Raw genomic sequence first — 56,414 nt, forward strand, 5'->3', positions numbered from 1 at the left:
GAACTGCACCAGGCTCTGTCGGACGTCAGCCAGCTCGAACTCGAAGGGTCGGCCCGTCGGGAACATCATCGGGGTACCGGTGCCGAAGGGGACCTCGTCGCGGCCGATGTCGACGCGACCGCTGCCGTCTGCGAGCCACATCACGACGTACTCGTCGCGCATGTCGACCTCGCCGCGGACGCTCGCGTCGAATCGGGAGGAGCGGAAGGACATCGTCTCGTCACCGACGACCCGGAAGCGGTACTGGAACGGCCGGTCGGTGGTGTGCGCCGTGAACCCCGAGCCCACGTAGGCGTCCTCGTACATGCGCATGGCGTCGTCGAGGTCGTCGCCGGCGGTCTCGAAGCGCATCCGGGGGTCGTGGTCGATGGTCACGGGCGCATCGTGACACGCGAGTCCGGCGGGATCGCAATCCACGGCGGTGCCCCGCGGGTTCTGGCCGGAGCCGTGCGTTTACCGGACTGCGTGCAACAACCCCGGTGGACGACCCGTTCTGCTGGGTCGGACGCCGTCAGACGCGGCCGCGCCGTACCGTCCAGCGGTTGCGGTCGCCATCGCGCTCGTAGCGGAGTTCGTCGACGACCATGCCGACCAGAGCGAGCCCGCGCCCGCTCTCGGCAGCAGCGTCCGGCAGCGTTGCGGCCGACGGGTCGACCGAGGCCGGCCGTCCGTCGTCGGTGAGTTCGGCCTGCAGGCCGTCACCGCTGACGGCCAGCGAGAGCGAACACGCGACCCGCTCCCCGCCGCCGGCGTGTTCCACGACGTTCGACGCGAGCTCGACGAGGGCCAGTTCGAAGGCCATGCGATCCTCGGCGGCGACCGACGGCTCGGAACCCCAGACGCCCGCAAGGAACTCGTGGACACAGGTGACGTCGTCGGGCGGCGACGCGAAGTCCAGTCGGTGGTCGGCCACGGCGCTGCCGTTCATCCCCAGGTCGACACCGCGGCGTCCCCGTCGGGGTACGTCCGCAGGATCTTGTCGATGTTGGACAGCTTGAGGACCATGCTGACCTGCTCGGACGGGGCTGCGATGCGCAGGTCCCCGCCGGCCTGGCGTGCGGTCTTCAGGCACCCGACCAGGGCGCCCAGACCGGAGGAGTCCATGAAGTCCACCCCGGAGAGCTCGACGACGACCCGGTTCCGGCCGTCCCCGACGACCTTGGCCACGGCTTCGCGGAAGGCCGGCGCCGACACCATGTTCAGGCGCCCCTTGCACTGCAGCACGGCCGCGTCCGCTTGCGACTCGTGTACGACGATGTCCATACCGGGTGATCTCCTCGTGTCGGTGCGGGCTGCGTACCCGACACTATCGGTCAGCGTCCGACAGTCGTTCGCCACCCGTCACACGGGCGCGGCGCGTCGCGACCACCTGCACGATCACGGCAGCGGCCATCAGCGTGACCATCACCGAGCCCATCGCCAGTGCGGTGCCTCCCAGCAGCCCGGCGAGTGGTGTCCCGAGTCCACCCAGCCCGAACGACAGTCCGCCCTGCAGCGCCGCCGCCGTACCGGGGTGTGCCGAACCGACGTGCTGCGTCCGGGTCATCGCGGCGGGCAGCACGAACCCCCAGGCGCCCGTGACGACGGCGAGCGAGCACCACACCGGGACGGGGCCGAGTCCGAGCAGCGCCGACGTCAGCACCCCGGCTGCGCCGAGCGTCCCCACGAGCAGGCCGAGGGTCAGCAGCGTGTCCTCGGCAACGCGGCCCACGACCCGCCGGAACACGAGCGTGGTGATGATCATCATCGTCGCGTTGGTGGCGAACACGATCGTGTACAGCCCTTCGGAGAACCCGAACTGCGTCTGGAACACGAACGAGCTGGTGGCGATGTAGGCGAAGAACCCGATCGTCGACAGGACCGACGTCAGCAGGTACGCGCGGAACCGCGTGATCGACGCCAGCTGCCGGATCCGCTGCCAGTTCGCGCCGAGACCGATGCCCCCGCGCGATCGGGGCGGCAGGGTCTCGCGGAAGAACGGCAGCACGAGCGCGAAGAACACCGCACCGAGCACGGCGAGCACGACGAACATCACGCGCCACGTCGCCACCGTCAGCACCGCTCCCCCGACCAGCGGCGCGACGACGGGGCCGATCGCGTTGATCGCCGCGAGCGTGCCGAACACCTTCGCCATCCGCGGGCCGTCCGTCACGTCGGACACCATGGCGCGGCCGGCGACGGCTGCGGCGGCACCGGCGAGTCCCTCGACCACCCGGGCGACGACGAGGGTCACCACGTCTGGCGCCAGCGCGCACCCGAGGGACGCGATCGCGAACAGCGCGGTGCCGGCGAGCAGCATCGGTCGTCGACCGATCCCGTCGCTGACCGGGCCGACGAGCAGCTGGCCGACGGCGAACGCGACCAGGAACGCGGTGAGCGAGAGCTGCACGGCGCTCGGCGTCGTCCCGAGGTCACGCGCGATGGCCGGCAGCGCCGGGATGTACATGTCGGTCGCGAACGGCGAGACGCCGACGATGAGCGCCAACGGCACGATCGGCGGCAGGGTCGCCGGAGTCCGGGGGCCGATCTGGGTGCGCTCCGTCGTCACCGGAGCAACGCTACGCCGCCCCGAATCGATTCGACAGGGTCCTGACTGGTCACGACACCCCACTCGCGGACGCCGAGGGGTCACAGATCGTCGGTGACGCGCAGCGGAGCCGACGATCTGTGACCCCTCGGTGGCACACCGACGGGGTGTCGTGACCGCTCGGCGCGCTCGCACCGTGCGCGGTACGGCCCGGACATGACGGACGGGAGGCCCGGTGCCAGCTGGCACCGGGCCTCCAGTCCGTCGGGTGGTCGCGCCGGGCGTCAGCCCGTGTTCTGCAGGCCGGCGGCGATCCCGTTCACGGTGAGCAGCAGCAGGCGGTGGTCGGCATCGGTCGGGTCGGTGCTGCCCGACGTGCGGATCGCACGGAGCGCCCGGAGCTGCAGGTGCGAGAGCGCGTCGACGTACGGACTGCGCAGCCGCACGGCCCGGGCCAGGACCGGCCGGTCCTCGAGCACGTCAGCGCCGCCGGACACCCGCAGCACCCACTCGCGGGTCCGCAGCATCTCGGAGAGCACCATCGCGGCCAGGTCGTCGCGGTCGGCGAGCTCGAGGTAGCGCCGGGCGATCTGCTCGTCCGTCTTCGCGAGCGACATCTCGACGTTCTTGATCATCGCGCCGAACAGCGGCCACTCGGCGAACGCGGTGCGCAGGAGCTCGACGTCACCCACGGCCTCGAGCGCCGAGCCCAGGCCGTACCAGCCGGCCAGGTTGATGCGCGCCTGGGTCCACGAGAACACCCACGGGATGGCGCGGAGGTCCTCGAGGGACTCGACGCTCAGGCCGCGGCGGGCCGGACGCGAGCCGAGGGGCAGCAGGCCGATCTCCTCCATCGGCGTGACCCGGGCGAACCACGGCGCGAAGCCGTCGGCCTTGACCAGGCCGTAGAACGCGTCGCGGGAGACGTCGTCGAGCTGCTGGGCCAGGTCGGCGAAGCGTTCTGCGGCGGCCTCGGTCCGGGACTCGTTCGAGGGCGACGACGCGAACAGCGTGGCCGAGGCCATCTGCTCGAGGTGCCGCGCGGCGATGTCCTGGTCGCCGTACTGGGCGAAGATGACCTCGCCCTGCTCAGTGAGCTTGAGCCGGCCGTCGATCGATCCCGGCGGCTGGGCGAGCACCGCTTCGTTGGCGGGTCCACCGCCACGGCCGAGCGAGCCGCCGCGGCCGTGGAACAGCGTCAGCTCGACGTCGTGCTGCTCGGCCCAGCGGGCGATGCGTGCCTGGGCGTCGTACAGCGCCAGGTTCGCCGAGACCGGGCCGACGTCCTTCGACGAGTCCGAGTACCCGAGCATGACCTCGAGCTTGCGGCCGGTGGCGGCCAGGCGGCGCTGGAACGGTTCGGTCTGCACGGCTTCGTCGAGGATGTCGACGCTGGCGTGCAGGTCGGCGAAGGTCTCGAACAGCGGGATCACGTCGAGCACCGGCGCGTCCTGTTCGGAGCCGAGCGCCGCCACGGCGAGTTCGTGCACGTTCGCCAGGTCGGCTGCCGACTGGGTGAACGACACGATGTAGCGGTTCGAGGCGCGCACGCCGTACCGCCGCTGCAGGTGCGCGATCGTGCGGAAGACCGCGAGGACCTCTTCGGTGGTCTCGCTGAGCGGACCGCCCGCTCGGATCTCGGCGAGGGCCGTGCGGTGCACCTGGGAGTGCTGGCGGACCTCGAGCTCGGCCAGGTGGAACCCGAAGGTCTCGACCTGCCACACCAGGTTCTGCAGCTCGCCGTACGCGGGCCGGGTCGCACCGGCGGCCACGAGCGAGTGCTGGATGGTGCGCAGGTCGGCCAGGAACGCCTCGGGGCCGTCGTACGCCAGCGGGCGGTCACCACGACGGGTGGCGTCGAGGCGCGCGGCGGTGAACAGCAGCGCACGGCGATGGGTCTCGTTCGGCGCACGGATGCCGATGCGTTCGGCGATGTCGGGGTCGAGCGACTCCTGCGCGGCGACCAGCGCGGTGAGTCCCGCGTCGGCGGGGGTCTCGTCGGCGTCGAGCGTCAGGGTGCTGCCGATCCGGGTCGCGGCACGGGCCAGGCCGAGCAGCACGTGCTCGGCCGCGATCTCGGCCGCCTGGCGGGTGATGTCCGCGGTGACGAACGGGTTGCCGTCGCGGTCGCCGCCGATCCACGTGCCGAAGCGCACGAACGCCGGGGCCTGCACGGGGCTGCTGCCCGCAGCGTCACCGAGCAGTCGGTCGTCGAGCAGGCGGTAGACCTGCGGGACGATCTCGAACAGCGTCTGGTCGAACACGCTCATCGCGGTGCGGACCTCGTCGAGCGGGGTCGGCCGGGTCGTGCGGAGCGGCGAGGTGCGCAGCAGGTTCGTGATCTCCTCGAGCAGCCGGCGTTCGTTCTCGGCACGTGCCGTGGCGTTCTTCGCGCGGTCCCGCTCGTCGATCAGGTCCGTGATGCGTCGGACCGCCGTGGTGACCGCACGCCGACGGGCCTCGGTCGGGTGGGCCGTCAGCACGGCGTGGAAGCGCAGGTCGGCGAGCCGCGCAGCGGCCTGGTCCACGCCGACCTCGTCGACGAGCTGGGCGTACGTCGCGGGGAACGAGTCGCCTGCCACGCCGCCGTCGTCGCCACGCTGCCGCAGCACGCGCACGCGGTGGTGCTCCTCGGCCAGGTTGGTCAGGTGGAAGTAGGTGGTGAAGGCACGCGCGACCTCTTCGGAGCGCTCGGTTGAGAGCCCTGCCACGATCGCCTCGGCGCGGGCGGCACCGTCGGCGTCGTCGCCCTCGTAGGCCGTGATCACCGCGGCGCGCAGGTCTTCGACGTCGCGCAGCAGGTCGTCGCCCCCGCTCTCGCGGAGCACCCGCCCGAGCAGACTGCCGAGGTAGCGGACGTCGGCGCGCAGGTCGCTGTCGACCGCTCCGCTGACGTTCTCACGTGCGCTGCCGAAGCGCGTGGATCCGTCGATCGCCGTCATCTCGTCCTTCCGATTGTGTGGGATACCAGTCCCCGGACCCCAGCAGCGTACCGGGCGGCGGCGCAGCGTGACGACGACCGTCCGGCCGGTTCGTGACGCACCGCAACGCTCCGCGACCGCTCGGTGCACGGCCGGTGGCCCCTGGCAGGCGCTCCCGTGTTCAGGCCGCGGAGGTGCGCCGTGCGTCGAGCTCGGCGAGCAGACCGTCGTCGAGCGCCGAGGCCAGCTCGACCTCGGCCATCACCCGCTCGCGCTCGGTGGCGTCCCACGGTGCCGCGTCGAGCTGGTCGCGGTAGGTCGCCTGGAAGGCCGCGGGGTCGGCGAGCTGGTCGAAGATCCAGAACAGCACGCCGTTCGTGTCGAACCCGAACTGCTGGCTCAGCGTCAGGCCGATCGCCCGGCCGCCGGACAGGTCGCCGAGGTACCGCGTGTAGTGGTGCGCGACGAAGCCGCCGGGCCACTCGGCCGCGACCTCGTTGAGTCGTCGGACGTACGCCGTCGTGGCCGGTGTGGGGCAGACGAGTTCGGACCAGTCCGGGCCGACCAGGTACTCCAGGTCGGCACGGATCGCGGGCATGCGCGTCAGGTGCGCCGTCATGAACGGGCTGACGACGGGGTGGTCCGCCATCCGCTCGGCCGCGCGCTCCAGTGCGTCGTACACGAAGGCGTACTGCCCGAGCAGGTCGGCGTAGTCCGCCACGTCGCAGCGCCCGCCGCGCAGCGCGTCCATGAAGTCGGTGCCGGCCGTCGTGCCCGAGGTCCGCGCTGCACGCAGCCGCAGCAGTTCGGAGAACCGGGTGACTGGAGCGTTCATGAGGTGAGGCTAACCTCACAAGCGCGTCTGCGCACCAGGAATCGCCGGGACACGGCTGACACCGAGCAGGTCACAGCGTGCGCAGACACGACGAGAGGAAGCTCCCCCACGATGAGCGCGAAGAACCGAACCCAGCACGTGTTCGTCGTCGACCACACCGAACGCCTGACGCCCCACATGGTGCGCGTGCACCTGGGCGGACCCGCGTTCCGGGCGTTCGTCGACGATGCCGACCCCGACCGACTGGCCATGACGGATCGGTACGTCAAGCTCCTGATCGCGAAGCCGGGGCTCGGCCTGACGCCCCCGTACGACCTCGACGCCCTGCGCGACGACCTGCCGAAGCAGGACCGGCCGGCCCGACGCACCTACACCGTCCGGTCGATCGACCACGACACCCAGACGATCGCGATCGACTTCGTCGTGCACGGCGACGAGGGACTCGCCGGACCCTGGGCCGCCGCTGCCCGCCCCGGCGACCTGCTCGCCCTGACCGGCCCCGGCGGCGGCTACGCCCCGAGCGCCGACCCCGACGTCGAACACCTGCTGCTCGGCGACGACAGCGCACTGCCGGCGATCGCCTCGGCGCTCGCTGCGATGGACCCCGACGCCACCGGCACGGCGCTGATCGAGGTCGCCGGACCCGCCGACCAGCAGCACATGCCGCACCCGGCCGGCGTGACGCTGCGATGGCTGCACCGCGACGCCACCGGCGCCGAGCCGGGCACGCTCCTGCTGGCCGCGACCCGCGAGCTGCCGCGGGCCTCCCGGCCGGTGCGCGTGTTCGCGCACGGTGAGCGGACCGCGATCAAGGCGATCCGACGACTGCTGCAGGACGAGTGGGGCGTCGAGAAGGCGGACATGTCACTGTCGGCGTACTGGGCGCTGGGGCGCGCCGAGGACCGGTTCCAGGAGGAGAAGCGCGAGCCGGTGGGCGCCGTCTTCGACTGACGGGAGGCCCGGGGCACGTCGGACGTCACCACTAGCGTTCCGCGCATGGTCGAGTCCTGCTGCGTGCCCGGGTGCGCGGGCGAGCCCGCGTCCGGCGCGCCGGTGCCGCTGTGCGAGTCCCACGTGCTGGTGGTCGGCGACTTCGCCGGGGGCCGCCGCGGCACCGAGGACGCGCTGCCCGGCCCGTGCCTGGTCTGCGGGTGCCGGATCGGCGTGCGGTTCCCCTCGGGGACGGTGTGCGCCGTGTGCGAGTGGCCGTACGGGGACGTGCCCGACGGCGAGCTCGCTCCCCCGCGGGTGGACGTCGTGTACTACCTGCGGCAGCGCGACGACGTGGGCGACCGCGTGAAGATCGGCACGACGACGAACCCCCGGCAACGGTTCGCGCGGATCCCGCACCAGGACCTGCTGGCGTTCGAGCGGGGTGACCGGGCGCTCGAACGGCGGCGGCACGAGCAGTTCGCGGTCTCGCGGTACCCGGGGACAGAGTGGTTCCGGGTGACGCCCGAGCTGCTCGAGCACGTCCGGGTGGTCGCGGCCGGGGTCCCCGATCCGTGGTCGCTGCACGCGCGGTGGACCAGCGAGGCGCTCGCGCTGCGCGGGTGAGGGGTGGGTGCGCGCCCGGTGCGAGGTGCGCGCCCGGTGCGAGGTTCGCGCCTGGTGCGAGGTTCGCGCCCGGTGCGAGGTTGATCGCCCCGTGCAGCGCAACAAGGTCGCACCGGGCGACCATGGTCGCACCCGCATGCAGCCTCGCACGGTGCTGCCCGGCCGCAACCGCGCACCGTCCGCGCGCCGTGCAGCCGTGCAGCCGTCGTGCGGCTCAGCGCGCGTAGGCGTCGACGAAGAGTGCGCCGCGGACGTCCCGCAGGGTGTCGACCAGGCGCTCGATCGTCCGACCGGACACGCCCGACACCTGCAGGTCGTGGGGCCCGAGGGCGGGCAGGCGCCCGGTGCGGATGCGCACGACTTCCCACCCGACGCCACGCAGTGCGCGGTCCTTGCGCCGGTCGGAGTCCTCGCGCGGTCCGACGTGCTCGAGCCCGTGCCGACCGGTGGAGTCGTACTCGATCGCGACGCGCAGCTCGGGCAGGATGATGTCCGGCCAGGCCTCGACGTGGTCGTGGAACGGCCGGTCCAGGCGGATGGCGTTCCGGTCGAAGGTGAAGTCGAAGCGGTCGGACAACGCCTGGCGCAGCTCGGCCTCGACCGCCGAGGCCGTCGCCGGCGCGCACACGCTGACGAAGGCGTCGCCCGAGGGCAGCCGCGGCGTCTTGCGGCAGATCTCCCGCTCGGCCGCCGGACGCCGAGCGGTGCCCCGACGGGCGCCGGGACGAGCCGCGCGGGAGGACGCGACGGCACCGGTCGGCACGTCGCCCACCGGAGAAGCGCCGCGTCGGCCGGCCGCGGGCAGGGTCTGCCGCCCGGCCGTCCGGACCGCTCGCTGCGGCGCGGGGACCTGGGTCGGCCAGTCCTCTGGCAGGACCGGCCATCGCTGGGGCTTCGCCATCACGGTGCACTCCGGGCACCAGACGGACCGTCGGCGTTCGCGGCCGGGACGCCCGCGCTGCTCGGCCGGGGTCGCGACGAACACGTGGCCGACGTCGCACTCCCACGTCAGCAGGACCTCGGCCGCCGGGGGCACCTGGGTCAGGACGATGCCGGCGTTCCACTCGGGGTGGTACTGCCGGATGAGCACCGGGAAGGACGCCCACGCGTCGCGGAACTCGCCCACGGCGTACGGCATCGCCACACCGCGCGAGAACTGTCGGCGGCGCCACCACGCATCGACTGGCTCGACCACGTCCGTCACCGTACGAGCAGCCACCGACACGTGCGCACGTCGGCGGGACACCGCAACGGCAGCGGGGCAGCTCAGTCGCGCGGCGGCGTCACGATCGTGAAGCGCTCGGGGCCGGCGGTGGTGCCGTCGTCGAGCACACGGATGCCGGACTCGCGGCACGCGGTCACCCCGTCGCGGTGGACTCGCTCGGGACGGGGCCGACGGGGAACGCCGGCGTCGCCGAACACGGCCCACGCGTTGGGTGCCGCGGCGCTGGTGAACCGGGTGCTGTAGCGGACGCCCGCGAACCCGGCAGCGTCGAACGCCCGAGCCCATGCCTGGGGCACGCGGTAGTCGACCATCGTCTGCAGCTCGGCACCCACGCCGTGCCGCACCGCGTCTGCGGCCGTGACGTCGGCGAAGCGGCGCCCCCGCGACGCCCGGGCCGCGACGACGACCATCTCGCGCGCCCGGCCGACGAACACCGTGTTCGTGTGCAGGGTGTGGTGTGCCAGGCGTTCGCGCACCGCGACCTCGACCGAGTCGGCCCAGTAGCAGGTGCCCCGGGGGTCGGCGAGGTCGAACCGGCCGCCGTCCGCGCCGTCCGCGTCGGCCGGGGTGCTCGCGAACCACCACGCACCACGGTCGTGACGCTTCGCCCGGTAGAACGTCGTGCCGCGGGACTCGGCCGACGGGAAGCCCGCCAGGTCGGCGCCGTCGCTCGGACCACGCTGTGCGACCTGGGTGCGGCGCTCGGTCACGCGTCCGCCAGCCAGGCGTGTGCCGCGCGGCGGGCGGCGCGCAGCACGACGTCGTGCCGGCCGGCCCGCAGTGCCTGGGCGGCGGTCGTACCGCCGAACTCGTCGGCGACGGTGTTGAGCCACAGGGCACTGCCCCACGGATCGATGCGGTCGGGGTCGAGCAGCGCCAGCACCTGCCGCAGGTGCGGCAACGGCGCGCCGGACGGACCGAACTGGAACGACGGGAAGATCCGGCTGCCGTCGCCGATCTTCAGGCCCAGCAGGTCACCCTTCGTGCTCGCCTTGCTGATCGCCTGACGGGTCACACCGCGCCAGCTCGCCAACGAGGACGCGTCGTAGAACGGGCCGATCAGCGCGTCGGCCTCGTGCTTGACCGCCGGCAACGCGGCGACCATCCGATCTGCCAGCACACCGACGTCGCCCACCGCCGCGAGTGCATCGTCGTACCGACCACCGCGGAGCCGGTCCTGGATCGCGGCGAGCAGTGCCGCCACGGCAGTCCCGGAGACCACCCGTTGGGTCGTTGCCATGCGCTCCGCCTTCCTGCAACCGTGTCAACCGATCATACCGATCTCACGTCAACCGCGTCAACCAGTCGGGGTCGATGACATACCCTGGTGGGGTACTGGTCCCCGGGAGGCCTCATGACCGATCACGAGCACGGCTACATCTCGTCGAAGGACGCGTACCTCAAGCGACTCAAGCGCATCGAGGGCCAGGCACGCGGGCTGCAGCGCATGGTCGAGGACGAGCAGTACTGCATCGACATCCTGACCCAGGTGTCCGCGATGACGAAGGCGCTGCAGTCGGTCGCGCTCGGACTGGTCGAGGACCACCTGACGCACTGCGTGACCGACGCACTGGCCGACGGCGGCGACCCGACGGCCAAGGTCAAGGAAGCCTCCGAGGCGATCGCGCGCCTGGTCCGTTCCTGACGCGTCAGGCCAGGGCGCGCTTGACGTACGCGACGACCGCGTTGGCGTGCCCGTGGCCCATGCCGTGTTCGGCCTTCAGCCAGGACACCACTTGCATGTGCGGCTCGGTGTCCAGCCGCTCGGCGACCACGTCGAGCCACTCCTGCACGGGGCGCCCGTAGGTGCGCTCGATGCTCGGGAAGTACGAGGCGGGGCCCTGGACCTTCGTCCCCGCTGCCGGAGGCTCCGGCGCGGTCACTCGGTGCGCTGTCATGGCGTCACCCTAGCGACGCCACCGGCCGTCACCAGCGGATGCGGGCGAACTCGTCACGGAGCCGACGCGCTCGCCCGGGATGCACCTGTTCGACCCAGCCGATGCGTCCGAGCAGGTGTGCGCGGAAGTCCGGGTGCCCTCCGCGGTCCTGGGAGGCCGGGCCCTGTACGACGCAGTTGTGCAGGACCGCGTGCAACCGGTCGACCTCGCGACGACCGGGCGACGTCCGCTCGTTCACGACCACGCCCGTGACCGACTGCCGCACAGCGGACCGCCGGACCCGCGTCTTGCGGGTGTTGAGCGTGTGCCCCTGCTCACGCACGATCCGGTCGACGCCACGCAGGAACGCGTCCGCCCGCGCCGCCATCGCGTCGCCGCCGCTGAACGTCAGGTCGTCGGCGTAGCGCGTGTACGTGCCGCCCATCGCCGCAGCCCACCCGGCCAGCCGCACGTCCAGGTGTCGGAGCGTCAGGTTCGCCAGCGCGGGTGACGTCGGCGCCCCCTGCGGCAGGTGCGCCGCCGCAAGTGCCCGACGGAGCGCCCCGCGGGCATCCGCGTCGCCGCCCGGTGGCATCGCGGTCAGCACGTGCGGCGGCACCCGGTGCGTGCAGACGCCGGTCAGCACGTGTGCGAGCGGTTCGGCGAACCCGGCCGAGCGGAACACGCCGTACACGCTCGGCGCGGTCACACTGGCGAAGAACGACGTCAGGTCGGCGGACAGCACGACCGATCGGCCGACGTGCTCGGCCGCGCCGGAGACGACGCTACGACCGGGGACGAACCCGTGCGCGGCGTCGTGGACGGGCATCGCCACGAGCAACTCGTCGAGGATCGTCCGCTGCGTGCGCTTGAGCATCGCCATCGGCTTCTCGAGCAGACGTGGGGCACGTCCGGCACGGTGGACCCATTCGTGGCGGTGGTGGTGGAGCGGGCTCGACGGGCCCGGGCGGCGGTTCCACCCCCGCGTGTCCGCCAGCCACATCAGCCGACCCACGGTCAGGTCGAGTTCGCGCGCGAGTTCCGGGAGCGTGTCGACCAGCAGGCGGCTGTCGACCCTCGGGACGGCGCGGACTGCGGTGGCACGGCGGAGCAGCACCCGCACCGGCCGGAGCGGCACGCGTGAGTCGTGCAGCCGGATCAGGCGGGGATCACTCGCGAGCACGGCGGCGAACTGCCGCGGGGCGTCGACGGGCGGCCTGGGCCAGGCGTCGAGGGCGATGCCGACGGCCAGGCCGACGTACGTGCGCTCGACACCGAGCACGTCGTACCCGGCGGCGGTCAGGTCGTCGCGGTTCCACCGGTCGGCCGCCAGGAACGAATCGGCGAGTGCCCGGGCGACGACGTCGAGCGGCGTGGGCGTGGGGTTCCCGGGGGACCTGTCGGTGCCTCCGTGAGGGAGCGCGCGCGGAGCGCGCCGAGCCTCTCGGGGCGTGTCGTCCTGCTGGTACTGCGTGCCCCGGGGTGACCCCGGAGAGGTCGACGCGTCACGCGCGCCGTCCGCCTCCCCCGGGAACTCCACGACCACACCCTACGACCACCCGCCGTCATCGATCGAGCGTCGTCTGCCAGGCTCGGTGGATGGTCTCGTCCTTCCTGACCCACGCCGAGGTGGTCATCGACCCCGCGGTGCCGATCGAACGCTGGGGGCTCTCCGACGTCGGGCGCACGCGCGCTGCTGCCGCGCACTGGTCCGCCTGGGCGCCCGGGACGACGCGCATCGTCTCGAGCGCCGAGCAGAAGGCCGTCGAGACCGCCGAGCTCCTCGGCCGGGCAGTCGGTGTCACGCCGGAGATCGACGCGCGGCTCGGCGAGATCGACCGCAGCGCGACGGGGTACCTGCCGCCGGCCGCGTTCGAGCCGGTCGTCGACGCGTTCTTCGCCCGGCCCGACGCGTCGGTGCGCGGATGGGAGCGCGCCGTCGACGCGCAGAACCGGATCGTCCGAGCCGTCCGTGAGATCACCGCGGACGACGACGTGACGATCGTGTCGCACGGTGCGGTCGGCGCGCTGCTGCTGGCGCACCTGCGCGGCGTCCCGATCGACCGCGCGCTCGACCAGCCCGGCATGGGCAGCGTCTTCCGGTTCGACGCGCGCGCATGGCGCGCCGAGTCCGGCTGGACGCGCGTCACGCCCTGAGGCGGTCGGCCCGGCCACGGTCGGACTGGAGGCACGGTGCGGGCCCGCCACGCGCCTCCCGTCATGCGGTCCCCCGGTCCCGGCGACGGTGGGCCAGGATGGCGAGCATGGTCAGCGCAGTGCAGCTCATCCGGTCGTCGTCGCTCAGCTCGGTCGCCGAGTACGCCTACGCCGCCACGGCCCCGGCCGAGGCCCGGCTGGTCTTCCTGGCCGGCGCGTGCCCGCTCGACGCCGACGGGCAGACGGTCGCGATCGGCGACCACGCCGGACAGGCCGCTGCGTGCGTCGCGAACCTGCGGCAGGCGCTGGCCGACGCGGGAGCGACCCTGCAGGACGTGGTCTCGACGCGGGTGCTCGTGGCGTCGTCGCGGCAGGCCGACCTGGTGGCCGCGTGGGCGGTCGTGCGCGACGCGTTCGGCGAGCACGACGTGCCGAGCACGTTGATGGGCGTCACGGTGCTGGGGTACGACGACCAGCTCGTCGAGGTCGAGGCGGTCGCCGCGGTCCTCGACTGAGACGCTCGAGGCGCGCTCCCGACGCGCTCGAGGGAGCAGAAGACGTCGGGTGGCGGACACTGACCCGACGTCGTCTGCTCCCTCGACGGGCCGGGCGGGGCGGACGGGAGGCGCGTGGCGGGGCCGACCAGCGCCTCCCGTCCGTCAGCGGCGTGGGCGCAGGGCCAGGGTCGCGACCGCGGCGGCGGCGCCGAGCCACACGAGCGGGCGCGTGACGCGCCGTCGCTTCGCGACCCACCCGCCGTTCGTCGCGTTGCCCGCGTCGGCGGGCGTGAACAGGTTGCCGTCGGTCGGTTCCTGGTGGCCACGCAGGGCGAAGGTCTCGACCATCGGCTTCGTGATCGCGTGGAACAGCCCGGGGAACACGTACTGCAGCGGCACGAGCGACGCCTGGATCCGTCCGACGAACCGGTAGCGCTTCGGGTGCAGTGCCGCGGTGACGACTGCCTTGCCCGCACGCTCCACCGAGACGGTCGGCGGCAGCGGGTGCGACGCCTTGCCGGTGTAGTTCGCGCCGTTCTGGTAGATCGGGGTGTCGATGGTCGAGGGCATCAGGGTGGTGAAGTCGATCCCGGTGCCGGCGAACTCGTCCCCGAGCACGTCGACCAGCCCCAGCGCCGCGTGCTTGCTCGTCACGTAGGCGGACTGGTACGGCGCACTCAGCAGCGACTGGATGCTGCCGACCAGGACGTAGGTGCCCTTCCCGCGCTGCTTCCAGTGCGGCAGCAGGTGGGTGATCGCGTACAGGTGGCCGTAGAGGTTCGTGTCGACGACGCGCTTGAACGAGTCCGTCGGGGTCTGCTCGAACAGCCCGTAGACGAACAGCGCGGCGTTGCCGACGAACACGTCGATGTGGCCGAACCGGGTCGTGACCGTGCTGATGAGGTCCTCGACCTGGTGTTCGTCGGCGATGTCGGTCGGGATGGCGACGGCCTCGGCGCCGAGGTCGCGGCACTCTTGGGCTGCGGCCTCCAGGCTGTCGTGGCTGCGGGCGGCGAGCACCACCGTCGCCCCGCGTCGAGCGAACTCGTGGGCAGCGGCACGGCCGATGCCGCTCGAGGCGCCGGTGATGACGACGACCTGGCCTCGGAAGCGTTGTGTCATGCGTCCTCGGTACGCGGACGGCGCTGACCGCGGGCACAGTCCGTGCCTGCACCGGTAGCGTTGGCGGACGGCGACGAGGAGGTCCGGTGCACGGCGACGCAGCAGACACGATGGGGATCGACGGGGTCTGGTACGACCCGCTGTGGCGCATCGAAGTGCCACTCACGCCGGTGGAACGCGCACTGCTGGCCACGTGGCCCGTTCGTCGGTTGGCCTTCATCGCCCACGCCGGGGCGGCCGCGATCACCACGACACAGAACTACTCGCGACTGGAGCACTCGCTCGGCGTACTCGCGCTCGTGGCCCACTTCGCACCCGATGACGCCGTGGCCCGGGCAACGGCGCTGCTGCACGACGTCGGACACCTGCCCTACAGCCACACCCTCGAGGGCATCGGCGGGTTGGACCACCACACGCTGGGACGCGCGGCGGTGCGCCAGCTCGACCCGGTGCTGCGGGCCGGTGGCCTGGATGCGCAGATCGTCATCGACACCGACGACGGCGCACGGTGGTCACCGCTGACGAGTCGCCGCGGCGGCCTGAAGCTCGACCACCTCGACTCGTTCCTGCGCAGCGGACAGGCGAACGGCAGGACGACGACCCCACCGGCGGACCTGTTGCGGCGGCTCCGACTGATCGACGGCGCGGTCGACACCGATGTGGTCACGGCCGACGAGATCACACACCTCGCCTTTGCCGAGGCCCGTGCGCAGCGCTCCGAGGCGAACATCATCCCGAACGCCGTCATGCGGGACCTGGTCCGACGTGCGTGCGCGGCCGGTGTCCTGACCCCGGACGTCCTCGCGACGATGACCGACGACGCACTCTGGGCGCTCCTGTCCACCGCCCCGACGACCGCAGCAGGCGCCCGCGCCCTCCGGCGACACCCCGAACGCTGGCGCATGCGGGCTGGTCGGAGCACCTCGGCCGATGCCCTGACACACGTCGTCCGTCGGACGTACCTCGACCTGCCGACCGTCGACGGCCGCACCGTGCACGCTGACGACGCCGACGCGCTCCGACGCGACGTGCCGCTCGCGCTCGTGGTCGAACGGCGAACGGCCTGACTCCTGGGACGCCAGCTCCGTCTCGTGGGACGATGGCGACATGACCGAGCGTGAGGGCACGACCGACGGGCTGTCGCTCGCCGAAGCGACGGCGATCGCCGAGCACGCCCGCGAAGGACGCCTCGAGTTGGACGACCCCGAGATCCGCCGGCTGGTCGGCGAGGCGAACCGGATCCTCGTGCGCACACAGATGTGGGGCGAGACCCCACCGACGCCGCGGCGCCGGTGGAAGCGCCGGATGCTCGCGGTCGGGGCGGCCGGCATCGTGCTGGTCTGGGTGATCGGCCTGCTCGGGCCGCTGCTGCTGCGCATCGGCAGCGAGTAACCCGCCGGGCGTGAGCGGGGCCGTCGCGTCACCCGTCTACCAGGGGTGAGCGATGTCGCGGGGGCGAGCCGGGCCTCCAGTCCGGACGAGACGGCCCGCGGCGGGTGCCCCACGGGTGCCGGCCACCCGCGGTGGGGCTGTCGGCGACGCCTGCAGCACGGCGCACGCTGCGCCACGGGCGACCACGTTCTCGCCGAGTGTCGTCATGGCGACCCTCGGCGGGGAGGCCGGTGCCAGGCGCTCCGTCAGCCGCGCCGTCAGCGCTTCGAGCAGCACCGGGCCAGCGGCCAGTGCCGCGCTGCCACCGACGACGATCCTGGGCAGGTCGAGCAGCTCGACGACGTGGACGAGCGCGGAGCCGAGCGCCGAACCCGCCTCGGCGAGCAGCGGAGCGGCACCGGGCGCGCGGCACAGGTCGTCGAAGGCCGACCGGACCGCGCCGGGGTCGTCGAGCGGGATCCGCGGCGGCAGCAGCCCGGCGTCGATGCCGCGGCGGACCTGCTGCAGCGGCTGACAGGCCTGCCACAACGCGGTCCACCCGCCGTGCGCGTGCACGGGCATGCCGCCGAACTCCCCCGCGTTGCCGGTGTGCCCGCGGACGACCTCGCCGCCGACGACGATGCCGGCTCCGACACCGTGGCCGAGGTACACGGAGACCAGGTCGGTGACCACCGGTGCGGTCCACCACTCCGCGAGCGCGCTGGCGACGACGTCCTTCTCGACGTGCGCGGGCAGTCCGGTGCGCCGGGCGAGTTCCGCGGCCAGGGGGAAGCCGGCCCAGGCGGCGAGCTGTGCGGGGGCGCCGAGCGTGGCGCCGTCGCGTTCGATCGGCCCAGGTGCGGCGATGCCGATGCCGGCGACGCGGGCGAGGTCGACCTGCGATCGCGCGATGACGTCGCGGACGGCCTGCGCCATCGCGTCGAGCGTTGCACCGGGGTCGGTGCGGTCGGCCGGCCCGAGTTGGTGTTCGGTCACGAGTCCGCCGGCCAGGTCGAGGAGCACGACGGCGACGTGCGCCGGGTCGAGGTGGACGCCGACGGCGAAGCGGCCGTCCCGCGCCAGGGTGAGTCGGCGGTCGAGGTCGTGGACCAGCCCGTCGGCGACAAGTCGGGCAGTGATGTTGGACACGGTCTGCGCGGTCAGGCCGGTGCGGTCGCGGATGTCGGAGCGGGTGACCGGGCCGCTGCGGCGGACCAGGTCCAGGACGACGGCGCGGTTGTGCTCGCTGACGTGGGTGTGGTTCTGCCCTGCAGTCATCGCAGCATCCTCGTGGTTGACGGTTCCGGGTTGCGGTCCCTAGCATCACTGATCAAGCGAATTTGTCAATCAATTGGATTGAAGCGTCCGGCGCAGACGGATCGCGGCGTCCGGTGGGTCGACGATACGCGAGCGGCCACACCGACGTGGCTGCGCCCGTGCGCACACCGACGTGGCCACGGGGACCCGAAGGGACGCCCGTGACGACGACTGCTCGCCCGGCCACTGCAGCGCGACCCGCGACCTCGACCGAGGGCACCGGTCGACGCGCGACGAAGAAGCACCCCTGGACACCGGCGGAGAAGCGACGCCTGCGGATCGGCATCGCGTTCATCTCCCCCTGGATCGTCGGCGTGCTGGTGTTCATCGCCTACCCGCTGATCTACTCCTTCGTGATCAGCCTGACCCGGTACTCCGGCATGAACGCCGCCACGTTCGTGGGGTTCGGCAACTACGTCGCGGCGTTCATCGACCCGCTCGTGCACACGGCCGTCGGCAACACGCTCTTCTACGCGGCGATCGCCGTGCCGGTCGGGATCGTCGTGGCGATCGTGATCGCGCTGGCGATGAACCAGGACGTCAAGGAGATCAGCTGGTACCGGACGGCGCTGTACATCCCGTCGCTCATCCCGACGTTCGCCCTGGCCTTCATCTTCGTGGTGCTGGTCAACCCGCAGACCGGCATCGTGAACCAGGTCCTGAAGCTGGTCGGGGTGCCGGCGACGAACCTGCTGGGTGACCCGACGACGGCGAAGCTCGTCATCGTCGCGCTGGCGCAGATGGGTGCCGGCAATGCGGCGCTGGTGTTCCTGGCCGGCATGCGCGGCATCCCGAAGACGCTGTACGAAGCCGCGCGTGTGGACGGTGCCGGTCCGGTGCGACAGTTCTTCGCGCTGACGCTGCCGCTGATCTCCCCCGCGATCCTGTTCAACCTGATCACCGGGATCAGCAACGGCCTGCAGGTGTTCACCGAGGCGTACGTGATCTCGTCCGGTACCGGCGGGCTGGGGTCGCCGGACAACGGGACGCTGTTCTACATGCTCTACCTGTACAAGAACGCGTTCAGCTACGCGCAGCTCGGGTTCGCGAGCGCCATGGCGGTGCTGCTGTTCCTGGCGGGGATGATCCTGTCCGGCCTCGTGTACTGGCTGTCCAAGCGGTTCGTGAACTACGACGTGAGCGGGGAGTAGACGATGACGCTGCAGCAGGACGACCCCACCGTGACGTCGTCGCTCGAGACCGTCCGACCGAAGGACCGCAGGAACGCGCGCGCCGACCGGTCGCGGAACGCCGACGGATCCGTCCGTTCCGTCTGGTCGTCGATCGGTGCCCGGGTCGTGCTCATCGCGATGAGCCTGCTGTTCCTGGTGCCCATCTACTGGATGGTCATCTCCGCACTGAAGGGCAACACCGAGCTCGGGGCGTTCCCGCCGACGTGGTTCCCGCAGTGGCTCGACTGGTCGAACTTCGGCGACGCGATCAACGCGATGCCGTTCTTCACGTTCTTCCGGAACACGCTCGTCATCACCGTCCTGGTGACGGTGTTCTCGATGGCGTCGAACATGGTGATCGCGTACGGCTTCGCGTGCATCGAGTGGCGCGGCCGCGACCGGATGTTCTACGTGGTGCTGGCGACGCTGTTCATCCCGTTCCCGGTGACGCTCATCCCGATGTTCGACCTGTACGCGCGGCTCGGGTGGATCAACACGTTCCTGCCGCTCGTGGTGCCGAGTCTGTTCGGGTCGGCGTTCTACGTGTTCCTGCTCCGGCAGTTCCTGCTGCAGATCCCCAAGGACCTGCTGGACGCGGCGCGGATGGACGGGGCGTCGGAGTGCCGCATCCTGTGGCGGATCGTGTTCCCGCAGGCCAAGGCGGCCCTGGTGACCGTCGGCATCTTCGCTGCGGTGGGCGCCTGGAACGACTTCCTCGGGCCGCTGATCTACCTGCAGGACCAGAACGTGCAGACGCTGTCGATCGGTCTGCAGGTGTTCCGGCTCAACAACAGCGCGGACTTCCAGTTCAACCAGCTGATGGCGGCCTCGATCATGATCATCCTGCCGCTCGTGGTCCTGTTCTTCTTCTTCCAGCGGACCTTCCTCAAGGGGATCCAGATCGGGAGCTTCAAATGACCGGCAGCGCCTTCGACCGCCGTACCTTCCTGCGCACCGCCGCCGCGACCGGTGGCGCCGGTGCCCTCGCCCTGCTCGCCGCGTCGTGCGCCTCGGGTTCCGGCGCCCGCGGCAACCCGAACTCGGTGTCCCTGTGGGGTGTCACGGGCACGTTCGTCCCGTTCCAGACCAAGGTGATCAACCAGTTCAAGCAGCTGCACCCGGAGATCGACGTCCGCGTCAACCAGGTCCCGTCCCAGGGCACCGGCGACGCGACGAGCGTCATCACCGCGGTCCGCGGCGGCACAGCGCCGGACCTGTGGCTGCTCGACCGGTTCAGCGCCGCGCAGTACGCCGCGATCGGGCTCATCGAACCGATCGACGAGCTCATCGCCGAGTTCGAGGACGTGTCCAAGCAGGAGTTCCTGTCGTCGTGGCTCGGCTTCACCGTCGGCGAGCTGACGTACAAGGGCAAGACGTACGGGCTGCCGCACGACACCGACGCCCGCGGCATGTTCGTCAACCGCACGATGCTGCGCGACGCCGGCGTCGACCTGGACGAGTTCGACTGGCAGCAGAACGGTCCCGTCACGATGGACCGCGTCGCCGAGGTGAGCGACAAGGTCACGAAGAAGTCCGGCGGCAGCTACACCCACATGGGTCTGCTGCCCTGGTACGGCGAGGGGTGGCCGTTCACGTGGGGTCTCGGGCTCGGGGCGAGCTACTTCGACCAGGCCGACTCGCACATGACGATGGACTCCACCAACGTCCGCAAGGTCTACGAGTTCTACGAGGACTGGGCGAAGCGCTACGGGTACCGCGACGCGGACACCTTCATCGCGACCTACGAGCCCACGGGCCACCCGCCGGGACAGACCGCGTTCCTGGCGAACCGGATGGCGTTCATGGTGAGTGTGCCCTCGACCATCCAGACGTTCGACAACTACGGGCCGAAGGACCTCGACTGGAACATGGCGTACCTGCCGACCCAGACGGCCGGTGCGGACAAGTACACGTGGTCCGGCGGCTTCGCGCTCTGCCTGCCGAAGGGGTCGAAGAAGACCAAGGCCGTCTGGGAGCTGATGAAGTACTTCACCGGCAAGCGCGGGCAGGAGACCTACATGGTGCCGGCGACGAGCGTGCCGTCGAACATCGCCGCGCTCAAGGACCCGAAGGGCTCGGCGAAGTCGATCCGGTTCTTCGTCGAGTCGATGCCGGACTCCACCTGCCGTCCCCCGCTGCCGGTCGGCGGGCAGTGGTGGGACGCGCTCGCCGACGCCCGGTCGAGCGTGCTGCTCGGCACGGCGTCGCCGCAGCAGGCGGTCGAGCGTGCCCAGGCCCGCGTCGACCCGATCATGCAGACGTACTCGCCGTTCACACTGCCCGCCGATTACGACAAGGTCCGCGTCTAGGACCAGGACCAGGAACAGGTCCGTGTCCGTCCCGTCCCCACAGGAGAGGCTCCATGCCCCACACCACCCCGCCCATCCGTGTCGCCGTCGTCGGCTTCTGGCACGTCCACGCCGGCGACTACGCACGGCAGACGATCGACCACCCCGGCACCGAGCTCATCGCCGTGTGGGACGACGATCCCGCCCGCGGCCGCGAGGGCGCCGAGCGCTTCGGGGTCGAGTTCGTCGCGGACCTCGATGCACTGCTCGCCCGCGACGACGTCGACGCGGTCACCATCACGACCTCGACCGATGTGCACCGCGACGTCATCACCCGGGCGGCACGGGCGGGCAAGCACGTGTTCACCGAGAAGCTCCTGGCTCCCACGGTGCAGGAGTGCGACGAGGTGATCGCCGCCTGCGACGCGGCCGGTGTCGCCCTGGTCGTCTCGCTGCCCCGCCTGTACCACGGGTACACGCGGGCCATCACGGACGAGATCGCGTCGGGCCGACTCGGCACCGTCAACCACGCGCGCGTCCGGCTCTCGCACGACGGTGCCGTCGCGCCGTGGTTGCCCGAGCGGTTCTTCGACCCGGAGACCGCGATCGGCGGCGCGCTCACCGACCTCGGCTGTCACCCGGTGTACCTGACCCAGCTGTTCCTCGGCGCCCGCCCCGACACGGTGCAGGCCGTCTACCGCTCCGTCACCGGGCACGCGGTCGAGGACCACGCCGTCGTCACGGTCGGGTACCCCTCGCAGGCGATCGGCGTCATCGAGGCCGGCTTCGTCGCGGGCACACCGTTCACGATCGAGGTCGCGGGGACCGCCGGTTGGCTGTCGTACACCGACCAGGAGGCCCGGCTCACCGCCGGCGGGTCGGCCCACGGCGACCGACCGGTCACCATCGAGGTCCCCGAGGACGCCCCGGACGCGTTCGCCCAGTGGGTGGAACACATCACCACCGGCAGCCGGGCCGACGACAACGTCGCCCGCGCCCGCGAACTCACCCGACTGGTCGTCGCCGCCAACGAGGCGTCCCGGACGACCGTCTCCGCCTGACACCCACCACCCAGCACCAACAGGAGTCATCATGCCCAGCGACATCATCCGCGTCGGACTCATCGGCGGCGGCGGGATCGCCACCGCCCACATCACCGGGTACGAGCAGCACACCGACGTGATCCGGGTCGCCGCCGTCGCCGACGCGGTCCCCGACACCGCGGCGGCCCGCGGCGCCGAGCTCGACGTGCCGTTCTTCACCGACTACCGCGAGATGCTCGAGCGTGCCGACATCGACGCCGTCGACATCTGCCTGCCGCACCACCTGCACCGTGACGCCATCGTCGCCGCTGCCCGATCTGGCAAGCACGTCCTGTGCGAGAAGCCGCTGTGCCTGTCCCCGGACGAGGCCCGCGACGTGCAGGCCGCCGTCAGCGAAGCCGGGGTCACGCTGATGTGCGCGCACAACCAGCTGTTCATGCCGGCCGTCGCCCGCGCGAAGGAGCTCATCGACGGCGGCGCGCTCGGCACCGTGTACGAGGTCCGCACGACCGACAGCTTCCGGAACGAGTTCGACCCGTCGAACATGGGCTGGCGTGCCCACGCGGCGACCAGTGGCGGCGGCGAGCTCATCGACACCGGGTACCACCCGAGCTACCTGCTCATGCACCTGGCCGGTGGGGCCCCCGTGCAGGCGACCGCGATGCTCTCGACCCACCGTCTGGGGTTCATGGAGGGCGAGGACTCCGCCCAGGCGCTGTTCCGCTTCGACAACGGCGCCGTCGGGCAGCTCGTCACGAGCTGGGCGTACGAACCCGCAGCCGGCACCGAACGCTTCAGCGTCGTGGGTGAGCTCGGGTCGCTGACCAGCGACGGCACGACCCTGCGCTGGGACCTGCTCGACGGCACGAGCGAGACCGTCACCTTCGACGACATCGACACCTTCGCCGCCGAGATCGGTGCATTCGGCGCGTGCCTGCGCGACGGGACCCGCCCGATCCACACCGAGCGCGAGGGCATCGCCGTGCTCGGCATGATCCTGGCCGCGTACGAGGGCGCCCGGAACGGCACCATCGCGTCGGTCCTGCAGGTCGACACGGTCAGCGCATGATCCTGCACCCGCAGGTCCGCTCGGCGATCCGTCAAGCCGCCGACGCCGTCCGCAGCACCGTCGGTGACGACGTCGCCGCCCGCGTCGAGGAGTCCCTGACCCGGACGCTCACCGACACGATCACCGTCGACGAAGACGGCACCGCCTTCGTCATCACCGGCGACATCCCGGCGATGTGGCTGCGCGACTCCACCACGCAGATGTTGCCGTACCTGCGGTTCGCCCGCGGGTGCGAGCCGCTGGCGGAGGTCCTGGCGGGGATCGTTCGGCGGCAGTTCCGCCTGATCGAGCACGACCCGTACGCCAACGCCTTCAACGCCCGGCCCTCGGGCGCGCACTTCGACGACGGCGACCTGTGCGACGACCCGCTCGTGTGGGAGCAGAAGTACGAGGTCGACAGCCTGGCCTACCCGGTGCAGTTCGCCCACCGGCTGTGGCGGGCGACGGGCCGCACCGACCTGTTCGACGAGCGGGCGCACCGGGTGCTGCGGACGATCGTCGACCAGCTCCGGGCCGAGACCGACCACGAGCACTCGTCGTACCGGTTCGTCCGCGACTCCCCCCTGCCGACCGAGACCCTGGCCCGCGACGGCCGCGGCACCCCGGTCGCCGTGACGGGCATGACGTGGGTGGGCTTCCGACCGTCGGACGATGCGTGCACGTACGGGTTCAACGTGCCGGAGAACCTGCACGCGGCCCAGGCCCTGCTGGCGCTGTCCGACGTCGCCCGGTCCGTGTACGGCGACGAGGGGCTGGCCGACGATGCCGACGACCTGCGCACGACGATCCTGGCCGGCGTGGCAGCACACGGCGTCGTCGAGCACGACGGCGAACGGGTCTACGCGTACGAGGTCGACGGGCAGGGCGGCGTGGTGCTGATGGACGACGCGAACATGCCCTCGCTGCTGTCCCTGCCGTTCGACGCGCCCGACGTCATCGACCGTGACGTGACCGCGGCCACCCGTCGGATGGTGCTCGGCCCGACGAACCCGTACTGGTTCCGCGGCACGGCAGCGCAGGGCATCGGCAGCGCCCACACCGAACCCGAGCACGTCTGGCCGATCGCCCTGTGCGTCGAGGGCATCACCGGCACGCCGGAGCGCCGCCGCGAGCTGCTCGACGTGCTCGTCGCCACGGACGCCGGCACCGGGCGGATGCACGAGTCCTTCCACGTCGACGACCCGACGTCGTTCTCACGACCCTGGTTCTCGTGGGCGGACGCGATGTTCTGCGAACTCGCCCTGACGGTCGTCGACGACGAACGCACGGGTGCAGCAGGATGACCGGGTGCAGGAACACGAGGTCGTCCGCCGGGCCGCGGGGCTCTGGGACAGTGGCAGTCGCGCCGCGGCACTGACGCTGCTGCGGGACCACCTGCGCGAGGACCCACAGGCCCGACAGGTGCGGCTCGCGCTCGTCGAGCGGTACCGCGAACTCGGGGCGCCGGACCAGGCCGGTCGGTGGGCACTCGCCGTACCGGGGCTCGCCACGTCGGTGGAGCGCGACCGCGCCGCGCGCCTGCTGGCGGCATCCGGCGTCGCCCGGGACGACCTCCGCGCGTTCCTGGCGCTGCCGACCGACACACCGTTGCCCGATGAGGTCGACGGTCTCATGGCCGACGTCGACCGGTACCGAGAGCAGTTCGGTGCCGACATGCTGGATCGCACCGGTGGGCGCGGGGACCGCTTCGGTGACGCGCTGGAGTCCACCGGACTCGTCGTCGTGTGTGCTTGGCTCGCTACGGTGGCGATCGTGTGGGGCGGCACCGTCCTCGGCGCGCACCTGACCGAGTTCGCCCGCTGGGCGACCACGGCAGCCCTTGCGTCCTGCGCGGTGTTCTGCGGGGTGATGGTCGTGCGACGATCGATCGGGCCGCGGCGCCGGTCGGCGATCGTCTGGGGCGCTGCGGCGGTCGTGCTGGCGGCTGCGGTCGTCCGACTCGTCTCCCTGGGCGTGGTGGGCGACGGCGTCATCCGGTTCGCCTGGGAGCGCTGAGTCAGTCCGCCTCGGGGTCGTGACCCCAGTTCATGAGCGAGTACCGCCAGGCAGTGTCGTGCACGTCGCCGTCGGGGCGCTGCTCGCGGTGCCGGGCCACGTAGCCGACGACCTTCCGCATGTGGGCCCGGTCGGCGTCAGTGTACTCCGCCTGCTTCTTCCGCAGGATCCGCACGATGTGCCGCCCGCTCGCGTGCCCGGTCGACTCCGAGCTGCCGCCGGACTTCTGCCCGACGCTCTTGGACTCGTCGGTGTCCAGCCAGCGGTCGAGGGCAGATGCGGTCATGTTCACCGCGTTCGCGAAGTCGGCCCGGGTCTGCTCGTCGTCGTCATCGCTCATGGACCCAGGATCGTCCGACGCCCCTGGAGACGACCGGACCAGACGCCCAGCACACGTCCAGCGGACACGACGCACCCCGAACGGAGGATGCTGGACGCATGACCGACGAACAGCGCACCTCGGACGCGGTGGACCGGCAGGGTGTCGTGCCGATCCTGCGGGTCTTCGACCACGAACTCGCGCGGCGCTTCTACTGCGACCACCTCGGCTTCACGTGGCAGTGGGAGCACCGGTTCGAGCCCGATCTGCCCGTCTACGCCCAGGTCGTCCGCGACGGCGTGGTCCTGCACCTGTCCGAGCACCACGGCGACTCCACCCCCGGCGGCGCGGTGATGATCGTCGTGCCGGACGTCGAGGCGCTGCACGCCGACCTGCTCGCGCAGCGGCACCCGAACTCGCGGCCGGGTCTGTCCGACGACGACTGGGGCCGCACGATGACCGTCACGGACCCCTTCGGCAACCGGCTGGTGTTCTGGCAGCGCTCCTGACACCGCCGCCCGGAGAGCCGTCCAGGACACCCCGGGTTGCATGGTCGGCGAACGACGAGCACCGACAGAACCGGAGACCCTGATGCCCACGGACCAGTACGAGTTCGGCGACCCCCGGTCGCGCTACCCGAACGTCAGCCCCCGGCCGCAGACGCAGGCCGAGCCGGGCCTCCAGTCCCGGATGACGCCGGTACCGGACCTGGGTGAGTCGAGCTACCGCGGGACCGGCCGGCTCGCCGGCCGCAAGGCCCTGATCACCGGAGCCGACTCCGGCATCGGCGGGGCCGTCGCGATCGCGTTCGCGCGCGAGGGCGCGGACGTTGCGCTCGCGTACCTGCCGGAGGAACAGTCGGACGCCGACCACGTCATCGAGCAGGTCCGCGCAGCGGGCCGCACCGCGGTCGCGATCCCCGGCGACCTGCGCGACCGCGCGTACGCCGGCCGGCTCGTCCAGGAGGCCGTGGCCGGTCTGGATGGGCTCGACGCGCTGGTGAGCGTGGCGGGCAAGCAGGTCTGGCAGCCCGACCTGCTCGACATCACCGACGAGCAGTTCGAGGCGACGTTCGACGTCAACGTCTTCGCCCTGTTCCGACTGGTCAAGGCGGCGCTGCCGCACCTGCAGCCAGGTGCCACGATCACGACGACCGCGTCGATGGAGGCGTACAAGCCCGCGCCCGACCGGCTGGACTACGCGGCGACCAAGGGCGCGATCAACAACTTCTCGAAGGGGCTCTCGCAGCTGCTGGTGGAGCGTGGGATCCGCGTGAACGTCGTCGCGCCGGGGCCGACCTGGTCGGTGCTGCAGGTGACCGGCGGGGTCGACCCGGAGTCGCTGCCCGAGTTCGGAAGCAGCGAGTCACCGATGGGTCGCGCCGGGCAGCCCGCCGAGCTGGCGCCGGCGTACGTGTTCCTGGCGTCGCAGGAGTCGAGCTTCGTCGCGGGCGAGACGCTCAACGTGAACGGCGGCATGGTCACGCCGTAGCCGGCGGATGCCACACCGTGCGCGGTCGTCCTCAGGGACGGCCGCGCTCCGTGCGCTTGGTCCAGATCAGGAACGTGATGTGCCCGAGCAGCGCGATGCCGAAGAACACGAGCGCGACGGCCCACACGCGGGCGAGCTTCGGGTCCCCGACGGCCAGCAGCACGATGCACGTCACCACCGCGGCGGACAACACGCCGACCTGGATCGTCGACCAGAGGGTCCGCCACTTCGGCTGCTGCGGTTGGGGGTTCACGGGGCCCCATTCTGCCGCACCCTGGCCGTGGGGATCCCCGCGACGGCGACGAGCGCGGCGCCGAGCATCGTGAGCAGCGCACCGACGTGGTCGAGGACGCCACCGGCGGCGGCCGCACCGACCGCCTGACCGAGCACCAGCGTGACGAAGAGCATCGACGTGCCGGACGGTGCGTGCTCGGGTGCGAGACTGCTCGTCCAGGCGATGAGCACGCCCGTGGCGGCCGTGTAGCCCCATCCGAACACCAGGCACGCGATGAATGCGACCGGCACGACGGCGGCACCGACGCCCAGTCCGACCGTGCCGAGCGCGACGGCGAGGACCGTGATCGCCCACGCCGTCCGCACCGGCCGCGCACCGAGCCACCGCGCCGTCAGCACCACCGCAGCTCCCCCGAGCCCCAACGCGATCCACGCCACCACCGAGGCCGTCCCACCCGCCCCCGCATCCACCACGACGGCACGACCGAGGTTCCAGACGGCAGCGGACCCGGCGCCGAGCAGGAGCGCCGCCACCAGCAGTCCGCCGTGCTGACGGAACCAGGCCGCTGGTGGCAGCGCGGTGTTCCCGCGCGGACCGGACCGCGCGCCACGGTCCGTGACGAGCACCGCCGCGCCGGTCAGGACGGCACAGACCGCGCTGACCAGCCACGCCGTCCGCCAGTCCGGCAGCAGCACGAGGGCCAGGACACCGGCAGCGACGAGTCCCGCACCAGTGCCGCTGTTCACGATCGTCTGCGCACGTCCGGCATCGCGAGCGGGGACGCCGCGTGCGACGATCCGCACCAGTGCGGGCGAGGCCAGACCCGCCCCGGCCGACGCCAGCACGGCCGACGCGCCGAACACCGCGGCAGAGGGACTCACCGCGACTCCGAGCGCGCCGAGCGCCGCCGTGCCCGCGGCGAGCACCACGAGCGTGCGTGGGGAGCGGGCAGCGGCGAGGAACCCGGTCACCGCGCCGACGCAGTACAGCAGCGAGGCACCGGCCGAGATGGAACCCGCGGCCACTGCATCCACGGCGAGGTCGGCACGGACGTCCGGCAGCACCAGGCCGTACGCCAGTCGCACGAGTCCGTAGGTGACGGCGATGAGTGCGGTCCCAGCAACGACGAGGGGCAGATTCGAAAACGATCGTTTCACTTCTCGGAGTCTAGGGTGCTGCCATGGCGATGCGTGCAGGAACCCAGCGGAAGCTGCTCGACGCCGCCGAGGACCTGTTCTTCGCGCACGGCATCGCCGCGACCTCGGTCGACGCCGTACTCGAGCGCGCCGGGGTGTCGTCCGCGACGCTCTACCGCGGTTTCCCGAGCAAGGAGGCCCTGGTCGCCGCCACGCTCGATCGCCGGCACCGCGACTGGCAGGACACATGGGCCGCGGCTGTCGACCGACAGGCCGACCCACTCCACCGGCTGCTGGCCGTGTTCGACGCGCTCGACGAGTTCCGCGCCCGGTCAGCAGCCTCGCGCTGGTGTGCCTTCCTGGGAACCGCGTCGGAGTACGCCGAGGCGCCGAGCGAGATCCGCGTGGTGCTCGACGCCGAGACCGACGGCCTGCGTACCCGGCTGACGACCCTGGCCGCACCGATCGTCGGTGCGGCGGCAGCAGCGCGGGTCGGCGAACAGCTCACCCTCGTGGTGTCCGGCACGCTGGCGATGCGGCTGCGTGACCCCGGGTACGACACGACCGTCGCGCGCACGGTGACCCGACAGCTCCTCGACGCCGCCCGCGAGCGCTGACTCGGCTCAGGTCGACGCGACGCGACGCGACGCGACGCGACGCGCTGCGCTGCGCTTCAGGCGTAGCGGGTGCCCTCGCCGGCGATGACCGCCCGGTACCCCTGACGGTAGGTCGGGTACGCGAAGGTGAAGCCCGTCGAGCGGAGCAGCGCGTTCGACAGGCGCTTGTCCGGTCCCGGCGCGACCGGCTCGGTGTCCGCTTCGAGGTCGACGCCGAGTTCGTCGGCGATGAACCGCGACACCGTGTCGAGACGGACGGGTTCGTCGTCCGTACCGATCACGACCGGCGGCGGCGAGGGCACCGAGGCCAGGTGCACGAGCGCTGCGGCGGCGTCGTCGCGGTGGATGCGGTTGGTCATCCGCGAGGCGTCGGTCGTGGGAGCGAGCCGCGCCGTGCCGCTCCGGACCTGGTCGATCAGCCGCTCACGACCGGGGCCGTAGATGCCGGACAACCGCACGAGCGTGGCGCGCGGCGCGCGGGACCGCAGCAGCGCCTCGGCCTCGAGCAGGACGTCCGCCGTCGGGGTGCCACCGGTCGCCGGGGTCGCCTCGGTGACCTCGCCGTCGCCGCCGTACACGGCGGTCGAGGACACGACGAGCAGCCGGGGCGTTGCGGCGGATGCGTCGATGCCGTCGAGCACGTGGCGCAGCCCGTCGACGTAGGTCGCGCGGTACGTCTCGACGTCGCGACTGCCCGCGGCCAGGGCGACCACCACGACGTCGGTGTCGTCGTCGATCGACGGGGTGTCGCGCTGCAGGTCGGCAGTCCGGCCCTCGATGGGCGCCGGCACCAGGTCGGCCCGTCGACGGAGTCCGACCACGCGGTGCCCGGCCTCGGCGAAACGGAGTCCGGTGGCGATGCCGAGGTCGCCCGCGCCGGCGATGATGACTGTCACCGCTCGACCCTAGCGAACGTCGCGCAACGGGCGGACGCGCCGTCGCGGAACCGTGAGCCGATCCAGATGGTCCGCACGCGCTTCCATCCTGTCAGCCACTGGCACGACCGGACGCAGGGTGCGACCATCGAGCATGGCGACGGTGTCCCCCGACGGCCGCGAGCACTGGCCGGCGGTCGTGGCGAAGTCGGCCGCGATGCACGCCCACGAACCGTCGTGGACCCCGGACGACCTGGCGACCATGCTCGAATCGGTGCCGGACGCCGAACTCGCCGTCGTGCCGCGCGCCACCCACGGGCTGATCGTCGAACAGCCAGGCGTGCTGGCCGAACTCGTCCGCACGTTCCACACGACCGGACGGTCCGACGGCGTCGCACCCCGCCGCCGCGCCGCCGGACGACCGTGACCGGCTACTCCTCGAGCGCCAGGGCCTTGCCGCCACGCATCACGAGCAGCGGGTCCGGCGCGATCGCGACCGTCGGGTCCTTGCCCTCGTAGTCGAACCGCGACAGGAAGTAGCGCATCGCGTTCACCCGCGCCCGCTTCTTGTCGTTGCTCCGGACGATCGTCCACGGCGCGTACCGCTTGTCGGTGCGCTGGAACATGGCCTCTTTCGCGGCGGTGTAGTCGTCCCACACGCCCAGCGACGCGACGTCCATCGGCGAGAGCTTCCACCGGCGGACGGGGTCGAGCTGGCGGATCGCGAACCGGGTCCGCTGTTCCTTGCGGGTCACCGAGAACCAGAACTTCGTGACGTGGATGCCGGAGTCGACGAGCATCCGCTCGAACGACGGGGCCTGGTTCATGAAGGTCTCGTACTCGGCGTCGGAGCAGAAGCCCATCACACGCTCGACACCGGCGCGGTTGTACCAGGACCGGTCGAACATGACGATCTCGCCAGCGCTCGGCAGGTGCTCGACGTACCGCTGGAAGTACCACTGCCCGCGCTCGCGGTCGTTCGGCTTGGACAGGGCGACGACCCGCGACGTGCGGGGGTTGAGGTGCTCCGTGAACCGCTTGATGGTGCCGCCCTTGCCCGCGGCGTCGCGTCCCTCGAACAGGATGATCGCGCGGCGACCCTCGTCCTCGAGCCAGTACTGCAGCTTCAGCAGCTCGACCTGCAGCCGGTACTTCTCGTACTCGTACTCGTCACGGTCCATCAGCTCGTCGTAGGGGTAGTCCTCACGCCACGTGTGGATGGGGTTCCCCTGCGGGTCGATCAGTTCCGGGTCGGCGGTGTGCGCGCTGTCGACCGTGAAGCCCCGCGTCCGCAGGTCCTCGATGTACTCGCGCAGGTCGCCGACCGGCGTGCTGTCCAGCATGGTGTCTCCGTTCTCGGTGCGGCACCGGTCCGCACGTCATGATCCCAGTCTGGCCATCCCAGGTGAACGACACCCATCGGGGACGTGGACGGGTGCGAGGACACCCAGCCGGCCACGCCTAGTGTCGACAGGATGCCCTCCACCTCACCTGCGCCCGACCGTGCCCGCGACGGCTTCATCCGGGTCCGCGGTGCCCGCGAGAACAACCTGCGCGACGTCGACGTGGACGTGCCGCGCGACTGCATCGTGGCGTTCACGGGTGTGTCCGGGTCGGGCAAGTCGTCCCTGGCGTTCGGCACGGTCTTCGCCGAGGCACAGCGCCGCTTCCTGGAGTCCGTCGCGCCCTACGCCCGCCGGCTCATCGCGCAGGGCTCGACCCCGCACGTGGACTCGATCACCGGCCTGCCGCCCGCTGTCGCACTGCAGCAACGCCGCGGCGCCCCGAGCACCCGGTCCACCGTCGGCACGCTGACCACGCTGTCGAACTCGATGCGCATGCTGTTCTCGCGCGCCGGCACCTACCCCGACGGCGCCGACCGTCTGGAGTCCGACTCGTTCTCACCGAACACCGCGGCCGGGGCGTGCCCACGCTGTCACGGGCTGGGGATCGCGCACGAGGTGACCGAGGCCTCCGCCGTGCACGACGACACCCTCAGCATCCGCGACGGCGCCATCACGGCCTGGCCCGGCGCCTGGCAGGGCAAGAACCTGCGCGACGTCACCGCGGGACTGGGCCACGACATCGAGACACCGTGGCGCGACCTGCCCCGCGCCGACCGCGACTGGCTGCTGTTCACCGAGGAGCAGCCCGTCGTCGAGGTGCAGCCGAAACGGGACCGCGTCGCCAAGCCCTACAAGGGCCGGTTCTGGAGCGCCCGGCAGTACGTCCTGCACACGCTGGCCGACAGCCAGAGCGAAGCCCAACGGACCAAGGCCCTGCGCTTCGTGGAGTCCGGACCGTGCGGGCTGTGCGGGGGCACCGGCCTGACCCGAGCGGCGCTCGCCGTCACGGTCGGTGGCCACACCATCGCCGCGATGAACGGCATGCCGCTGAGCACCCTGGCCGACGTGCTCCGCCCGATCGCCGCGATCACCGACGCCGCCCCGGCCACCTCCCGCGCCACCTCCGGTGAGCACACCGAGGTCGCCGTCGCCATCTCCCGCGACCTGCTGACCCGCGTCGAGGTCCTCGCCGGACTCGGGTTGGGGTACCTGTCCCTGGACCGCGCGACCCCCACGCTGTCGCCCGGCGAGACCCAGCGGCTGCGCATTGCGACACAGTTGCGCTCCGGCCTGTTCGGCGTCGTGTACGTGCTCGACGAGCCGAGCGCCGGACTGCACCCCGCGGACGCCGAGTCGCTGGTCGAGGTGCTCGAGGACCTGCGGGCCGGCGGCAACAGCGTGTTCGTGGTCGAACACGACATGGGCATCGTCCGACGAGCCGACTGGATCGTCGACGTCGGCCCGGGTGCCGGCAGTGGCGGCGGCACCGTGCTGTACAGCGGCCCCGTCGACGGGCTCGCCGAGGTCGACGCGTCCGTCACCCGCCGGTTCCTGCAGCCCCACGTGGACGACGGGACGGTCCGGACCCCGCGTGCACCGGTCGGCACGTTGCAGCTCCGCGACGTCACGCAGCACAACCTGCACGGGCTCGACGTCGACGTGCCGCTCGGGGTGCTGACCGCCGTCACCGGGGTCAGTGGCTCGGGGAAGTCCTCGTTGGTCGGTGGCGTCCTCCCCCGCACTGCGCTCGACCACCCGCTCGTCGACCGGGTGGTGCAGGTCGACCAGAAGCCCATCGGCCGCACGCCCCGCTCGAACCTGGCCACGTACACCGGACTGTTCGACGCCGTCCGGACCACCTTCGCAGCGACCGACGCGGCCCGGGCGCGCGGGTGGACGGCCGGCCGGTTCTCGTTCAACGTCGCGGGCGGCCGCTGCGAGGTCTGCCAGGGCGAGGGCTCGGTGTCGGTCGAGCTGCTGTTCCTGCCCGGAAGCTGGGCACCCTGCCCGGAGTGCCACGGCTCGCGCTACAACGACGAGACGCTCCAGGTGCGCTGGGACGGTGCGTCGATCGCCGACGTGCTCGGCATGACCGTCGACCAGGCTGCCCCGTTCCTGGCGTCCGTGCCCGCAGCCGCACGTGCGCTCGACGCCCTGCAGCAGGTCGGCCTCGGGTACCTGCGCCTCGGGCAGCCCGCTCCGGAACTGTCGGGCGGCGAGGCGCAGCGCATCAAGCTCGCGACCGAACTTCAGCGCGCCCGGACCGGACACACGCTGTACCTGCTCGACGAGCCGACCACCGGGTTGCACCCCGCCGACGTCGAGCTGCTCACCGAACAGCTGGCCCGGCTGACCGACGCGGGCAACACGGTCGTGGTCGTCGAGCACGCGATGGACGTCGTCGCGAACGCGGACCACGTCATCGACATGGGCCCGGGTGGCGGCGAGGACGGCGGCAGGGTCGTCGCCTCCGGGACCCCGACCGAGGTCGCGGCGTCCGCGGCGAGCCGGACGGCCCCGTACCTGCGCGAGCAGCTGGGGCGCTGACCGCGCACCGCGGTGGGGTGTTCCGCGGGTACACCCGTCCCGACGCGCGGCGTCCGTACGGTGGGGACCACACCACCTCGACGACGGGAGCACGCATGCACACCAGGACACTCGGACAGGGGCTGCAGGTCTCGGCGATCGGCCTCGGCGCGATGGGCATGTCGCAGAGCTACGGCCCGAACCCCGGCGACCGCTCCGCGATGATCGACGTGCTGCGGTACGCCGTGGAGTCCGGCGTCACCTTCATCGACACCGCCGAGGTGTACGGCCCGCACGACAACGAGGAACTCGTCGGCGAGGCCATCGCCCCGATCCGCGACCGCGTGGTCCTGGCGACGAAGTTCGGCTTCGACATCGTCGACGGGCGCTCCGTCGGCGTCGACTCACGACCGGAGCACATCCGGCAGGCAGCCGAAGGGTCGCTCCGACGGCTCGGGGTCGAGAAGATCGACCTGCTGTACCAGCACCGGGTCGACCCGGACGTCCCGATCGAGGACGTCGCCGGCACGGTCGGCGAACTCGTCGCCGAGGGCAAGGTCGGCCACTTCGGCCTGTCCGAGGCCGCCGCGTCGACCATCCGCCGCGCGCACGCCGTGCATCCGGTCACCGCCGTGCAGAGCGAGTACTCCCTGTGGACCCGCGACCCCGAACCCGAGGTGCTGCCCGCCTGCGCCGAGCTCGGCATCGGGTTCGTCCCGTTCAGCCCGCTCGGCAAGGGGTTCCTGACCGGCACGATCGCGCCCGGGGCGTCGTTCGGCGAGGGTGAGATCCGCGGGAAGGTCCCCCGGTTCCAGGCCGAGAACCTCGCTGCGAACCAGGCACTCATCGACGCCGTGCGCGAGCTCGCGGCCGCACGCGACGCCACGCCGGGACAGGTCGCGCTGGCGTGGCTGCTCGCGCAGCACCCGTTCATCGTGCCGATCCCCGGGACGCGCCGGACCGAGCGCATCGACGAGAACGCCGGTGCGACGGCCGTCGCGCTGTCCGCCGACGACGTCGCGGCGCTCGACGGACTCGCCGAGCGCGTCGGCGTCGCCGGTGACCGCTACGACGCGGCCGGCCTGGCGGCCGTCAACCGCTGACAGGACGGACGGAAGGCCCGGTGCCAGCTGGCACCGGGCCTCCAGTCAGATCGCGCACGGTCGGTCGAATCGCGCGTTGCCGGTCGGATCTTCCGCCCCACCACGCGCGATCCGACATTTCATCGCGCGCGTGATGGGAACGAACGCGCTACTTCGTCAGGACCGCCGCCACCTCGGGGATGCGGTCGACGTACCCGCGCACCAGGTCGCGGGCGACACTGACGCTGTCGACCAGCGGGTGCAACGCGAACGCCTTGAGCGCCTCGTCCTTCGAGCCGGTCAGGGCCGCGGCGATCGTGTGGCGCTCGACGGCCTTGACCTGCGACATCAGCCCGATCTGGTGCAGGTCGGGCTGGTCCGTCGACATCGGGTGCACGCCGTTCGCGTCGACCATCGTCGGCACCTCGACCACGGCGTCACGCGGCAGGCCAGCGATCGTGCCGTTGTTGCGCACGTTCAGGATCATCGTCTGCCGCTCGTTCCGGCTGATCGCGGCCATCACCCCGAGCGCGACGCCAGCGTACCCCTGGTGCGACGGGTCGGCCTCGCGCTCCTTGGGGTCGAGCGGCTCGTCCTGGGTGCCGCCCTTCGCCTCGGCCATGTACGACGCGCTGCGCCGCTCGACGGTCTCACGCCAGAGCTCGGCGACACCGTTGCCCGCCTGGCTGGCCCGCTCGTAGAACGCGGACTGGCTCTCGGCCAGGAAGTCGCCGCGGGTCTTGCCCGAGCCGACGATCGAGCGCACGGCGTCGCGGTTGAAGTAGTAGTAGAACAGGTACTCGTTCGGGATCGAGCCGAGCGAGCGGATCCAGTCGAGGCCGAACACGTGGCCCTCTTCCATCGCGCTCAGCCGGTCGTCGTCCGCCAGCAGCTCGGGCAGGACGTCGCGGCCGTCGTACATCACGCGGCGCATCCAGCCCAGGTGGTTCAGCCCGACGTAGTCCATCTGGACGCGCGTGTGGTCGAGCCCGAGCATGCCGGCGACGCGGCGGCCGAGGCCGGACGGGGTGTCGCAGATGCCGAGCACGCGGTCGCCCAGGACGGTCTGCATCGCCTCGGTGATGATGCCCGCGGGGTTGGTGAAGTTCATCACGTAGGCGTTCGGGGCCAGGTCGCGGATGACCTTCGCGGCCTCGACCATGACCGGGACGGTGCGGATGGCGTACGCCAGCCCGCCGGGCCCGGTGGTCTCCTGGCCGAGCACGTTCAGGTCGAGCGCGACGTGCTCGTCGCACCGACGCCCCTCGAGGCCGCCGACCCGCAGGGCGGCGAACACGTAGTCACTGCCCTCGACCGCGCGGTGCAGGTCGGTCGTGGGCTTCAGGACGGGGGCGTCCGGGAAGTCGGCGGCGAGCTCGGTCAGGATCGCGACCATCGCGTGCAGCCGGACCTCGTCAACGTCGTACAGGGCGACCTCCTCGACCCGGGGCGAGCCCTGGTCACGGAGCAGTGCCTGGTACACGTAGGGCGTGCGGAAACCGCCGCCTCCGAGGATGCAGAGCTTCATGTGGTGATGACCTCTCCGCCGGCGTTCCGGCTGTGTGCGAGTGTTTCGTCGGGGGCGCCGGTCGTGGTGATGACCACGTCGACGTCGGTCAGGGAGCAGAGACGGAGCGCGCCACTGCCGGGGAACTTGGCCTCGGACGCCAGCAGCACGACGCGGTCCGCTGCGGCGATCATCGACTGCTTGATGGGGGCCTCGACCGCCATGTTGTCCACGACGTGGCCGTTGGCCCGGACACCGGTGCACGACAGGAACAGCACGTCGGCGCTGACGTGTTCGAGTGCGGACTCGGCCAGCGAACCGACGAGCGTGCGGTAGTTGCGGCGGACGACCCCGCCCAGCAGCACCAGCCGCACCGCGTCGTCGTCGCGCAGGACGTCGAACACGGCCAGGTTGGTCGTGATCACCGTGATGTCACGGCCGCGCAGCAGTTCGGCGATCTGCGGGGTCGTCGTGCCGATGTCGAGGATGACCACCTGGCCGTCCTGCACCATCGCTGCCGCGGCCGCAGCCATCCGTCGCTTCAGGTCGAGGTCGCCCGCGGCTTCGAACGGGGTCTCGACGGGTTCGACGCCGTCGCCGTCCTGCGCGGTCTGTCGGGGCGCGAGCACGGCACCGCCCCAGGTCCGCACGAGCTCGCCGTTGCGGTCGAGCATCTCGAGGTCGCGGCGGATCGTCGCAGCGCTGACCGACAGGGCGTCGGCGAGTTCCCGCACCGACGCGGCCCCCTCGTCCCGCAGCGCCTTGATGATGCGGTTCTGCCGCTCTCGCAGGATCATGCCGTCACTGTAGCTCAACTCGCGCACACTCACGCAAGATCAAGCACATGAATGGTCGTTGTGATCAGACTTAACAAATCTGGTGCAATCGGGTAACGTCCACGCAACACGAAACACGCAGGCTTGAGCATCACCAGCGGATCCGTCCCGGAATGCGCCACCTGCGCGGGGCACGATCCGCAACGATGAGGAGAAGCCGTGACCGAGGTGAACCCGACCACCCTGCTGTTCGCCGGGGACGTGTTCTGCGACCTGGTCTTCGCCGGCGTGACCGCGCCGGAGCAGGGTGCCGAGGTCTACGCCGACGCGTTCACCGTCACCCCCGGTGGTGTGGCGAACCGCGCGGTCGCTGCCGCACGGGCCGGCGCCCCGACCACGCTGCTGAGCCGTCTCGGCGACGACGTGCTCGGTGCCCACGTGTACCGGACCCTGACCGCGGAGCCCCTGCTCGACACGAGCCTGCTCGAGGTCGTCCCCGGCCACCAGAGCTCGGTGTCCGTGGCCCTGACCGGCCCCGAGGACCGCAGCTTCATCACGTACGAGGAACACCTCGACGCCCTGACCGTCCCCGAGGGCCTGGGGCCGGTCGCCGCCACCCACGTCGGCATCGCGCGCCCCCTGCCCGCATGGGTCGCCGAACTCCGCGCCGCTGGCACCACCGTCGTCGGGGGCGTCGGGTGGGACCACACCGGCGAATGGTCCGGTGGGGTGCTCGACCGGCTCGCCGAGGTCGACGTGTTCGTGCCGAACCACGTCGAGGCGATGCGCTACACCCGCACCGACTCGGCACTCGACGCCGCCAAGGCCCTGGCCGAACGGGTGCCGCTCGCCGTCGTCACCCGCGGTGGTGACGGCGTGGTCGCGGTGGACTCCGCCAACGGGGTCGTCGTCGAGGCACCCACCATCCACGTGGACGTGGTCGACCCGACCGGCGCCGGTGACGTGTTCGTCGCGGCGTTCATGGCGGGCACCCACCACGGCTGGGACCTGGCGACCCGACTGCGATTCGCCACGGCGAGCGCCGCGTACGCCGTGACCGGGCTCGGCGGTGCCGCGAGCGCCCCACGTCCCGAGCAGCTCCGGGCGTTCCTGCGCCGGACGGCGGCGCCCGGTGACTGGTCGTTCCTGGACGCCGTCGCGCGGACCCACTGACCCACTGACGATTCCTCCCCCGCACCCTCCACCCGAAGCCCCACTCGAAGGACTGGACCACCATGAAGCACTCCAGCAAGGCGACGATGGTCATCGGCGTCGCCGCAGCACTGGCACTCGGTCTCACCGCGTGCACCCCGGGCGGATCGGCCGCACCTGCCGCGTCGCAGAGCCTGGGCCCGGTGTCCAAGGACGTCGGCTCCGGCAAGACGACCCTGACGGTGTGGGACCAGAACACCGACACCGGCATCAACGACGCGCAGCAGGAACTCAACGACGCGTTCGAGAAGGCGCACCCGAACATCACGATCAAGCGCGTCTCACGCTCGTTCGCGGACCTGAAGACGACGCTGAAGCTCGCACTGTCGGGCGACAACCCGCCGGACGTGGTGCAGGCGAACCAGGGCTACCCCGACATGGGCGCGTTCGTGAAGGCCGGGTTCCTGCGGCCGGTGGACGACTACGCCAAGCTGTACGGCTGGAACGACTACTACCCGTCCAGCCTGCTCAAGCTCAACTCGTTCTCGAGCGACGGGTCGACCTGGCAGGGAGACGACCTGTACGGCGTCTCGCAGACCGGTGAGCTCGTCGGGCTCTACTACAACAAGTCCGTGCTGCAGAAGGCCGGCATCGACAGCCCGCCGAAGACGGTCGCCGAGCTGACCGCCGACATGCAGCAGGTGAAGTCCGCCGGGTCGCTGCCGCTCAGCTACGGCGACGTCGAGAAGAGCCCGGGCATCCACCTGTACGGCCTGGTGCTCTCCGCCCTGGCCGGGCACGACGCGGTGAACGACCTGGTCGCCGGCAAGTCGGGCAGCTGGACCGGCTCCGACGAGGTCAAGGCCGCGCAGACCATCACGAACTGGGTCGACAAGGGCTACGTCACCGAGGGCGCGAACGGCGTCTCGCGCGACGACGCCGTTGCTGCGTTCGGCAAGGGCGAGTCCGCCTTCCTGATCACGGGCACCTGGTACCAGGCCACCCTCGAGGCCGCGTCCAGCGCGAAGGACATCGGCTTCACGGCACTGACCCCGGCGAGCGCGTCGAGCCCGGTCACCATGGGCGGCGAGGGGCTGGCCTGGGCCATCACCTCGAAGACGAAGAACGCGAACGCCGCGGCCGCCTACGTCGACTTCGTCACGAACGCGAAGGCCGCCGAGACGCTCGTCGACAAGGGCAACCTGCCGACCGTGGTGCCGGACGACGACACCCCCGCCTCGGGCACGATCGCGGGTGACATCACGAGCAACTACAAGGCGATCTCGTCGTCGAACAGCATCACGCCGTACCTGGACTACGCCACCCCGACGTTCTACGACACGATCACGGCGGCGATGCAGGACCTGGTCGCGGGCAAGGCGACCCCGGAGCAGTACACCAAGACGCTCCAGGACGACTACTCCGGCTTCGTGAAGAAGTAGCGAGGACTGCCACGTGACCCAGTTCACCGGAACGACGGCGGGTGCTGCCGAGCGCAGCGCCCGCCGTGGGCGGACCCGCCAGGCGACCGGCGGCGTCCGCAAGCGGCGGCGGAGCCTCGTCGCGTACCTCTACATCCTGCCGGCGTTCGTCGTGTTCGCCGTGTTCCTCGGGGTGCCGTTCCTGCAGAGCATCCAGTACTCGTTCTACGACTGGGACGGCCTGTCCGCGGCGACGTGGGCGGGGTTCTCGAACTACGTCGGCGTGTTCACGGACACGCAGCTGCGGGCGTCGTTCGGGCACGCGCTGGTGCTCATGGTGTTCTACGCCGCCGTCCCCGTCGCCGTGGCGCTGTTCCTGACGGCGCTGATCTCACGGGCGAACGGGCTGCGCGGGATGTCGTTCTTCCGCACGGTGCTGTTCCTGCCCCAGGTCATCGCGTCGGTCGTCGTCGCGACGATCTGGGTGTCGATCTACTCGGCGGACGGGCTGCTGAACGACGCGCTCCGCCTGGTCGGGCTCGGGCAGCTGGCGCAGGTGTGGCTGGGCGGGTACGACACCGCGCTGCCGGCGATCGGGTTCGTCGGCACGTGGCTGAACGTCGGGCTCTGCCTGGTGCTGTTCCTGTCCGGCGTGGGCAACATCCACCCGAGCCTGTTCGAGGCGGCCCGCATCGACGGCGCCGGGGCGGTGCGCGAGTTCTTCTCGATCACGCTCCCCTCGCTCCGCGGGCAGATCGCCGCGGCGCTGACCCTGACCGTGGTGTCGGCGCTCAAGACGTTCGACCTGGTCTACGTCACGACGAGCGGTGGACCGGGCAACTCGACGTCGGTGCCGGCGTTCGAGGCGTACAACCGGGCGTTCCAGACCGGGCAGGTCGGGTCGGCCGCCGCCGTCGCGGTGTCGCTGACCGTCGTCATCATGATCGTCACGGCCCTGATCAGCCGTCTGCAGCCGAAGGACGTCGCATGAGGATCTCCGTCCGCGAGAAGACCGTCGACTACGTCATCCTGACGCTGTTCGCGCTGTTCGCGATCATCCCGCTGATCGGGGTGCTGCTGTCGTCGGTGACGCCGTCGGCCGAGAACTCCGGTGGGTTCAGCGTGCCGACCCGGATCGACCTGGGCAACTTCGGCGCAGCCTGGAACCAGGGGCACTTCGCGTCGTACATGCTGTCGAGCGTCCTGGTGACGGTGTCGGTCGTCGTGCTCACGACCGTGCTGGCCGTATTCGCCGGGTTCGCGTTCGCCCGACTCGACTTCTTCGGCTCGAACGTCATCTTCTTCGTGATGCTGGCCGGCCTGATGCTCCCCGCCGAGGCGTTCATCATCCCGCTGTACTTCAACCTGCGCTCGGTGGGTCTGACCGACACGTACACCAGCCTGATCCTGCCGCAGACCGCGCAGTCCCTGGCCTTCGGGATCTTCTGGATGCGCAGCCAGTTCCGCAGCTTCCCCGGCGAGGTCATCGAGGCCGCACGGCTCGACGGTGCCCGCGACGTCAAGCTGCTGTGGCAGGTGATCGTGCCCGCGGCCGTCGCCCCGATCATGACGATGGCGCTGCTCATCACGATGTGGACCTGGAACGAGTTCCTGCTGCCGCTGGTCCTCATCACGAGCGAGGACCACCGCACCGCCCCGCTCGGCCTGGCCTTCTTCAAGGGTGCCCACCTGACCGACTACTCGCTGCTGTCGGCGGCCGGGGTGATCGTCGCGCTGCCGATCGTGGTCCTGTACTTCTTCCTGCAGAAGCGGTTCATCTCGGGGATGCTCGGCGGCTTCGCCGACCGCTGACGGACTGGAGGCCCGTGGCGGGCCCGCCACGAGCCTCCAGTCCGCCGGGTCCCAGGAACGTGCGCCAGTCTGCCCCCATGGGGATCACGATGCTGTGGGAGACGACCGACGCCGCTCTGGCGCTGCGGGACCGGTTCGGGTTCGCGACCGAGGACGACGCGGCCACGTGGGCGATCGCGACCGTCCGGACGCACTGGGGCGTCGCCGCGACCGCGTGCTCGCGGATCGTGATGAGCGACCGGAACGCGCTGGCGTGGCTCGACACCGACGACGACCCGGTGCTGCTCAAGTGGTGCGTGGAGTCCTCGCGGTTCCCGCGCTTGGCGGCCGCCGCCGACGTGGTCGCGTGGCTCGGCGACCGGGGGCTGCCGGTGTCGGCGCCCGTGCCAGCCCTCGACGGGTCCGTGCAGGTCGAGGTCGACGGGGTGTCCGCCGGGCTGCAGCGGGTCCTGGTCGGCGAGCTGCTGGACGTCGACGACCCGGCCGCCGTGCGGTCGGTGGGTCGGGTGGTGGCGGAGTTGCACGACGCCCTGGTGCCGTACCCGGCAGCGGGCGCCGTCGCCGCCGTCCGGCCGACGCCCGCTCCGCTGACATCGCAGGTGCAGCAGTGGCTCGAGGGCGCACCGGTGCACCTGCCGTCGGACGGGCTCGAGCTGCTCCGGACGCTCCTCGGCGCGCTGCCCGCGGAACCGCTGCCCGTGCAGGTCGTCCACGGCGACGTCCGGTCCGCCAACGTGCTGTGCGCGGACGGCCGGGTCGTCGGGCTGGTCGACTTCGAGGACCTGCGGGTCGACCACCGCGTGGTCGAACTCGCACGGGCGGCCGTGCTGCTCGGGACGCGCTTCCACGACTGGGCGCCGGTCGGGGCGGACGTCCAGGCGGCGTTCCGCCAGGCGTACGAGTCGGTCAGCCCGCTGTCGTCGGTCGAGGCCGCGTGGTGGGACGTCCTGGTGCTGTGGACGTCCCTGGCCTTCGTACCGCCCGGCGACGACCCGACGGGCTGGGGCGCCGCGGCGGCTGAGCAGGTCCGGCGGCTCAGCGGCTGAGGCGATGGCGTGCCGCCGCGCACCGTGCGAGGTTCGCCGTCCGTGCGAGGTTGGTCGCTCGGTGCGAGGGTGTTTCCCCGCACCGAGCCGCCAACCGCGCACCGCGTCGGAACGCCGCACGGTGCTCCCGCGCACCGAACCGTCAACCGCGCACGGCACACCGCGCCGGAACGCCGCACCGTGCTCCGTCAGGCGCGGGGACGCACCCGCAGCGTGACCACCTGGAACGGCCGGAGCCCGAGCGACACCGGGCCGCCCGTCCACGCGAAGTGCCGCGCAGTCAGGGCCGGGTCGGACAGCGGGCGCTCGCGCAGGTCGACCTGTTCGACCGACACCGCGTCGAGTCGCAGGTCGACCTCGGTGTCGGTCCGCGCACCGAGCGCTTCGTACAGCCGGACGACGATGTCGCCCGACCGGTCGTCGGCGAGCTTCACCGACTCCACGCGCACCCCGGGTGACGAGGACACGACCGGCACGTGCAGGTCCTCGGCGGCCGCTGCCCCCGGGAACGCCCGCAGCGGCAGGTTCTGGTCGTACCCGCTCGCGACCGTCGCGGCGATGTCGGCGCCCGGGTGGACCGCGTACGCGAACGTGTGGTGACCCAGGTCCTGCTGGGGGTCGGGCGACTGCGCACCGCGGACCAGGCTCAGGCGGACCTCGGTCTCGACCTCGCCCAGGTCACCGACGCGACGGGTGATGTCGTGCCCGTACGTGCCGGCGTTCGTCACACCGATGCCGTAGCCCGGTTCCTCGACGTGCACCCACCGGTGCGCCATCACCTCGAAGCGGGCGTCGTCCCACGAGGTGTTCGTGTGGGTCGGGCGGCGCAGGTGGCCGAACTGGATCTCGGCGCTGTGGTGCTGCGCGTGCACGACGAACGGCAACGAGGCCTTGAGCAGCTTCTCGCGTTCCTGCCACTCGAGGTCGACGCCGAGGTGCACGCGCACGTCGTCGGCGTGCACGGCGACGGTCTGCACGAGCTCGGACGAGCCGAACGTCCGGTGCACACGAACGACGGCGCGCAGGTCGCCGTCGGTGTCCAGCTCGATGCGGTCCGTGGCGCGGAGTTCGACCACCGAGCGGCGGTAGTGCGCGTCGATGTCCCACGCGTCCCACGCGTTCGGCAGGTCCTCGTGCAGGTGGAGCAGGTTGGCGGATCGCCCCTCGGGGACGAGCTCGCGGTCGGCAGCCAGGTCGCGGATCGAGTCGAGCAGCCCCTCGGTGTCGACGTGCACGCGCACCAGCCCGTTGTCGAGCACGATGCCGTCGTCCTCCTGCACGACCGTGACCGGGTGCTCCGGGGTCACCGCGCGCACCGGGACGACCGCGTGCCCGGGGACCTCGACGACCCCGACGGCCCGTCCGTCGGGGTCGACGAGGAGCTCGCGGCGCGCGTGGTCGGCGGGGTTCGCGACCGCGCCGGCGTCGTCCCCCGTGGCGCCGAGTGCGGCCAGGGCGTCGAGGGCGAGCTGCTCGATCTCGGCGTGGTTGCGGCGGTAGGTCTCCTCGTTCTCCTCGTGCACCCACTGGATCGAGGACCCGGGCAGGATGTCGTGGAACTGCTGGAGCAACGTCGCCTGCCACAGACGGTCGAACGTGTCGTACGGGTAGTCGGCACCACGCAGTGCGGCCGCGGTCCACCACAGCTCGGCCTCGCGCAACAGGTGCTCGGCGCGGCGGTTGCCCCGCTTCTCGCGGGCGTGCGACGTGAAGGTGCCGCGGTGCAGCTCGAGGTACAGCTCGCCGACCCAGACCGGGGCGTCCGGGTACTCCTGGCGGGCTCGGGCGAAGAAGTCGTCCGGGTGCTCCACCTCGACGCGCGGCGAGCCCTCGAGGGACTCCACCCGGCGCTGACGCTCCATCATCTCGCGGATGGGACCGCCGCCGCCGTCGCCGTACCCGAACGGCACCAGGGACGTGGTCGCACCGCCCTTCTCGCGGAACTGCCGCACGGCGTGGTGCAGCTCTTCGCCCTCGAGCGTCGCGTTGTACGTGTCGATCGGCGGGAAGTGGGTGAAGATCCGCGAGCCGTCGATGCCCTCCCACCAGAAGGTGTGGTGCGGGAAGGTGTTCGTCTGGTTCCACGAGAGCTTCTGCGTCAGGAACCAGTCGAGTCCGGCGAGCCTGGCGATCTGCGGGAACGCCGCCGTGTAGCCGAACGAGTCGGGCAGCCAGATGCCGTGGGTCTCGACGTCGAGCTCGTCCGCGAAGAACCGCAAGCCCTGCGTGATCTGCCGGACCATGGCCTCGCCGCCGGGCAGGTTGCCGTCCGGCTCGATCCACTGCGACCCGACGACGATCCACTGACCACGGGCGATGGCGTCCTTGATGCCGGCGAACACCGACGGGTACCGCTCCTTGACCCAGGCGTACTGCTGGGCGCTCGACGCCGCGAACTTCAGGTCCGGGTACTGCTCGGCCAGGGCGAGCACGTTCGAGAACGTCCGGCCGGTCTTGCGCTTGGTCTCACGGATCGGCCAGAGCCAGGCGCTGTCGATGTGCGCGTGCCCGATGCCGCTCAGGCGGTGGGCGGAGCGGTTGGCCGGGCTGGCGAGGGCACCGGCGAGCTCGGCGCGGGCCGCGGCTGCGGTGCCGACGATGTCGTCGAGCGCCAGCACGTCCATCGCACGCTCCAGGTCGCGCAGCACCTCGTGGCGGCGCGGGTCGGTGTCGTGCAGCTCCCGCACCATCTGGAACAGCACCTCGACGTCGAACCGGAGCGCCCAGACCTCGGGCTCGAAGACGGCGAGCTCTGCGGTGCGGAACGTGTAGATCGGTGTCTCGGGCGCGGTCTTCTTCGAGCCGTACTTCGTCGGCACGAACTCGTTGACCAGGATGTCCGGGTTGGCCGCGGCCTCGAGGAAGTAGTGCACCTGCTCGCCGCCCACGGCCTGGTCCGCGATGCGCAGGTAGTGGTTGCGCGGGTGGATGCCGTTGACCGGCGTGCCGTCCGGGGTGTGCAGCAGCCCCTCGGCCTGGTTGCCGGGCCAGTCGCCCTGGAACCCCGGGTCGACGAGCAGCTCGACGGTCCGTCCGGCCCACTCGGTCGGCACGGTGCCGGTGACCTCGAACCACCAGGTCGACCACGCACGGCCCCACGGCTCACCGACCGCGAAGGGGCGGTACTCGGCGGCCAGGGCCTCGGCCGCGGGCACCGGTTCATCGGGCACCTGCCACGCGCGCAGTGCGACGGGCGTGCGGGCCTGGTGGACGGCGGGGACGATCCGTTCGTTCAGGACGCGCTCGATGCGCTCCTCGACGAGCTTCTGGTTCTGGTGCATGGCGGGCTTTCTTCGACGGGGCGGGACGCGCCTCCAGGACGGGATCAGGGCGTCCTGGAGGCGCGGGTCAGGACAGGTACGACAGGTGCGGGAACGACGAGGTCGCGTCGTCGAGCAGCGCCCGGGCGATCCGGACGGAGTCGACGAGCGGGTGGTGTGCGAGCGCCCGCAGCGCGGCCGCACGGGAGCCGTGCAGCGCCGCCTCGATCGTCTGGCGCTCGACGTACTTCACCGCGGTGACGGTGCCGAGCCCGAAGTCGGGCACGCGGGCCCCGGCGATCGGGTGCGCCCCGGACGCGTCGACGGTGCACGGGACCTCGACCACGGCATCGTCGTCGAGCCCGGCGAGCGTGCCCCGGTTCGGCACGTTGAGGATGAGCCGGGCGGGCTGGTCGTACGCGATGCCGCGCATGAGCGACAGCGCGACGTCCTCGTAGCCACCAGAGGTCATGTCCTCGAGGTCGCGCTCCCCCATGCCGACCGAGTCACGGTTCGTCGCCATGTAGGTCGACTCGCGGTCGTGGCGGCACTCCTGCCAGGTGTGGAACGGCTGCGCGCTGTGCGCGGCGTCCGCCCAGAAGCGGTCCTGCTGCTCGACCAGGTAGCGCGCGCGGGTGTGCGGCGCGTACTGGTCGGCCTGCAGCACGTCGCGGCGGTAGGCGTAGTAGTGCAGGTACTCGTTCGGCAGCGCCCCGAGCGCCTGCACCCACTCCGCGCCGAACAGCCGACCCTCTTCGAAGGACTCGATGCGCGCGGGCTCGGCGAGGACCTCGGGCAGCCGGTCGACCCCGTCGACGCGCAGCGCGGTCAGCCAGCCCAGGTGGTTCAGCCCCGCGTACTCCAGCTCGACGTCGGGCCCGTGTTGGATGCCGAGCGTGCCGAGTGCGCGACGTGCCAGGCCGATCGGCGAGTCGCAGATGCCGATCACGCGGTCGCCCAGCACGGTCGACATCGCCTCGGTGACCACACCGGCGGGGTTGGTGAAGTTGATCACCCAGGCGTCCGGCGCCAGACGGCGGATCGTCCGCGCCAGCTCCATCACGATGGGCAGCGTGCGGAGCGCGTAGGAGATCCCGCCGAACCCGACGGTCTCCTGCCCGATGACGCCGTGCGACTGTCCGATGCGCTCGTCGGTGGCACGGCCCTCCATGCCCGCGACGCGGATCGCGGAGAACACGAAGTCGGCACCGGGGAGCGCGGCTTCGACGTCGGTGTGCACGGAGACGGTCGGGGCGTCGGTCACCCCGGTGGCCTGGTCGGCGAGGATGCGCGCCATGGTGCGCAGCCGGTCTGCGTCGACGTCGACCAGGGCGACCTCGGTGACCCGCCCGGGGGCGTGGTCGCGGAGCAGGGCGGAGTACACCAGCGGTGTGCGGAACCCACCACCGCCGATCATGACGAGCTTCACGGGACCAGGACCTCCACGCCGTGCGCGGCGAACGCGGCGGCGACCGGGACCGGCGGTTCGGCGTCGGTGACGACCCGCACGATCGACGACGGCAGGTCGATGCGCGCTGCCCCGGTGCCCGGGAACTTGCTGCTGTCGGCGAGGACGGTGACCTCGTCGCACGCGGTGGCGATCGCCTGCTTGATGGGGACCTGGGCGATCGTGGTGTCGCGCAGGTCGCCGCTCGCCGAGATCCCGCTGACGCCCAGGAAGGCGTGGTCGGCACGGATGAGTCGGAGCGAGTCGGTGGTCAGGGGGCCCGAGACGCAGTGGTACACGGGGTCGTAGTCGCCCGGCAGCAGCACCAGGTGCACGGCAGCGTCGTCCTTGAGCGCCTCGAACACCGCCATGTTGGCCGTGATGACCGTCACGGGGCGTCCGCGCAGCAGCATCGCGAGCTGCAGGACCGTCGTGCCGATGTCGAGCACCACGGTGTGGCCGTCCTCGATCAGGTCGGCCGCCGCGCGGGCGATGCGGACCTTCTCGTCGCGGTGCACGGTCTCGACCTCGGGGAACGGGGCGTCGCCCTCGTGCCCGTCCGCCAGCACGGCGCCACCCCGGGTGCGCCGCAACAGGCCGGCGTCGTCGAGGCGCTGCAGGTCGCGGCGGATCGTCGCGACGCTGGACCCGGTCGCCTCGGCCAGGTCGGTCACCGATGCGGCACGGGCTGCGCGCAGCCGATCGAGGATGGCGAGATCGCGGATGTCCTTCATGTGCCTCAGCTTAGCGATCAAATTCGCTCAAGTTGCAACCATCTTCAACCAAAAATATGCGCGATGCGGATCGATCTGTGTTACAACTTCCTCAGCGCCGACCGATGGAGACCGCGATGCACGACCGAATGCACCCCCGCACCGATGCCGACGTGCTCGATGCCGACGTGCTCCATGCCGACGTTCTCGTAGCCGGCCTGCTGTTCTTCGACGCGGTGTTCGCGGACCTGCACGGCGCACCCGTCCTGGGCGAGGAGCACTGGACGCCGCACTTCGCCTGGACCCCGGGCGGGATAGCCAACTTCGCGATCGCCGCCGCCCGCCTGGGTGCAAGCACCGACGCCTGCGCGGCCGTCGGGGACGACGCCCTGAGCGACCTGTGCCGCGCGTCGCTGGCGGCCGAGGGCATCGGCACCGGGCTCCTGCGCACGATGCCGGGCTGGACCGTCCCCGTCAGCGCGTGCCTGGGGTACGGCGGCGACCGCGCGATCGTCACCGGCGGCACGGCGTCTCCCGTCCCCCTCGGCGACCTGCTCCCCGCCCAGGGCGGGCGCGTCGCGGCACTCCACGTGGACGCGACGACCGCTGACTGGGTACGCACCAGCAGCGACCGCGGCCTGCGCGTGTTCGCCGACGTCGGCTGGGACGCCACCGGCACCTGGGACCCGGCGCTCCTCGACGCGATCGACGGCGCGTACGCGTTCACGCCGAACGACCGCGAGGCGATGGCCTACACCCGCACCGACGACCCGGTCCGTGCCGCACGGGCCCTCGCCGAGCGCGTGCCGCTCAGCGTCGTCACCCGGGGCGCCGAGGGCGTCGTCGCCGTCGACTCGGCCACCGGCGACGAGGTCGTGGCCGCGCCCGTCCGGGTCCGCGCCGTCGACGCGACCGGCGCGGGTGACGTGTTCTGCGCGGCACTCGCCGTGGCGTCGCTCACCGACCTGCCGCTGCGGGAGCGCGTCGACTTCGCCGCGCTCGTCGCGGCGATCACCGTCTCCCGGCCCGGAGGCGCCTCCACCGCCCCCCGGGCCGGTGACCTCGCCCCGTGGCTGGCTGCCAACCCGGCCGCCGCGGATCCGGACCGGTTCGGGTTCCTGGCCACGAGCCTCCCGTCCCTGGCCGCGCCCGTCGCGGACCGGACCCCCTGACCCACCACCTGCTCCACTCCCCGCACCACCGCCCAGCACCACTCCCGAGCCCCACTTCCCGAACCCAGGAGACACCCCATGCGCACCTCCACGACGCGTCGCCGCACCGCCGCGGTCCTCGCCACCGCGGTCGCCGCGGCCATCGTCCTCACCGGCTGCTCCGCCGGCTCGTCGGCCTCGTCCGGCAAGCTCACCACCTGGCTGTGGCCGGGCGCCGTCGGCGACTCCGTGGTCTCGAGCACCAAGAAGGAGTTCAGCTCCGACAAGCTGCAGGTCAGCGTCATCGGTGGTGACTTCAAGCAGAAGCTCGTCACGACCTTCACGGGCAAGAGCAACATCCCGTCGATCACCGGCGTCAAGGGCGAGGACATGCCCTACTTCCTGCAGCAGTCGAGCCTGTTCACCGACCTGAAGGACCTGGTGCCGGCGTCGTACCTCGCGCAGTTCCCGAAGTGGAAGCTCGCCGAGGCCACCACCGCCGACGGCAAGCTCATCGGGCTGCCCACGGACATCGGCCCCTCGGCGCTGTTCTACCGGCAGGACGTCCTGGCGAAGGCGGGGCTGCCCTCCGAGCCCGCAGCCGTCGCGGACGCCACCAGCACCTGGGACAAGTACTTCGCCTTCGGCAAGCAGCTCAAGGAGAAGACGGGCGCGTCGCTCGAGGTGTCGATGAGCGACGTCTTCAGCTGGTCGATGGCGCAGGCCGACTCCGGCTTCGTGAACAAGTCGGGGAAGTTCACCGGCGACAGCGACACGGTCAAGCAGGCCTGGGACCGCGCGGTCACCGCCGAGAAGGACGGCATCGTCGCCGGCATCGAGGACGGCAGCCCGGACTGGGCCTCCGCCGTCAACAAGGGCACGCTGCCGACCGTGCTCGGCGCCGCCTGGCACGCCGGTGACATCAAGAGCGCCGCGCCGGACACCTCGGGCAAGTGGCGTGTGACGGAGACACCGGGCGGCCCCGGCAACGTCGGTGGGTCGTTCCTGACGATCCCCTCGGCCACGTCGGACAAGAAGGCCGCGGTCAAGGTCATCGAGGCGCTCATCGCCCCGTCGGCGCAGGCGACGACCTACAGCCAGGTCGGCAACTTCCCGTCCTCGTCCAAGGCGCTCGACGAGTCGGCGCTGACCAAGGGCGACACGTTCTTCGGCGGCCAGGACACCGCCTCGGTGTTCCAGAAGTCGATCGAGTCGATGCCGACGAAGTACACCAGCCCCTACGACGCCCAGGTCTCGGCACCGTTCTTCACCCAGCTGACGAACATCCAGTCCCAGGGCAAGGACCCGGACCAGGCCTGGAACGACGCCGTCAAGGCCGCGAAGTCGGCGCTGGAGTCCGCCAAGTGACGACGTCCGTCGCACCGTCGCTGGCGGGGCCGGGTCCGAGCACCCGGCCCCGCCGGCGGGGCATCCGCCGCACCTGGCCGATGTACCTCGCCGTCGCACCGTTCTTCATCCTGTTCCTGGTCTTCGGGCTGTACCCGACGATGTACTCGCTCGTGCTGTCGTTCCAGGACTGGAACGGCCTGGGCGACCCGACCTGGGTGGGCCTGTCGAACTTCCAGAAGCTCTTCGCCGACCCGACGTTCTACCTGTCGATCCGCAACACCTTCGTCATCTTCGCGCTGTCGACGTTCCCGATGCTCGTCATCGCGATCGTGGTCGCGGCGATGCTCAACAGCGCCGTCCGCTACAGCACGGCGCTCCGCATCGCCTACTTCATCCCGAACATCACGTCGGTCGTCGCCATGGCGGTGCTGTTCGGCTCGATCTTCGGGCAGAACTTCGGCCTGGCGAACACCCTGCTGCACGCCGTCGGCCTGCCCGCGGTGCCGTGGCTCAGCACGCCGTTCGGCATCCAGGTCACCGTGTCCCTGCTCATCACCTACCAGTGGACGGGCTACAACGCGATCATCTTCCTGGCCGGCATGCAGTCCATCGGCGGCGAGGTGTACGAGGCCGCCAAGATCGACGGCGCCGGCCCCTTCCGCAGCTTCTTCTCGATCACCCTGCCGCTGCTGCGCCCCACGGTCATCTTCGTGCTGGTCGTCAGCACGATCACGGGCCTGCAGAGCTTCACCGAGGCCCAGGTCCTGACGACGACCGCCGGGTCGACGAACAGCGGTGGAGCCGGGCAGGGCGGCCTGACCATGGTCCTGTACTTCTACCAGCAGGCCTTCGGCTTCAACCGCTTCGGGTACGGCGCCGCGATCGCGTGGGGCGTGTTCCTGATCGTCGTCGTGTTCACGATCATCAGCTGGCGCTTCACCGCCGGCCGCAAGGAAGAGGCACAGTCGTGAGCGTCCTGACCCAGCGTCCCGCGGCGACGCAGACCGAACCGCGTTCGCCCCTGACACGCCGCCGCCACCGCCGGCCGTCCACGTCCCGCGTGGTGCTCTACACGCTGCTCACGCTGGGTGCGGTGGTGTCGATCTTCCCGCTGTACTGGCTGTTCGTGATGGCGAGCAACACCACGAGCGACATCTACAAGTCGCCGCCGGTGTTCGTCCCCGGCCCCTGGCTGTTCCAGAACATCGGCGAGGTCTTCGACAAGATCGACTTCGGCGGCGCGCTGCTCAACACCGTGATCGTGTCGGTGAGCGTCACCGCGCTCGTGCTGTTCTTCGACTCGCTCGCCGCGTTCACGTTCGCCAAGTTCGACTTCCCGCTGCGCAAGACCCTGTTCACCGTGGTGCTCGTCACGTTCATGCTGCCGATGCAGCTGTCCGTGATCCCGCAGTTCATCACCATGACGAACCTGGGTTGGGTCGGGCACCTGCAGGCGCTCATCGTGCCGGCGGCAGCGAACGCGTTCGGCATCTTCTGGCTGCGGCAGTACATCCTGTCGAGCGTGCCGGACGAGCTGATGGACGCCGCGGTGATCGACGGCGCCGGGTTCTTCCGGCAGTGGTGGACCGTGTGCCTGCCGCTCATCCGTCCGGGCCTGGGGTTCCTCGGGATCTTCACGTTCATCGGCTCGTGGAACGACTACCTGTGGCCGCTCATCGTGCTGAACGACCCGAACCACCTGACGCTGCAGGTCGCGATGGCGCAGCTCAACACCACGTTCGCGAACAACTACAGCATGGTGATGGCCGGCGCGCTGCTGTCCGTCCTGCCGCTGCTGGTCGTGTTCCTGATCGGTGCCCGTCAGTTCATCGGGGACATCGCCAAGGGCGCCATCAAGTGAGCGCACCGCACGCCGTCCGGCCCCTCGGGACCACGACGCCCGGTTCGGACTCGCGCCTGCCACCGCGCGCACGGGTCCGGTCGGACGCCCGGGCGATCTCGCTCGACGGCGTGTGGCGGTTCCGGCTCACCGACCACGCCCCGAGCGACGAGGTCGACGGCGTGCCGCCCTTCGCCGCCCCGCCGTTCGCCGCGCCGTTGTTCGCCGCACAGGCACCCGACGGTGACGACTGGCACGACCTGGTCGTCCCGTCCCACTGGCCCCTGCACGGTCACGGGTCGCCCTGGTACACGAACATCCGCTACCCGTTCCCGGTGGACCCACCGCACGTCCCCGACCGCAACCCGACCGGCGACCACGTCCGCACGGTCGAACTCCCCGCGGACTGGCCCGCCACGGGCCGCACCGTCCTGCGGCTCGACGGCGCCGAGTCCCTGGCCCGCGTGTGGGTCAACGGCACACCGGTGGGCTGGTCCACCGGCAGCCGGCTGGCCGTCGAGTACGACGTCACCGACGTGCTGCGCGCGAGCACCAACACGGTCGCGCTCCGCGTGCACCAGTGGTCACCGGGCAGCTACCTCGAGGACCAGGACCAGTGGTGGCTCCCCGGCGTGTTCCGCTCGGTGACGCTCGAACACCGCCCCACCGACGGGATCGACGACGTGTTCGTCACCGCTGACCGCGACCCCGTCACGGGGCTCGGCAGCCTGCGCATCGAGACGGTCACCACCACCAGGGCGGTCACCGTCCGCCTGGCCGAGGCCGGACTGGAGGCCCGGGTCGACCCCGCAGCGCCCGTCACCCTGGACGTCGGTCCCGTGGACGCCTGGTCCGCCGAACAGCCCCGGTTGTACGACCTCGTCGTGGCGACCGACCACGAACAGGTCCGCCTGCGCGTCGGGTTCCGCCGCGTCGAGGTCGTCGGGGACCGGCTGCTGGCCAACGGCGCGCCGCTGGTGTTCCACGGGGTGAACCGGCACGAGACCCATCCCGACCTGGGGCGCGTCTTCGACGAGGACACCGTGCGCGCCGACCTCGCGCTCATGAAGCGCCACAACGTGCAGGCGATCCGCACGGCGCACCAGCCGCCGCACCCGCGGTTCCTCGAGCTCGCCGACGAACTGGGCTTCTGGGTCGTGCTGGAGTGCGACCTCGAGACGCACGGCTTCTGGGAGGTCGACTGGGTCGGCAACCCCTCGGACGACCCCGCGTGGCGTGACGCGTACCTGGACCGGGTCCGACGCACCGTCGAGCGCGACAAGAACCACGCCTCGGTCGTGATGTGGTCGCTCGGCAACGAGTCCGGTACGGGACGCAACCTGGCGGCGATGGCGGACTGGATCCGGCAGCGCGACCCCTCGCGGCCCATCCACTACGAGGGCGACGTCGACGGGGCGTACACGGACGTGTACTCGCGGATGTACCCGACGCTCGAGGAGATCGACTCGGTGTGCGGCACGGTCACGATGTCGGTGCACGAGACCACCGGACCCGCAGCCGGCGCCCGGCAGCGCGCGAAGCCGTTCCTGCTGTGCGAGTACGGCCACGCGATGGGCAACGGCCCGGGCATGCTCGCCGAGTACCAGGAGCGCTTCGAGCGGTGGCCGTCGCTGCACGGTGGCTTCGTGTGGGAGTGGCGGGACCACGGACTCCGCACCCGCACGCCCGACGGCACCGCGTACTTCGGGTACGGCGGCGACTTCGGCGAGCCCGTGCACGACGGCGTCTTCGTGATGGACGGGCTGGTGCTGTCGGACGGCACACCCACGCCCGCACTGGCAGACCTGGCAGCGCTCTGGGCGCCGGTGCGGTTCATCCGGACCGGGTCGTCGCTGACGGTCCGGAACCTGCGCGCGCACGCCGACACGGCGGACCTGGCCGTGTCGTGGGAGCTGCGCGTCGACGGACGCACCGTCGACCACGGGGCGCTGGAGGTGCCTCCCGTCCGACCGGGCGCCGAGGTGACGGTCGCGCTGCCGAGCGAGGCGATCGCCGCACGGCGAGGGCACCGTGCACACCTGACGTTCTGCGCGGACCTGCGTGCGGACGCCGCCTGGGCCGACGCGGGACACACCGTCGCGAGCACGCAGGTCGCCGTGGACGTGGTCCGGACGGACGCCGTGCGGCCGGCCCGGACCACGCTGTCGGCAGCGGCGGTGTTCGCGGACGACGGCAGCCTGCGGTCGTGGCGCGGCACCGAGGTCGCGGAACTCCACGCGGAACTCTGGCGCGCCCCGACCGAGAACGACCGGGCCGCCGGTCAGGGGTCGTACGAGACGGTGCTGCCGGAGCTGACGTCCGGTCGTGGTGACGAGTCGGTCCCGCCGTCTGCCGACCGGTGGCGGGAGCGTGGGCTGGACCGACTGACCCACCGGGTGCTGTCCGTCGCGTCCGGAGCCGAGGGCCTGGTGCAACGGGTCCGGTCGATGCCCGCCGGGTCGTCGCTCGGCGTCGAGTCCACCTTCCACTGGACCGGCGCGGACGACGGCCTGCGGCTGCGGTGGACCGCGGTGCCGATCGGTCCGTGGGACTGCACCTGGCCCCGCATCGGCCTGCACCTGGAGCTGCCCGGCGATCTGACCGCGGACGCCGCGTGGTGGGGCACCGGACCACACGAGTCCTACGCCGACGCGCGCAACGGCGTGCAGGTCGGACGGTACAGCGCGCCGCTCGACGACCTGGGCATCCGGTACGCGCGACCGCAGGAGACCGGACACCGGCCGGGGATGCACGAGCTGGTCCTCGGACCGCTCGCCGTCACCGCGGCCGAGGGGCACGGCGCCACGCTGCCCGGGTTCCAGGTCGCCCGGCACAGCGCGCAGCAGCGGAGCGCGGTCGACCACGCGCACGAGCTGCCGGTGTCCGACCGCCTGCACCTGTACCTGGACGCCGCGCAGCACGGGCTCGGGTCACGGGCCTGCGGGCCCGACGTGCTCCCCCGGTACGCCCTCTGGCCACGGCAGGTGACGCTCGACCTCACCTTCCGCTGACCGGCGCCCGGCGCGGCGCGGCGCGGGTGCGAGGGCGGACGGTGCGGTGTTGGTTGCTCGGTGCGAGGTCGGTTCCCCGCACCAGGCGGTCAACCGCGCACCGGGCACGAACCGCGCACGGTGCTCGGGGCCGTCAACGCCTCGGTCGCGCGGCCCGGCGTCGCCCACACCCGGCCGTCGGCACCGAAGGCGATGACGTCGACGTCCTCGTCCGCCGTGAACCCGGCCAGGTCGGTCTCGTCACCGGCGACGATCGCGGTGGCGAGCACGTCGGCCGTGACGATGTCGTCGGCGACCACGGTGGCCTGCGCGAACGTGGGCGCGGCACGGCTCCAGATGTGCTCGCCGCGCTCGGCCGTACCGGACGTGGCCACCGCGCGGCGGGGTGCGGCGAGCGGGACGACCGCGACCACCCGCTGTCGGTCGGCCGGGTCGACGATCCCGACGCTCCACGGCTGGTCCTCGTGCTGCCCGCGGACCAGCACGTCGCCACCGACGCCGAGCATCCAGTCGTGTCCCTGGGCGTCGAGCACGGTGCCGGCGTCGCGGATGGCCATCGCCTTGACGACCCCGGACAGGTCCACGACACCGTCCGAGCGGTGCGGGGTGAACGCCCCGTGGGTCCGGTCGCGCCACTCGAGTGCGAGCGCGTACGTCGCACGGACCTGGTCCGGGGTGTCGCGCAGGCGGAGCGCACCGTCGGCCACACGGCTCAGCACGGAGCTGGGGTCGTACAGGCTGTACCGGTGGTCGTACCCGGCGAACACGCTGCGGACCTCGGCCGCGGTGGCGTCGTCGGCACCGCGCAGGCTCACCACGGTGCCCATCGTCGGGAACGTCCGGACGCTCACAGTCCCGCCTGGTCGATCGCGGACTGCAGCGAGGTGACGTACCCGTCGCTGGTGTAGGTCGCGCCGCTCACCGCCTGGATCTTCGCGGTCTGGGCCTGCAGCGCCTCCTGTCGAAGGATCGGTGCGGCCTGCTGACTGATCGCGACCGAGCGGCCGCCGTCGTTCGTCAGCTGCAGCGCCGTCACCTCGGTGATCTTCCCCCCGGCCACGGTGATCTGCACCTGGACCGGGCCGTACCGGGTCTGGGCGGTCGTGCCGGTGAACGTGCCGGACGCGCTCGACGACCCGGACGAGGTGCCGCCGCTCGACGTGCCCCCGCTCGAGGTGCCCCCGGACGTGCCGCTGCCGGACGAGGTCCCGCCGCTCGACGTGCCGCTGCCCGACGCGCTGCTGCCGTTCGACGTACTGCTGCCGCTCGACGTGCTGGGCTGGACCGGGGTCGTGACCGCCGGCTGGGCGCCGAGCTGCCAGCCGATG

At 71.6% G+C, this 56,414-nt stretch carries 55 protein-coding genes (2 of these 55 cut by a window edge); 30 read left to right on the top strand and 25 right to left on the bottom strand.

Features of this window, described 5'->3' with window-relative positions; translation table 11 throughout:
• The 6 genes from MT346_RS14925 to MT346_RS14950 all read right to left on the bottom strand — a co-directional run.
• Positions 1-375 carry the start of an AraC family transcriptional regulator gene (locus MT346_RS14925; protein WP_243563883.1) on the bottom strand. 585 nt of this gene lie to the left of the window's left edge, so only the first 375 of its 960 coding nucleotides appear in the window; it begins with the start codon at positions 373-375; its stop codon lies off the left edge, out of view.
• Between the two features lie 136 nt (positions 376-511).
• Positions 512-913, bottom strand: coding sequence for an ATP-binding protein (locus tag MT346_RS14930; RefSeq protein WP_243563884.1), 402 nt, complete (start codon positions 911-913; stop codon positions 512-514).
• Positions 914-924: 11 nt separating this feature from the next.
• Positions 925-1,263: an STAS domain-containing protein gene (locus MT346_RS14935; RefSeq protein WP_243563885.1), complete on the bottom strand. Its 339-nt coding sequence runs from the start codon at positions 1,261-1,263 to the stop codon at positions 925-927.
• Positions 1,264-1,306: 43 nt separating this feature from the next.
• Positions 1,307-2,548 (bottom strand): multidrug effflux MFS transporter, encoded by a 1,242-nt coding sequence (locus MT346_RS14940; protein WP_243563886.1) that lies wholly within the window; start codon positions 2,546-2,548, stop codon positions 1,307-1,309.
• 263 nt (positions 2,549-2,811) lie between these two features.
• Positions 2,812-5,469 carry a phosphoenolpyruvate carboxylase gene (locus MT346_RS14945; RefSeq protein WP_243563887.1) on the bottom strand — a complete coding sequence of 886 codons (2,658 nt, stop codon included), beginning with the start codon at positions 5,467-5,469 and terminating at the stop codon, positions 2,812-2,814.
• Between the two features lie 160 nt (positions 5,470-5,629).
• Positions 5,630-6,283 carry a heme oxygenase (biliverdin-producing) gene (locus MT346_RS14950; RefSeq protein ID WP_243563888.1) on the bottom strand — a complete coding sequence of 218 codons (654 nt, stop codon included), beginning with the start codon at positions 6,281-6,283 and terminating at the stop codon, positions 5,630-5,632.
• A 111-nt stretch (positions 6,284-6,394) separates the two neighbouring features.
• Here MT346_RS14950 and MT346_RS14955 point away from each other — a divergent pair, with 111 nt between their 5' ends.
• A complete protein-coding gene (locus MT346_RS14955; protein ID WP_243563889.1) occupies positions 6,395-7,234 on the top strand; it encodes a siderophore-interacting protein in 840 nt (279 codons plus the stop codon).
• A 45-nt stretch (positions 7,235-7,279) separates the two neighbouring features.
• A complete protein-coding gene (locus MT346_RS14960) occupies positions 7,280-7,840 on the top strand; it encodes a GIY-YIG nuclease family protein (protein WP_243563890.1) in 561 nt (186 codons plus the stop codon).
• A gap of 214 nt (positions 7,841-8,054) precedes the next feature.
• Here the strand turns inward: MT346_RS14960 and MT346_RS14965 are convergent, their stop codons facing one another.
• The 3 genes from MT346_RS14965 to MT346_RS14975 all read right to left on the bottom strand — a co-directional run bounded on the left by MT346_RS14965 (position 8,055) and on the right by MT346_RS14975 (position 10,305).
• The gene (locus tag MT346_RS14965) at positions 8,055-9,035 is read right to left on the bottom strand and encodes an endonuclease domain-containing protein (RefSeq protein ID WP_243563891.1); all 981 of its coding nucleotides are present in this window, start codon (positions 9,033-9,035) and stop codon (positions 8,055-8,057) included.
• Between the two features lie 71 nt (positions 9,036-9,106).
• Positions 9,107-9,775 carry an RES family NAD+ phosphorylase gene (locus MT346_RS14970; RefSeq protein WP_243563892.1) on the bottom strand — a complete coding sequence of 223 codons (669 nt, stop codon included), beginning with the start codon at positions 9,773-9,775 and terminating at the stop codon, positions 9,107-9,109.
• Positions 9,772-10,305, bottom strand: a complete 534-nt coding sequence (locus MT346_RS14975; RefSeq protein WP_243563893.1) for a hypothetical protein — start codon at positions 10,303-10,305, stop codon at positions 9,772-9,774. Before MT346_RS14975 ends, MT346_RS14970 begins: the two co-directional genes overlap by 4 nt.
• 114 nt (positions 10,306-10,419) lie before the next feature.
• On the opposite strand from MT346_RS14975, the gene MT346_RS14980 reads away from it, so the two are divergent.
• A complete protein-coding gene (locus MT346_RS14980; RefSeq protein WP_243563894.1) occupies positions 10,420-10,710 on the top strand; it encodes a metal-sensitive transcriptional regulator in 291 nt (96 codons plus the stop codon).
• Positions 10,711-10,714: 4 nt separating this feature from the next.
• Here MT346_RS14980 and MT346_RS14985 read toward each other — a convergent pair whose 3' ends face one another.
• Together MT346_RS14985 and MT346_RS18480 are read right to left on the bottom strand one after the other, a co-directional pair.
• Positions 10,715-10,963, bottom strand: coding sequence for a DUF4287 domain-containing protein (locus MT346_RS14985; RefSeq protein ID WP_243563895.1), 249 nt, complete (start codon positions 10,961-10,963; stop codon positions 10,715-10,717).
• A gap of 28 nt (positions 10,964-10,991) precedes the next feature.
• A complete protein-coding gene (locus MT346_RS18480) occupies positions 10,992-12,482 on the bottom strand; it encodes a reverse transcriptase family protein (protein WP_243563896.1) in 1,491 nt (496 codons plus the stop codon).
• Between the two features lie 59 nt (positions 12,483-12,541).
• On the opposite strand from MT346_RS18480, the gene MT346_RS14995 reads away from it, so the two are divergent.
• Both MT346_RS14995 and MT346_RS15000 read left to right on the top strand, forming a co-directional pair.
• Positions 12,542-13,099, top strand: coding sequence for a histidine phosphatase family protein (locus MT346_RS14995; protein ID WP_243563897.1), 558 nt, complete (start codon positions 12,542-12,544; stop codon positions 13,097-13,099).
• Positions 13,100-13,206: 107 nt separating this feature from the next.
• Complete coding sequence (locus MT346_RS15000; protein WP_243563898.1) at positions 13,207-13,614, top strand: RidA family protein; 408 nt, start codon at positions 13,207-13,209, stop codon at positions 13,612-13,614.
• A 144-nt stretch (positions 13,615-13,758) separates the two neighbouring features.
• Here MT346_RS15000 and MT346_RS15005 read toward each other — a convergent pair whose 3' ends face one another.
• Complete coding sequence (locus tag MT346_RS15005; protein ID WP_243563899.1) at positions 13,759-14,718, bottom strand: SDR family oxidoreductase; 960 nt, start codon at positions 14,716-14,718, stop codon at positions 13,759-13,761.
• 86 nt (positions 14,719-14,804) lie between these two features.
• Between MT346_RS15005 and MT346_RS15010 the strand changes: the two genes are divergently transcribed.
• Together MT346_RS15010 and MT346_RS15015 are read left to right on the top strand one after the other, a co-directional pair.
• Positions 14,805-15,785: an HD domain-containing protein gene (locus MT346_RS15010; protein WP_243563900.1), complete on the top strand. Its 981-nt coding sequence runs from the start codon at positions 14,805-14,807 to the stop codon at positions 15,783-15,785.
• A 40-nt stretch (positions 15,786-15,825) separates the two neighbouring features.
• Positions 15,826-16,110, top strand: a complete 285-nt coding sequence (locus MT346_RS15015; protein WP_243563901.1) for a hypothetical protein — start codon at positions 15,826-15,828, stop codon at positions 16,108-16,110.
• 36 nt (positions 16,111-16,146) lie between these two features.
• On the opposite strand, the gene MT346_RS15020 is transcribed toward MT346_RS15015, so the two are convergent.
• Entirely contained in the window at positions 16,147-17,367 is a 1,221-nt protein-coding gene (locus MT346_RS15020) for an ROK family transcriptional regulator (protein WP_243563902.1), read from the bottom strand.
• A gap of 200 nt (positions 17,368-17,567) precedes the next feature.
• Between MT346_RS15020 and MT346_RS15025 the strand changes: the two genes are divergently transcribed.
• From MT346_RS15025 to MT346_RS15055, 7 genes are read left to right on the top strand one after another with little or no spacing between them, the layout of a single operon-like run.
• On the top strand, positions 17,568-18,557 hold the full coding sequence (locus tag MT346_RS15025; RefSeq protein WP_243563903.1) for a carbohydrate ABC transporter permease: 990 nt from the start codon (positions 17,568-17,570) through the stop codon (positions 18,555-18,557).
• 3 nt (positions 18,558-18,560) lie between these two features.
• Positions 18,561-19,496: a carbohydrate ABC transporter permease gene (locus MT346_RS15030; RefSeq protein ID WP_243563904.1), complete on the top strand. Its 936-nt coding sequence runs from the start codon at positions 18,561-18,563 to the stop codon at positions 19,494-19,496.
• A complete protein-coding gene (locus MT346_RS15035) occupies positions 19,493-20,887 on the top strand; it encodes an ABC transporter substrate-binding protein (protein ID WP_243563905.1) in 1,395 nt (464 codons plus the stop codon). Before MT346_RS15030 ends, MT346_RS15035 begins: the two co-directional genes overlap by 4 nt.
• 53 nt (positions 20,888-20,940) lie before the next feature.
• Positions 20,941-21,927 (top strand): Gfo/Idh/MocA family protein, encoded by a 987-nt coding sequence (locus MT346_RS15040; protein WP_243563906.1) that lies wholly within the window; start codon positions 20,941-20,943, stop codon positions 21,925-21,927.
• Between the two features lie 31 nt (positions 21,928-21,958).
• Positions 21,959-22,978: a Gfo/Idh/MocA family protein gene (locus MT346_RS15045; protein ID WP_243563907.1), complete on the top strand. Its 1,020-nt coding sequence runs from the start codon at positions 21,959-21,961 to the stop codon at positions 22,976-22,978.
• Positions 22,975-24,261, top strand: a complete 1,287-nt coding sequence (locus MT346_RS15050; protein WP_243563908.1) for a glycoside hydrolase family 125 protein — start codon at positions 22,975-22,977, stop codon at positions 24,259-24,261. Before MT346_RS15045 ends, MT346_RS15050 begins: the two co-directional genes overlap by 4 nt.
• 4 nt (positions 24,262-24,265) lie before the next feature.
• Entirely contained in the window at positions 24,266-24,973 is a 708-nt protein-coding gene (locus MT346_RS15055) for a hypothetical protein (protein WP_243563909.1), read from the top strand.
• Between the two features lies 1 nt (position 24,974).
• Here MT346_RS15055 and MT346_RS15060 read toward each other — a convergent pair whose 3' ends face one another.
• Positions 24,975-25,313, bottom strand: a complete 339-nt coding sequence (locus tag MT346_RS15060; RefSeq protein ID WP_243563910.1) for a DUF3140 domain-containing protein — start codon at positions 25,311-25,313, stop codon at positions 24,975-24,977.
• A gap of 98 nt (positions 25,314-25,411) precedes the next feature.
• On the opposite strand from MT346_RS15060, the gene MT346_RS15065 reads away from it, so the two are divergent.
• The gene (locus MT346_RS15065; protein WP_243563911.1) at positions 25,412-25,801 is read left to right on the top strand and encodes a glyoxalase superfamily protein; all 390 of its coding nucleotides are present in this window, start codon (positions 25,412-25,414) and stop codon (positions 25,799-25,801) included.
• A gap of 82 nt (positions 25,802-25,883) precedes the next feature.
• Positions 25,884-26,783 carry an SDR family oxidoreductase gene (locus tag MT346_RS15070; protein WP_243563912.1) on the top strand — a complete coding sequence of 300 codons (900 nt, stop codon included), beginning with the start codon at positions 25,884-25,886 and terminating at the stop codon, positions 26,781-26,783.
• 31 nt (positions 26,784-26,814) lie between these two features.
• Here the strand turns inward: MT346_RS15070 and MT346_RS15075 are convergent, their stop codons facing one another.
• Both MT346_RS15075 and MT346_RS15080 read right to left on the bottom strand, forming a co-directional pair.
• Positions 26,815-27,036 (bottom strand): hypothetical protein, encoded by a 222-nt coding sequence (locus tag MT346_RS15075; protein ID WP_243563913.1) that lies wholly within the window; start codon positions 27,034-27,036, stop codon positions 26,815-26,817.
• Entirely contained in the window at positions 27,033-28,175 is a 1,143-nt protein-coding gene (locus MT346_RS15080) for an MFS transporter (protein WP_243563914.1), read from the bottom strand. The genes MT346_RS15075 and MT346_RS15080 overlap by 4 nt, the downstream gene beginning before the upstream one ends.
• 23 nt (positions 28,176-28,198) lie before the next feature.
• Here MT346_RS15080 and MT346_RS15085 point away from each other — a divergent pair, with 23 nt between their 5' ends.
• Complete coding sequence (locus MT346_RS15085; protein WP_243563915.1) at positions 28,199-28,771, top strand: TetR/AcrR family transcriptional regulator; 573 nt, start codon at positions 28,199-28,201, stop codon at positions 28,769-28,771.
• A 56-nt stretch (positions 28,772-28,827) separates the two neighbouring features.
• On the opposite strand, the gene MT346_RS15090 is transcribed toward MT346_RS15085, so the two are convergent.
• Positions 28,828-29,667 (bottom strand): NAD-dependent epimerase/dehydratase family protein, encoded by an 840-nt coding sequence (locus tag MT346_RS15090; RefSeq protein ID WP_243563916.1) that lies wholly within the window; start codon positions 29,665-29,667, stop codon positions 28,828-28,830.
• A 133-nt stretch (positions 29,668-29,800) separates the two neighbouring features.
• Between MT346_RS15090 and MT346_RS15095 the strand changes: the two genes are divergently transcribed.
• On the top strand, positions 29,801-30,073 hold the full coding sequence (locus MT346_RS15095; protein ID WP_243563917.1) for an alpha/beta fold hydrolase: 273 nt from the start codon (positions 29,801-29,803) through the stop codon (positions 30,071-30,073).
• Positions 30,074-30,077: 4 nt separating this feature from the next.
• Here MT346_RS15095 and ppk2 read toward each other — a convergent pair whose 3' ends face one another.
• A complete protein-coding gene (gene ppk2 / locus MT346_RS15100) occupies positions 30,078-30,989 on the bottom strand; it encodes a polyphosphate kinase 2 (RefSeq protein ID WP_243563918.1) in 912 nt (303 codons plus the stop codon).
• Between the two features lie 132 nt (positions 30,990-31,121).
• Here ppk2 and MT346_RS15105 point away from each other — a divergent pair, with 132 nt between their 5' ends.
• Both MT346_RS15105 and MT346_RS15110 read left to right on the top strand, forming a co-directional pair.
• The gene (locus MT346_RS15105; protein ID WP_243563919.1) at positions 31,122-33,539 is read left to right on the top strand and encodes an excinuclease ABC subunit UvrA; all 2,418 of its coding nucleotides are present in this window, start codon (positions 31,122-31,124) and stop codon (positions 33,537-33,539) included.
• Positions 33,540-33,634: 95 nt separating this feature from the next.
• Positions 33,635-34,621 carry an aldo/keto reductase gene (locus MT346_RS15110; RefSeq protein ID WP_243563920.1) on the top strand — a complete coding sequence of 329 codons (987 nt, stop codon included), beginning with the start codon at positions 33,635-33,637 and terminating at the stop codon, positions 34,619-34,621.
• A 148-nt stretch (positions 34,622-34,769) separates the two neighbouring features.
• Here the strand turns inward: MT346_RS15110 and MT346_RS15115 are convergent, their stop codons facing one another.
• Both MT346_RS15115 and MT346_RS15120 read right to left on the bottom strand, forming a co-directional pair.
• The gene (locus MT346_RS15115) at positions 34,770-36,128 is read right to left on the bottom strand and encodes a 6-phospho-beta-glucosidase (RefSeq protein WP_243563921.1); all 1,359 of its coding nucleotides are present in this window, start codon (positions 36,126-36,128) and stop codon (positions 34,770-34,772) included.
• The gene (locus MT346_RS15120; protein WP_243563922.1) at positions 36,125-36,904 is read right to left on the bottom strand and encodes a DeoR/GlpR family DNA-binding transcription regulator; all 780 of its coding nucleotides are present in this window, start codon (positions 36,902-36,904) and stop codon (positions 36,125-36,127) included. The genes MT346_RS15115 and MT346_RS15120 overlap by 4 nt, the downstream gene beginning before the upstream one ends.
• Before the next feature lie 198 nt (positions 36,905-37,102).
• Here MT346_RS15120 and MT346_RS15125 point away from each other — a divergent pair, with 198 nt between their 5' ends.
• From MT346_RS15125 to MT346_RS15145, 5 genes are all read left to right on the top strand, one after another.
• Complete coding sequence (locus tag MT346_RS15125) at positions 37,103-38,056, top strand: carbohydrate kinase family protein (RefSeq protein ID WP_243563923.1); 954 nt, start codon at positions 37,103-37,105, stop codon at positions 38,054-38,056.
• Between the two features lie 62 nt (positions 38,057-38,118).
• A complete protein-coding gene (locus tag MT346_RS15130) occupies positions 38,119-39,477 on the top strand; it encodes an extracellular solute-binding protein (RefSeq protein ID WP_243563924.1) in 1,359 nt (452 codons plus the stop codon).
• 13 nt (positions 39,478-39,490) lie between these two features.
• Positions 39,491-40,447, top strand: a complete 957-nt coding sequence (locus MT346_RS15135; protein WP_243563925.1) for a carbohydrate ABC transporter permease — start codon at positions 39,491-39,493, stop codon at positions 40,445-40,447.
• Positions 40,444-41,268, top strand: coding sequence for a carbohydrate ABC transporter permease (locus MT346_RS15140; RefSeq protein ID WP_243563926.1), 825 nt, complete (start codon positions 40,444-40,446; stop codon positions 41,266-41,268). The genes MT346_RS15135 and MT346_RS15140 overlap by 4 nt, the downstream gene beginning before the upstream one ends.
• Positions 41,269-41,345: 77 nt before the next feature.
• On the top strand, positions 41,346-42,314 hold the full coding sequence (locus MT346_RS15145; protein ID WP_243563927.1) for a phosphotransferase: 969 nt from the start codon (positions 41,346-41,348) through the stop codon (positions 42,312-42,314).
• 188 nt (positions 42,315-42,502) lie between these two features.
• Here the strand turns inward: MT346_RS15145 and MT346_RS15150 are convergent, their stop codons facing one another.
• The 3 genes from MT346_RS15150 to MT346_RS15160 form a co-directional block, all read right to left on the bottom strand.
• Positions 42,503-45,595 (bottom strand): glycoside hydrolase family 38 C-terminal domain-containing protein, encoded by a 3,093-nt coding sequence (locus MT346_RS15150; protein ID WP_243563928.1) that lies wholly within the window; start codon positions 45,593-45,595, stop codon positions 42,503-42,505.
• 67 nt (positions 45,596-45,662) lie between these two features.
• The gene (locus MT346_RS15155) at positions 45,663-47,003 is read right to left on the bottom strand and encodes a 6-phospho-beta-glucosidase (RefSeq protein WP_243563929.1); all 1,341 of its coding nucleotides are present in this window, start codon (positions 47,001-47,003) and stop codon (positions 45,663-45,665) included.
• Positions 47,000-47,755 (bottom strand): DeoR/GlpR family DNA-binding transcription regulator, encoded by a 756-nt coding sequence (locus tag MT346_RS15160; RefSeq protein WP_056125804.1) that lies wholly within the window; start codon positions 47,753-47,755, stop codon positions 47,000-47,002. The genes MT346_RS15155 and MT346_RS15160 overlap by 4 nt, the downstream gene beginning before the upstream one ends.
• A gap of 116 nt (positions 47,756-47,871) precedes the next feature.
• Between MT346_RS15160 and MT346_RS15165 the strand changes: the two genes are divergently transcribed.
• The 5 genes from MT346_RS15165 (at position 47,872) to MT346_RS15185 (ending at position 55,086) form a co-directional block, all read left to right on the top strand.
• The gene (locus MT346_RS15165; RefSeq protein WP_243563930.1) at positions 47,872-48,906 is read left to right on the top strand and encodes a carbohydrate kinase family protein; all 1,035 of its coding nucleotides are present in this window, start codon (positions 47,872-47,874) and stop codon (positions 48,904-48,906) included.
• Positions 48,907-48,984: 78 nt separating this feature from the next.
• Positions 48,985-50,253 carry an ABC transporter substrate-binding protein gene (locus MT346_RS15170; RefSeq protein WP_243563931.1) on the top strand — a complete coding sequence of 423 codons (1,269 nt, stop codon included), beginning with the start codon at positions 48,985-48,987 and terminating at the stop codon, positions 50,251-50,253.
• Positions 50,250-51,206 (top strand): carbohydrate ABC transporter permease, encoded by a 957-nt coding sequence (locus tag MT346_RS15175; RefSeq protein WP_243563932.1) that lies wholly within the window; start codon positions 50,250-50,252, stop codon positions 51,204-51,206. The genes MT346_RS15170 and MT346_RS15175 overlap by 4 nt, the downstream gene beginning before the upstream one ends.
• Complete coding sequence (locus MT346_RS15180) at positions 51,203-52,096, top strand: carbohydrate ABC transporter permease (protein ID WP_243563933.1); 894 nt, start codon at positions 51,203-51,205, stop codon at positions 52,094-52,096. The genes MT346_RS15175 and MT346_RS15180 overlap by 4 nt, the downstream gene beginning before the upstream one ends.
• Entirely contained in the window at positions 52,093-55,086 is a 2,994-nt protein-coding gene (locus MT346_RS15185; RefSeq protein WP_243563934.1) for a glycoside hydrolase family 2 TIM barrel-domain containing protein, read from the top strand. The genes MT346_RS15180 and MT346_RS15185 overlap by 4 nt, the downstream gene beginning before the upstream one ends.
• 89 nt (positions 55,087-55,175) lie before the next feature.
• Here MT346_RS15185 and MT346_RS15190 read toward each other — a convergent pair whose 3' ends face one another.
• Both MT346_RS15190 and MT346_RS15195 read right to left on the bottom strand, forming a co-directional pair.
• On the bottom strand, positions 55,176-55,937 hold the full coding sequence (locus tag MT346_RS15190; RefSeq protein WP_243563935.1) for an FAD:protein FMN transferase: 762 nt from the start codon (positions 55,935-55,937) through the stop codon (positions 55,176-55,178).
• Positions 55,934-56,414: the 3' portion of an FMN-binding protein gene (locus MT346_RS15195; protein ID WP_243563936.1), read on the bottom strand. It continues 53 nt past the right edge of the window; only the last 481 of its 534 coding nucleotides appear in the window; its start codon lies beyond the right edge, outside the window; its stop codon occupies positions 55,934-55,936. Before MT346_RS15195 ends, MT346_RS15190 begins: the two co-directional genes overlap by 4 nt.

Origin of the sequence: Curtobacterium sp. VKM Ac-2922 (assembly GCF_022815645.1) — a bacterium.
Lineage (GTDB): Bacteria > Actinomycetota > Actinomycetes > Actinomycetales > Microbacteriaceae > Curtobacterium.

Coding starts and splice junctions, on each gene's coding strand:
- MT346_RS15160 (WP_056125804.1), bottom strand. CDS start 47,755: ATGAAGGACATCCGCGATCTCGCCATCCTCGATCGGCTGCGCGCAGCC.
- MT346_RS14955 (WP_243563889.1), top strand. CDS start 6,395: ATGAGCGCGAAGAACCGAACCCAGCACGTGTTCGTCGTCGACCACACC.
- MT346_RS15045 (WP_243563907.1), top strand. CDS start 21,959: ATGCCCAGCGACATCATCCGCGTCGGACTCATCGGCGGCGGCGGGATC.
- MT346_RS15030 (WP_243563904.1), top strand. CDS start 18,561: ATGACGCTGCAGCAGGACGACCCCACCGTGACGTCGTCGCTCGAGACC.
- MT346_RS15105 (WP_243563919.1), top strand. CDS start 31,122: ATGCCCTCCACCTCACCTGCGCCCGACCGTGCCCGCGACGGCTTCATC.
- MT346_RS15015 (WP_243563901.1), top strand. CDS start 15,826: ATGACCGAGCGTGAGGGCACGACCGACGGGCTGTCGCTCGCCGAAGCG.
- MT346_RS14980 (WP_243563894.1), top strand. CDS start 10,420: ATGACCGATCACGAGCACGGCTACATCTCGTCGAAGGACGCGTACCTC.
- MT346_RS14945 (WP_243563887.1), bottom strand. CDS start 5,469: ATGACGGCGATCGACGGATCCACGCGCTTCGGCAGCGCACGTGAGAAC.
- MT346_RS15060 (WP_243563910.1), bottom strand. CDS start 25,313: ATGAGCGATGACGACGACGAGCAGACCCGGGCCGACTTCGCGAACGCG.
- MT346_RS14985 (WP_243563895.1), bottom strand. CDS start 10,963: ATGACAGCGCACCGAGTGACCGCGCCGGAGCCTCCGGCAGCGGGGACG.
- MT346_RS15065 (WP_243563911.1), top strand. CDS start 25,412: ATGACCGACGAACAGCGCACCTCGGACGCGGTGGACCGGCAGGGTGTC.
- MT346_RS15140 (WP_243563926.1), top strand. CDS start 40,444: ATGAGGATCTCCGTCCGCGAGAAGACCGTCGACTACGTCATCCTGACG.
- MT346_RS14975 (WP_243563893.1), bottom strand. CDS start 10,305: ATGGCAACGACCCAACGGGTGGTCTCCGGGACTGCCGTGGCGGCACTG.
- MT346_RS15130 (WP_243563924.1), top strand. CDS start 38,119: ATGAAGCACTCCAGCAAGGCGACGATGGTCATCGGCGTCGCCGCAGCA.
- MT346_RS15110 (WP_243563920.1), top strand. CDS start 33,635: ATGCACACCAGGACACTCGGACAGGGGCTGCAGGTCTCGGCGATCGGC.
- MT346_RS15085 (WP_243563915.1), top strand. CDS start 28,199: ATGGCGATGCGTGCAGGAACCCAGCGGAAGCTGCTCGACGCCGCCGAG.
- MT346_RS14935 (WP_243563885.1), bottom strand. CDS start 1,263: ATGGACATCGTCGTACACGAGTCGCAAGCGGACGCGGCCGTGCTGCAG.
- ppk2 (WP_243563918.1), bottom strand. CDS start 30,989: ATGCTGGACAGCACGCCGGTCGGCGACCTGCGCGAGTACATCGAGGAC.
- MT346_RS15020 (WP_243563902.1), bottom strand. CDS start 17,367: ATGACTGCAGGGCAGAACCACACCCACGTCAGCGAGCACAACCGCGCC.
- MT346_RS15170 (WP_243563931.1), top strand. CDS start 48,985: ATGCGCACCTCCACGACGCGTCGCCGCACCGCCGCGGTCCTCGCCACC.
- MT346_RS15000 (WP_243563898.1), top strand. CDS start 13,207: ATGGTCAGCGCAGTGCAGCTCATCCGGTCGTCGTCGCTCAGCTCGGTC.
- MT346_RS14950 (WP_243563888.1), bottom strand. CDS start 6,283: ATGAACGCTCCAGTCACCCGGTTCTCCGAACTGCTGCGGCTGCGTGCA.
- MT346_RS15145 (WP_243563927.1), top strand. CDS start 41,346: ATGGGGATCACGATGCTGTGGGAGACGACCGACGCCGCTCTGGCGCTG.
- MT346_RS15005 (WP_243563899.1), bottom strand. CDS start 14,718: ATGACACAACGCTTCCGAGGCCAGGTCGTCGTCATCACCGGCGCCTCG.
- MT346_RS14960 (WP_243563890.1), top strand. CDS start 7,280: ATGGTCGAGTCCTGCTGCGTGCCCGGGTGCGCGGGCGAGCCCGCGTCC.
- MT346_RS15035 (WP_243563905.1), top strand. CDS start 19,493: ATGACCGGCAGCGCCTTCGACCGCCGTACCTTCCTGCGCACCGCCGCC.
- MT346_RS15150 (WP_243563928.1), bottom strand. CDS start 45,595: ATGCACCAGAACCAGAAGCTCGTCGAGGAGCGCATCGAGCGCGTCCTG.
- MT346_RS15120 (WP_243563922.1), bottom strand. CDS start 36,904: ATGATCCTGCGAGAGCGGCAGAACCGCATCATCAAGGCGCTGCGGGAC.
- MT346_RS15050 (WP_243563908.1), top strand. CDS start 22,975: ATGATCCTGCACCCGCAGGTCCGCTCGGCGATCCGTCAAGCCGCCGAC.
- MT346_RS15165 (WP_243563930.1), top strand. CDS start 47,872: ATGCACGACCGAATGCACCCCCGCACCGATGCCGACGTGCTCGATGCC.
- MT346_RS14995 (WP_243563897.1), top strand. CDS start 12,542: ATGGTCTCGTCCTTCCTGACCCACGCCGAGGTGGTCATCGACCCCGCG.
- MT346_RS15070 (WP_243563912.1), top strand. CDS start 25,884: ATGCCCACGGACCAGTACGAGTTCGGCGACCCCCGGTCGCGCTACCCG.
- MT346_RS15115 (WP_243563921.1), bottom strand. CDS start 36,128: ATGAAGCTCTGCATCCTCGGAGGCGGCGGTTTCCGCACGCCCTACGTG.
- MT346_RS15095 (WP_243563917.1), top strand. CDS start 29,801: ATGGCGACGGTGTCCCCCGACGGCCGCGAGCACTGGCCGGCGGTCGTG.
- MT346_RS15040 (WP_243563906.1), top strand. CDS start 20,941: ATGCCCCACACCACCCCGCCCATCCGTGTCGCCGTCGTCGGCTTCTGG.